Raw genomic sequence first — 44,275 nt, forward strand, 5'->3', positions numbered from 1 at the left:
ACCGCGGCACGACCGTCGGCTCGCTGGTCCACGCCGACGCCTCCGCGGAGATGCCGGTCGTGCTGCTGCTGCTCGGGGGCCGTGTCACCGCGGTCTCCGTGCAGGGCAGCCGCACCATCGAGGCCGCCGACCTCTACATCGGTCCCCTCGAGACCACGCTGCGACCCGACGAGATCGCCACCGAGGCGTTCTTCCCGGCGCTGCCCCCCGACGCGGGCGTGGCCTTCGACGAGATCTCGCGCCGCCACGGCGACTACGCGCTGTGCGGCGTCGGCGTCGTCGTGCGCGCCGACGAGGGCGGCAAGGTCACCTCCGTGCGCGCCGGCTACCTCTCGGTCAGCGACGTCCCGACGGTCGTCGACCTCTCGGAGGTCTTCGCCTCCGGGGTCGTGGACGACGTCGCGCTCGACGCTGCGGCCGACCTGGCCGTGGCGCAGCTGGAGCCGGAGGGCGACATCCACGCGACGGCCGACTACCGGGCCCAGCTGGCCCGGGTCCTCACCCGGCGCGTCATCCGGCGCGCCCACGACGACTGCCTGGCCCGTCGCACCACACCTCGCACCGGAGGAGACGCATGAGCATCCCCACCGCCCCCACGGGCACACAGCCGACCGATCCGTCGACGGGGGAGGTCCTCCACGAGGTCCGCCTGCACGTCAACGGCGTCGTCCACGAGGTGCGCCTGCCCGCCCGCCGGCTGCTCTCCGACGCGCTGCGCCACGACATCGGCCTCACCGGCACCCACGTCGGCTGCGAGCACGGTGTCTGCGGCGCCTGCACGGTGCTGCTCGACGGCGACCCGGTGCGGGCCTGCCTGGTCTTCGCGGTCTCGGTCGCGGGCCAGGAGCTGACCACCGTCGAGGGCCTCGCTCGCCCCGACGGCACGCTCAGCCCCGTGCAGCGCGCCTTCAAGGAGTGCCACGGCCTGCAGTGCGGCTTCTGCACCCCCGGGTTCCTCACCACGATCACCGCCGGCCTGCGCGACAACCCCGAGCCGACCGAGGACGAGGCACGCGAGATGATCGGCGGCAACCTGTGCCGCTGCACCGGCTACCAGAACATCGTGGCCTCCGTGTGCCGCGCGGCCGAGATCGGCCGCCTCGAGCGGGAGGCGGGCGCATGACCACCAAGATGGTCGGCCAGGCCGTCCAGCGCGTCGAGGACGAGCGGCTGCTGCGCGGGCACGGACAGTACGTCGACGACCTGGTGCCCGGAGCCCTGCACTGCGCGCTCGTGCGCAGCCCGCACGCGCACGCCCGCATCCGTGACATCGACGTCGACGGGGTGCTCGACGTCGAGGGCGTCGTCGCCGTCTACACCCACGACGACCTCACCGGCGCGATGGCCGAGCCGCTGCCGCTGCTGATCCCCCACCCGGCGCTGACCCACGGCCGCACGCAGTACGCCCTCGCCAAGGGCGAGGTCAACTACGTCGGCGAGGCCGTCGCCATGGTCGTGGCCGTCGACCGCTACGTCGCCGAGGACGCCGTCGACCGGATCCGCGTCGACTACGAGGTGCTGCGCCCGGTCGTCGGCATCGAGAACGCCCGCGACGGCGACCGGCTTGTCCACGACGACGTGCCGGGCAACGTCGCCGCCCACCTCGAGCAGTCGCGCGGGGACGCCGAGGCGGCCATCGCCGCTGCTCCGCACACGCTGAGCCTCGACCTGGAGATCGAGCGCAGCGCCTGCATGCCGATGGAGGGCCGTGGCACCGTCGCGCGCTGGGACACCGACTCCCACCGCCTGCAGGTGTGGACCTCCACCCAGACCTCCACGGGCGTGCGCGCCGCGGTCGCGGCCAAGCTCGGCCTCGACCTCGGCCAGGTCGACGTGATCACGCCCGACGTGGGCGGCGGCTTCGGGGTCAAGATCGTGCACCCGTGGCCCGAGGAGCTGCTCGTGCCGATGGCGGCGCGGGCCCTGGGCCGGCCGGTGAAGTTCGTCGAGGACCGTCGCGAGCACTTCATCTCCTCCGCGCACGAGCGCGGGCAGATCCAGCACGTCGACGTCGGCTTCGACGACGACGGCCGCCTGCTCGGGCTCTCGGTGCGGTTCTGGCACGACAACGGCGCCTACACCCCTTACGGCCTGATCGTCCCGATCATCACCTCGACCCAGCTGCTGGGCCCCTACAAGCCCGACAACTACAAGGTCGTCTTCGACTCCCTCTACACCAACACCGTGATCGTGACGCCCTACCGCGGCGCCGGTCGGCCCCAGGGCGTCTACGCCATGGAGCGCACGATGGACGCGATCGCGGCCTACCTCGGCAAGGACCGCGCCGAGGTGCGTGCGACCAACTTCATCCAGCCCGACGAGTTCCCCTACGACCACGGGCTGACCTTCCAGGACGGCCGCCCGCTGATCTACGACTCCGGCGACTACCCCGCGTCGTTGGAGAAGCTGAAGGCCCTCGTGGACTGGGACGACTTCGAGCGGGTGCGCGACGAGGCCCGGGCCGAAGGACGCACCGTCGGCATCGGCATGGCCTGCTACGTCGAGGGCACCGGCGTCGGTCCCTACGAGGGCGGCCACGTCCACGTCGAGACCAGCGGCAAGGTCAAGGTCTCGACGGGTCTGACCAGCCAGGGCCAGGGTCACCAGACGGCCTTCGCCCAGATCGTCGCCGACGAGCTCGGCGTCCCCTTTGAGGACGTCGAGGTCGTCACCGGCGACACCCGCCGCTCGCCCTACTCGGTCGGCACCTTTGCGTCCCGCGCCGCGGTCATGAGCGGCTCGGCGATCGCGTTGGCCGCCCGAAAGACCCGCGAGAAGGCGCTGCGGATCGCCGCGGACGCCCTCGAGACCACCCCCGAGGACCTCGAGATCGTCGACGGCGTCGTGCAGGTCAAGGGCGCCCCGGCCAGCCGGATCGCGCTGGGCACCATCGCGGTGCTCTCCAACCCGTTGCGCTACGCCTTCGACGAGGCCTCCAAGTCGGCCACCCAGTTCGTCGTCGGCGACCCGACCAAGCCGCCGGTGGCCGAGGGCGAGGAGCCGGGCCTGGAGGGCAAGGACTTCTACTCCCCGCCCCGCTCCACCTTCGCCAGCGGGATGCACGCCGTCGTCGTCGAGACCGATCCGGAGACCGCGGAGATCACGATCCTGCGCTATGCCGTGGTCCACGACTGCGGCAACCTGATCAACCCCCTCATCGTCGAGGGCCAGATCCACGGCGGTGTGGCCCAGGGCGTGGGCGGTGCGCTCTACGAGCGGATGGCCTACGACGACGCCGGCCAGCTGCAGAACGCCTCCTTCATGGACTTCCTGATGCCCTACGTCAGCGAGGTCCCGCGCACCATCGAGATCGACCACCTCGAGACCCCCTCGCCCCTCAACCCGCTGGGCCTCAAGGGTGCTGGTGAGGCGGGCGTCATCCCGTCCGCCGCGGTCTTCGCCTCGGCGATCGAGGACGCCGAGGGCTTCCCCATCACCTCGATGCCGATCTCGCCCTCCGAGCTGCACCACCTGCGGCTCCAGCACGCCAGCGCGGCCCAGACACGGCCCACCCCGACGAAAGGACCCACCCCATGAAGATCGCCGGAGAGGCGCTGCTGCAGGCGCCCGTCGAGAAGGTCTGGGACGCGATGCTCGACCCCGCCGTCCTGGTGCGCACGATCCCGGGCTGCGAGCGGCTCGAGACGACCGGTGAGCACTCCTACGACATGACCGTCACCGCCGGCGTCGCCGCCATCCGCGGCACCTACACCGGCACCTGCAGCCTCACCGACCTGAACCCCCACCAGTCGCTGGTCCTCGCCGCCTCCGGCGCCGGCGCGCCCGGCACCATCCAGGCCGACGTGAAGGTCGGGCTCACCGACAACGGCGACGGCACCACCCGCCTCACCTACGACGCCGACGCGGTCGCCGGCGGCATGATCGGCGGCGTCGGGCAGCGGATGCTCACCTCGGTCAGCAAGCGCCTGGCCGGCGAGTTCTTCACGGCCGTCAACGGCGTGCTCACCGGCGCCGAGCCGGTCGCCGCGACCCCGGCCGCCGCCGGAGCGGCCGCCCCCGTCGCCGGGGCACCCGCGGCCGCGGGCGGCACGACGTACGCCGCACCGGCGCGCAGCGCTGCCGGGCCGGTCGGCGGCGACTTCCTCCAGGGCGCGCTGGTCGGTGGCGGTCTGGTGCTCGCGGGCGTCATCGCGGGCGCCCTCGCCGCCCGTCGTCGGGGCTGAGCCGGTGACCGGCGCGGACACCGACCTCGACCACTACTCCTCCGCGGTGGCCATGGCCGCCGCGGTGCGCGAGCGCCGGATCTCCGCGCGCGAGCTGCTCGACCTCCACCTGGCTCGCATCGAGGAGGTCAACGGCGAGGTCAACGCGCTGGTCAGCCTCGACCCCGAGCGGGCGCACGCGCAGGCCGCCGAGGCCGACGAGCGGCTGGCGCGCGGTGAGGAGGTCGGGGCGCTGCACGGCCTGCCCTTCGCGGTGAAGGACACCCACGCGGTGGCCGGCTGGCGCACCACCTTCGGCTCCCCGGTCATGGCCGACCACGTGCCCGACCACGACGACCTGATGGTCGAGCGGGTCCGCGCGGCGGGCGCGGTCGTCGTGGCCAAGAGCAACGTGCCGGAGTTCGCGGCCGGCTCCCACACCTTCAACCCGGTCTTCGGCACCACGCTCAACCCCCACGACCTGACCCGCTCCGCCGGCGGCTCCAGCGGCGGCTCGGCCGCGGCCCTGGCCAGCGGCATGGTGCCGCTCGCCGACGGCAGCGACATGGGCGGATCGCTGCGCAACCCGGCGTCCTTCTGCAACGTCGTGGGGCTGCGTCCGGGCCTGGGACGCGTGCCGGTCTGGCCGATGCGCAACGGCTGGGAGACCACCTCGGTCGCCGGGCCCATGGCCCGCACCGTCGAGGACCTCGCCCTGCTGCTCTCGGTGCTCGCCGGCCCCACCCCCCGCGTGCCGCTCGCGCTGGAGACGCCCGGCTCGGTCTTCGCCGCGCCGCTCGACGGCCCCGGCACCGCCGGCCTCGACGGACTGCGCGTGGCGCTGTCGGTCGACCTCGGCGGAGCCTTCGAGGTCGACGCCGAGGTCGCCTCCGTGGTGGCCGACCAGGCCGCCGTGCTCACCGGCGCCGGCAGTCGTGTCGTCGACGCGCACCCCGACCTGCACGAGGCCGAGGACACCTTCCGCACCCTGCGTGCCTGGCACTTCCAGGCGTCGTACGGCGCCCTGCTGGCCGCCAACCCCGGCCGGCTCAAGGCCTCGCTGGCCGACAACATCACCGCGGGTGCCTCGCTGAGCGGTGCCGACGTGGCCCGCGGCTACGCGCAGCGCACGGCCCTGGGCGAGCGGATGCGGCTGTTCTTCGAGCACCACGACCTGCTGGTGATGCCGGTCAGCCAGGTGCCGCCGTTCAGCGCCGAGCAGGAGTACCCCGCCGAGATCAACGGCCGCGCCCAGGAGACCTACCTGGACTGGATGCGCTCGGCCTACGTCATCTCGATGACCGGCTGTCCGGCGATCTCGGTGCCTGCCGGCTTCACCGCCGACGGGCTGCCGGTGGGCATCCAGCTGGTGGCGCCGCCCTCGGGGGAGCGCCGGCTCCTGGAGGTGGCCCACGCCTTCGAGCGGCTGACCCGCGTCGGCGAGCGGCGACCGACCTTCCGGCGCGGCCGTCAAGAGTTGCCAACCGGCTAGGAACCCGTCACTCCTGATTGGCACAAAGGCACAACGGATCGCTGTTCGGACGGCAATCTCTGCCCTCGCCACCCGGGTCTCCCGGCCGGTGGAATAGACCCATCAGCACCCAGCCCGACAGGAGCAGCCCGTGACGCAGCGCATCAGGATCGGCATCGACACCGGTGGCACGTTCACCGACGTCGTCGCCTTCGACGAGGACAGCGGCGAGCTGGTGACGACCAAGACACCCTCGACGCCGGCCAACCCGGCCGACGGCTTCCTCGCCGGTGTCGAGAAGGTGCTGGGCCTGCTCGGGCTGCCCACCGACCACGGCGACGCGATCGCCGCGGTCAGCCACGGCACCACGGTGGCGACCAACCAGCTGCTCGAGGGCAAGGTCGACGAGCTCGGCTTCATCACCACCACCGGCTACGAGGCGATGCTGGAGATCGCGCGCCAGTCGGTGCCCGACGGCTACGGCAACTCCTACTTCTGGGTCAAGCCCGACCGCATCGTGCCGCGCCACCTGGTGCGCGGCGTCGGCGGCCGGCTCGACCACACCGGCGCGGAGGTGCGCCCCTTCGACGAGGAGGGCGCCCGCGAGGTGGCCCGCTGGTTCCGCGCGCAGGGCATCGACACCCTCGGGGTCTGCCTGCTGCACGCCTACGCCAACCCCGAGCACGAGGAGCGCCTGCGCCAGGTCCTGCGCGAGGAGCACCCCGACGCCGTCGTGTCGGTCTCCTCGGAGGTCCTGCGCGAGTACCGCGAGTACGAGCGCGCCATGACCACGCTGGTCGACGCCGCGGTCAAGCCCAAGCTCTCGCGCTACGTCACCAACATCGCCACCCGCCTGGACGCCTTCGCCAGCAGCCAGGGTGAGCGGCACGTCCCGTTCTACGTGATGAAGTCCAACGGCGGTGTCCTCTCGGCCGCCGAGGTCGTGCACCAGCCGATCACCACGGTCCTCTCGGGTCCGGCGGCCGGCGCCCTCGGCGCGGCACTGATCGCCCAGGTCGCGGGCTTCGACAAGGTCCTGACCTGCGACGGCGGCGGCACCTCCACCGACGTCTCGGTCGTCATCGACGGCGAGCCCACGCTCACCACCGAGGGCAGCGTCGGGGCCTTCCCCAGCAAGATCCCGATGATCGACGTCGTCACCGTCGGTGCCGGCGGCGGCTCGGTCGCCTGGCTCTCCCCGGAGGGCACGCTCAAGGTCGGGCCGCACTCGGCCGGCGCCGACCCGGGCCCGCTGTGCTACGCCAAGGGCGGCACCGACGTCACCATCACCGACGCCCACGTCACCCTCGGCAGGATCCCTCCCCACCTGCTCGGCGGCGAGATCCCCCTCGACGTCGAGGCCGCCCGCAGCGGCGTGGTCGACCTGGCCGGCAAGCTCGGCATCTCCCCGGAGGAGTGCGCCACCGGGGTGCTGGAGATCTCCGCGTGGAACCAGGCCAACGCGTTGCGCCAGATCACGGTCAAGCGCGGCCTCGACGTCCGCGACTTCACGCTGACCACCTTCGGCGGCTCGGGCTCGCTGCTGCTGTGCCGCCTCGTGGACATCCTCGGCCTGCGCGCCGTGCTCGTGCCGCCCAACCCGGGCAACGTCTCGGCGTTCGGCCTGCTCACGGTCGACGTCAAGAACGACTACGTCCAGACCCACGTCTCCCTCCACGCGACGCTCGGGGTGCAGGAGGTCTCGAGCGTCCTCGACGAGCTCACCAACCGCGCGGCGAAGGCGCTCGACGGCGAGGGCTTCCCCGCCGAGGAGCACCGCTTCGTGCGCACCGCCGACCTGCGCTACTACGGGCAGGCCTTCGAGGTCCGCGTCACCGTGCCCGAGGGCCTTCTCGACCAGGACGCCCTCGACGAGGTGGCGCGCCGTTTCCACGCCGAGCACCGCGGTCTCTACGGCTACGACTTCGCCTCCGACCCCAGCCAGCAGGTCGAGTGGGTCAACCTGCGTGTCTCGGGCATCGGCCCGATCCAGCGCCCCGAGATCGCCGTCCACGAGATGGCCGCCGAGCCGGGCACCCCGACGCCGGCCAGCACCCGCCCGGTCTGCTTCGAGGTCGCGCTCGGCTACGTCGAGACGCCGGTCTACTGGCGCCCCGACCTCGCCCCCGGCCAAGAGGTGCACGGCCCGGCAGTCATCGAGGAGTTCGGCTCCACCGTGCCGCTGCACCCCGGCTTCAGCGCCCGCATCGACGCCCACCACAACGTCATCGTGACCCGTGAGGACCAGACCGCATGACCACCGCTGCCACCACCCCCGGCCCCACCGTGCCCAGCTCGGGCCCGTCGGCCAAGGCTCCCACCGCATTCCCCTTCGGCACGCTCACCTCCGACGCCGGGGCCGGCGCCGACCCGGTGCTCGTCGAGATCGTCCAGGGCAGCCTGGCCTCGGTCGAGATGGAGGTCGAGACGGCCATCGGGCGCACCTCGCGCTCGCCGATGATCCGCGACGCCCACGACTTCCGCGCCGGCATCCACGACCGGCTGCTGCGCAAGCTCACCGGGCGGTCCTACAGCGCGCTGGTCCACCCGGTCGCGCGGGACTTCCCGTTGGAGGAGATGAAGCCCGGCGACGTCTTCTTCCACAACGACGTCTACGAGTCGGAGGGCGGCATCGGGCACCTGCCCGACCTCTGCGTCACGGTGCCGGTCTTCCACGACGCGGGCTCCGGGCCCGAGGTCGTCGCCTTCGTGCAGGCCTTCGGACACCACGACGACATCGGCGGCTGCGTGCCGGGCTCGATGCCCAGCGGTGCGACGACGGTCTTCGAGGAGGGCCTGATGGTCCCCCCGATCAAGCTCTGGGACGCCGGGGTGCCCAACAAGGCGGCGCTGCGGATCATGACCCGCAACTCGCGCATGCCCGACTCGCTGGCCGCCGACCTCGACGCCGAGTGCTCGGCCTGCCTGATGGGCGCGCGCCGGCTCGGCGAGCTCTTCGACCGCTACGGCCGCGAGACCGTCGAGTCCTGCTTCGACGCCATCATCGACCGCACCACCGAGACCTACCGTCGCGAGATCCTCTCCAAGATCCCGGTCGGCAGCTGGGTCTGGGAGGACTACGCCGAGCACGACGGCGTCGACGAGCCGCAGCTGCACACCCAGCGGATCACGCTGACCCGCACGCCGGCCGACGACCCCGACGGCGAGCGCCTCGTGATCGACTTCGCGGGCACCTCGCCCCAGGCCAAGGGCCCGATCAACCACTGCGGCGACTACTCCGACGGCGTCTTCCTCAAGAAGTGGCTGGCGCCCATCCTCCGCAACCTCGCCGACACCCCCGAGCGCATGGCCGAGCTCGACGTCAACGAGGGCATCGTGCCGCTCATCGAGATGCGCTTCCCGCCCAAGGGCACGCTGCTCACCCCGGAGTTCCCCGCGCCGACCAACGCCCGGACCTTCGTCATCCTGCGTCTGCTCGGCGTGCTCGCCGGCGTCGTGGCCAAGGCCGTCGACGGCAAGATGCCGGCGGACCAGGAGACGATCCGCTACACCGGCGTCTACGGCGAGGACCTCGAGGGCCGTCCCTACCTGATGCGCGAGGTGCTCGGCGGCGGCTCCGGCGGGCGCTACTACGCCGACGGCGAGGACACCATCCACGTGGTGCCCGAGTCGCGCAACCTGCCCACCGAGTTCACCGAGGGGCGCTTCCCCTTCCTCGTCGAGAGCCTCGGCCTGGCCATGGACTCCGGCGGCGCCGGGCAGTTCCGCGGCGGCCTGGGCTACGAGAAGCACGTCCGGATGCTCAAGGACGGCCACTTCATGTCCATCGCCGACCGGTCGATCCTGGCCTGCTGGGGCGTCAAGGGCGGTCTGGCCGGCAAGCCCTTCTCGGTCACCATCGACCCCGGCGGCCCGGCCGAGCGGGAGGTCGACGCCCTGGCGGACGACGAGCCCGTCAAGGCCGGCGAGGTCATCCGCATCCGGACCACCGGCGGCGGCGGCTGGGGCGACCCCCTCGTGCGCGACCCGGCCCTGGTCGTGCGCGACGTGGTGTGGCGCAAGGTCTCGCCCGAGGCGGCGCTCGCCGACTACGGGGTGGTCCTCACCGGCTCGCTCGACGACCTGGCCGACCCCCTCGGCCACGATGCCGACGCCACCGCGCGAGAGCGCGCCGAGCGGTCTGCCGCCCGCCCCGAGCAGGCGTTCTTCGACCGTGGCCCTGGCTATGCCCGGCTCAGCGGCGGCGCCGCTGCGGCGGACGTCGACTGGCAGTGATCCCCTGACGTGGGCGGGAAGGAGTCGGCCGTGACGGATCGGCCCGAGGTGGCCGTCCTGGCCGGCAGCGGCAAGACCGGTCGGGCGCTGGCACGGGCCCTCGCCGACGCCGGGGCCCGCACCCGCCCACTGGGGCGCGCCGACCTGGCCGACCCCGTGGCCGCCCTGCGCGGCTGCGCGGCCGCCTACGTCATGGCGCCCAACCTGCACCCGGACGAGGCGTCGTACGTCGGGGGGTGGCTGGCCGCCGCCCGCCGCGCCGGCGTCGCGCGCGTCGTGCACCACTCGGTCGCCTCGCCCTACGTGGCGACGATGCCGCACCACCTGGCGAAGGCGGTCAGCGAGGACCTCGTGCGGCGCAGCGGGCTGTCGTGGACGTTGCTGCAGCCCTGCGCCTACGTGCAGAACCTGCTGCCCGGGCTCCGGGCCGACCGGCCCCTGCTGCGGGTGCCCTACGACCCCGACCGGCCCTTCGGTCTGGTCGACCTCCTCGACGTGGCGCAGGCGGCGGCGAGGGTGCTGCTGGACCCGGTCAGCGGGGTGCACGAGGGTGCGACCTACGAGCTCGGCGGCCCCCGGCTGGTGAGCGTGCGCGACGTCGCCGCGGTCGCGGCGCGGGTGCTGGGTGCCGACGTGGCGGTCGAGCGGGTGCCCGCGGCGGTCGCCGTGGCCGGGCTCGACGAGCGCGAGGCGACGTGGCTGACCGCGATGTTCGCCTACTACGACGAGCACGGCCTGCCCACCGGGGGCCGGTCGTTGGCCGCCGTGCTGGGTCGCGAGCCCCACGCCCTGCCCGCGACCCTGGCCCGCGAGCTCGCCGAGAGCAGCTGACCGTCGCGAGGACCGCGGATGCTTGGCAGATTGTGCTCACATCCGGCGGTGGCGTTGGCCGATCATGCCCGTGCCAACCCCGGTGGCGGACCCTAGATTCGAGGACATGCGGATCGTGATCGCCCTCGGAGGCAACGCCATGACGTCCTCCGACGGGAGGGCCCGGCCGGAGGACCAGGCCGCGGCCGTGGCCGCGGCCGCCGAGCCCGTCGCCGACCTCGTCGTGGCCGGGCACGAGGTGCTCCTCACCCACGGCAACGGCCCCCAGGTCGGCAACCTGCTGCTCAAGAACGAGCTCGCCGCCGCAGTGGTGCCTCCCGTGCCGCTGGACTGGTGCGGCGCCCAGACCCAGGCGACCATCGGGGCCCTGCTGCTCAGCGCCCTCGACGCCGCCCTGCAACGACGCGGCAGCACGCGACGGACGGCGGCGCTCGTGTCGCGCACGCTCGTCGCCGGCGACGACCCCGGCTTCGCCGAGCCCACCAAGCCGATCGGCCGCTACCTGCCCGAGGACGAGGCACGGCTGATGATCGAGCACGGCCAGCACTTCGTGGAGGTCCCCGACCGCGGCTGGCGGCGTGTCGTCGCCTCGCCGGAGCCGCTGGAGTGCCTCGACGGGCCTGCCGCCGACACGCTGCTCGCCCAGGGCTACCTGGTCGTGTGCTCGGGTGGTGGCGGCATCCCCACCGTGCGCCACGAGGACGGGTCGCTCCACGGCATCGAGGCCGTCATCGACAAGGACCTCACCGCCGCCCTGATCGCGACCCACACCCGGGCCGACGTGCTGGTGATCGCCACCGACGTGGACTCCGCCGTCACCGACTGGGGCACCTCCTACGCCAAGCCCATCGGCGAGGTCACCGCCGCCGAGATGCGCTCCATCGCCCACGACCAGGGCTTCGCCGCCGGCTCCATGGGTCCCAAGGTCGAGGCCGTCACGCGCTTCGCCGAGCAGGGCGACGGCACCGGCATCATCACCTCGCTCGGCCGCATCGCCCAGGCGATCGAGGGCCACCTCGGCACCCGCGTCGTGCGGGGCTGAGCCCCGACCACCCAGCACCACCACCCAGCACCACTCCGAGAACCACCACAGGAAGGAAGCGGACGTGCCCGCAGCCATCGAAGTTCGCAAGGTCCCGATCCACTCCGTCGCCGACGCCAGCGAGCTGGCCAAGCTGCTCGACGAGGGCGTCATGGAGGCCGACCGTGTCATCGCCATCATCGGCAAGACCGAGGGCAACGGCGGGGTCAACGACTACACCCGCATCATCGCCGACCGTGCCTTCCGTGAGGTCATCGCCGCCAAGGGCACCCGCTCCGCCGAGGAGGTCCGCGAGATCCCGATCGTGTGGTCCGGCGGCACCGACGGCGTCATCAGCCCGCACGCCACGATCTTCGCGACCCTGCCCGACGACGCGGTCGAGAAGACCGAGGAGCCGCGACTCACGGTCGGCTTCGCGATGAGCGAGCAGCTGCTGCCCGAGGAGATCGGGCGCACCCCGATGATCGAGAAGGTCGCCGCCGCGGTCAAGGTCGCCATGGAGCGTGCCGGCATCACCGACCCGGCCGACGTCCACTACGTGCAGACCAAGACCCCGCTGCTGACCATCCACACCATCCGCGACGCCAAGGCGCGCGGCAAGAAGGTGTGGACCGAGCACACGCACGAGTCGATGGACCTCTCCAACGGCGTCACCGCACTCGGCATCGCCGTCGCGCTGGGCGAGATCGAGATGCCCACCGACGCCGACGTCATGCACAGCCGCGAGCTCTACTCCGCCGTCGCCTCCTGCTCCTCGGGCGTCGAGCTCGACCAGGCGCAGGTCGTCGTGGTCGGCAACGCCCGCGGGGTCGGCGGTCGCTACCGCATCGGCCACTCGGTCATGAAGGACGCGCTCGACCAGGACGGCATCTGGGCCGCCATCAAGGACGCCGGGCTCGAGCTCCCCGAGCGCCCCCGCACCTCCGACCTCGAGGGTCGCCTGGTCAACGTCTTCCTCAAGTGCGAGGCCAGCCAGGACGGCGAGGTCCGGGGTCGCCGCAACGCCATGCTCGACGACTCCGACGTCCACTGGCACCGCCAGATCAAGGCCGCCGTCGGCGGCGTCACGGCCGCCGTCACCGGCGACCCGGCCGTCTTCGTCTCGGTCTCCGCGGCCCACCAGGGCCCCGAGGGTGGCGGCCCCGTCGCCGCGATCGTCGACCTGGGCTGACGACCTGCCCGACCCACCCCACCCCGCCCCGCCCCGTCCCGGCATGCCCGCGGGGGGTGCGGAGGCCGGGTGGTGGTGGGTCGTGTGCCGCGGGCAGCGCTCGGGTGAGCTCTGCGGCACACGACCCGCCGGGCACCCGAGCCGGCCGCCCGGGGCCCGGCCAGGCCTCATCGGATCTGCTCCAGGAAGTCGGCGACGTGCGTGCGCAGGTCGCTGGCCAGGCGGGAGAGCTCGAGGCACGCACTGGTCATCTCGACGGCGCCCGTGCTGGTGGCGTGGGTGTCCTCGCCGATCGTCGCGACCTCGCGGGTCACCCCGGTCACCGCGGTGGCGGCCTGCGAGGTGGTCAGGCTCAGCTCGTTGGCGGCGAGCCGCTGCTCCCCGACCGAGCCCGCGATGACCGCGAGGTTCTCCCCCATGCCGCGCACGGCGCCGGAGATGGTCTCGATCGCGGAGACGGCCCCGGTCGCGGCGGCCTGGATCTCGCCGACCTGGTTCTCGATGCGGGTGGTCGCCTCGGAGGTCTGCGCTGCCAGGTTCTTCACCTCGGAGGCCACCACCGCGAAGCCCTTGCCGGACTCGCCGGCCCGCGCCGCCTCGATGGTCGCGTTGAGCGCCAGCAGCCGGGTCTGGCCGGCGACCTCGCTGATCAGGCGTACGACGTCGCCGATCTCCTGCGACGCCTTGGCCAGGCCGGCCACGGTCGACTGGGCGGCGTCAGCCTCCTGGGCGGCGGCCACGCCCATCTTGTTGGAGCTGGTGGTCTGCTCCTCGATGGCGCCGACCGTGGTGGCGAGCTCCTCGACCGCCGCTGCTGCCATCGTGACCGCGTCCGAGGCGGTGACGGCCTGCTCGCTGACCACGCCCGCCCGCGAGGCGGTGCCCTCCGCCGTGTGCGCCAGGCTGCGTGACGTCGACTCCATCTCGGTCGAGGCGGCCGCGACCTGGTCCGACAGCCCGAGGACCGCGCGCTCGAAGTCGTCGGCCAGCACCCGGCGCCGCGCCTCCTGGGCGGCGAGCTCGCCGTGTGTCGACGCCATCGTCGCCGTCGCGGAGTTGATCGTGTCGGCGCCGGAGCGGAAGGAGCCGAGCATCCCGCGCACCAGGAAGGTCCGGAAGAACCGGGCGTCGCTGGCGAACTCCAGCGACGCGGACGCCTCGCGGACGAAGGCGTCGGTGAGGTCGAGCAGGTCGTTGAGGGCGGTGCGCACGGCGCGGAGGTCCGGGTCGTCGCCGAGGGGGCCGACGCGGGGCTCGAGGTCGCCGCGCGCCGCCGCCTGGCACACGCGGGTGATCGCCACCAGGGCCTCGCGGTAGGAGTCGCGGTCGTCGCCGCTGCCGTCATCGCCGAGGGGGCCGTCGAGGGCGGTGGGTCGGTCCTGCAGCGTGGTCATGCCGTCACCGCCGCGACGTCGAGCGACCAGACGAACTGGTCGTAGGTCAGTCCGGACTCCTCGAGCCTGCGGTGCAGCAGGGCGGTCGACGCCGTGATCGCCTCGGGTGTGCTGGCGTGCCGCTGCTCCTCCGCGACGAGTGCGGCGTAGAGCGGCTTGATGCGGTCGAGCGCCGGCGCTGACGCCGTACGACGGCTGGAGTGGTAGCCCACGATCGCCCCGTTGGCGCCGAAGGTCGGGGTGACGTGCGCGAGGACCCAGTAGTGGCCGCCGTCGGCGCTGAGGTTGACCACGTAGGCGAAGATCTCCTGCCCCGAGGCGATCCGCTCCCACAGGAGGCGGAAGACCGAGCGCGGCATGTCGGGGTGGCGGATCATGTTGTGCGGCTGGCCGATCAGCTCGGGCTCGGTATAGCCGCTGATCTCGACGAAGAGCCGGTTGACGTAGGTCAGCAGCCCCCTCGGATCGGTCTTGGAGACGATGATCTCGTCGTCCGCGAACGTGCGCTCGACTCCGGTCGGGCGGATCGTGCTGCCGCGCATGGCTGGCTCCCTCCGGGCCCGCACGGTGCGTGCCCAACCTGCCCTTCGGCGGCGCTGCGGCGCGGTTGAGGCGCTCGGGACAAGTCGGGACCTTGGTCCCGGGTCGGTGCACCAGCCACTCGGCGGGTCAGCGCAGGTGCTTGAGCGCGGAGGCGGCCGCATTGGCGCCGCCCATGCCGTGCACGCCGGCGCCCGGCGGGGTGGCGGCGGAGCAGATGAAGACGCCGGGGATGCCGGTGGCGTAGGGGTCGAGGGCGAGCCGGGGGCGGAAGAGCACCTGGCGCTCATCGTTGGCGCCGGTGACGATGTCGCCGCCGACGTAGTTGGGGTTGTAGTCCTCCCACGCCGAGGTCGAGGTGGTCACCTGCGCGACGATCCGGTCGCGCGTGCCGGGGGCGAACCGCTCGATCTGCGCGATGATCGCCTCCGAGGCGTCGCCGTCGAAGCCGGTGGGCACGTGGGCGTAGGCCCAGACGGGGTGCAGGTCGCCGACCGAGCGGGTGGGGTCGGCGACGTACTGCTGGCTGAGCAGCACGTAGGGACGCGCCGGCATCCGGCCCCGCTGGATGTCGACCTCGGCCTCGGCGATCTCCTCGAAGCGGCCGCCGAGGTGGACGGTGCCGGCGCGACGGGCGTGCTCGTTGGTCCACGGGATCCCGCCCTGCACCGCGAGGTCGAGCTTGAACGCCCCGGGGCCGTGGCGGTAGCGCTCGTAGGCGCGCCGCACACGTCGCGGCAGCCGGTCGCCGGCGACCTCGACGACCCCGGCGGGCGCCAGGTCGAGGATCACGACGTCGGTCGGCGGCAGGTCGTCGAGGGAGCGCACCCGCACGCCGGTCTCGATGCGGCCGCCGTGCTCGACCACGATCGCCGCGAGCGCGTCGGTGATCCTGGCCGACCCGCCCTCGGGGACCGGCCACCCGAAGCGGTGACCGACCGCGAGCAGCATCGTGCCGATGGCCGACGAGCTGGGGCGGTGCAGCGGGAAGAACGCGTGGGCGGCCGCGCCGGCGTAGAGCGCGCGGGCCTCGTCGGTCTTCCAGCGCCGCGCGACGGTCGAGGCCGGCAGCAGCGCGCGCAGCCCGAAGCGGGCCAGGTGCACCGGGTGGTGAGGGACGTGCACGATCGGGCCCATCAGGTCCTCGGCGAGGTCGTCGAAGGCGTCGGCGATCGGGCCGAAGAGGCGGGCCCACGCGTCGCCGTCGGGCCCGAGCAGCGCCCGCGTCTCCTCCAGGTCACGCACCATCACTCCGGCCCGGCCGCCGTCGAGGGGGTGGGCGAGATCGACGTCGGGATAGCGCCAGGTGACGCCGTACGACGTGAGGTCGGCGCCGCGCATGAACGGCGAGGCGACGCCCATCGGGTGCACCGCCGAGCAGTGGTCGTGCAGGAGCCCGGGGACGGTCAGCTCGCTGGTGCGCGTGCCGCCGCCGATCGTGTCGTGGGCCTCGAGGACGGTGACCTCGACGCCCGCCTTGGCCAGCGTGACGGCCGCGGCGAGCCCGTTGGGGCCGGAGCCGACGACGATCGCGGTGGGCACGTGGTCAGACCTCCGGGGTCAGGGTGCGAGGAGCGGGTGCGGGGACAGGAGCCGTGACGACGTCGTGGACCGGGATCTCGCCGGCCCAGGCCTGCCTCTCGAGCATGTCAGAGACGTGCACGAAGCCCCGCTCGAGCTCGCCGGTGGCGGCGTCGACGAGGCGGTACTCCTGGCGGGGGTCCCAGAACCGCTGCGACTCCACCGCGATCAGCCGGACCTCGCCCGGCTCCCAGGCGCAGCGCTCCTGGAGCGCCTCGAGGAGCTGCTCGTGGTGCAGGTGCCCGTCCCCGAAGTTCCACCCCAGGGTGATGCCGGCGACGAACTCGCCGTCGTGGGGTGCGTAGTCGGTCTCGTGGTCGGGGCCGCACGCGCGCGGGATCAGCCCGAAGAGCGCCCGCCCGTGGGTGTGCATGGCGCGGAAGGCGTAGCCCTTGTGGACCAGCAGGGCCGCGGTCTCGGCGCCGTACAACGTCTCCAGCTGGGCGGCCGGCAACCGGGCGACCTTCGGCACCGAGGCGTCGAGCTTGGCGATGGCGGACGGGGTGAAGCACCACATCGACGTCGCCCAGTTGCCGGCGTAGTAGCGCATCGCGGGCAGGAAGGAGAACTGGTGCGGGAAGAGGTTGCCGAGCACCACGACGGCCGCCGCGGAGGCGATGACGAGCAGCACCAGCGGGTTGCCGAGCTCGCCGACCCCCACCGAGGCGTTCTCGACGAAGAGGAAGCCGATGCCGAAGATCATGAAGACGTTCCACTCCAGCGGCACGCCCATCGGCAGCGACGTGAGGATCTGCAGGTGGAAGCAGACCATCACGATCGCGGCGACGGCCGTGACCGGGCCGCCGTCGGAGAGCAGCAGGACCAGCGGCACGACGTACTCCACGACCGTGCCGCCGTGGGCGAGGTTGGCGGAGAGCCGGGAGGGCCGGATGTCGTCGGGGAAGTCGCGGTGGAAACGGCGCTTGAGGGTCTTGGACCGCAGCACCGGGCTGTTGCTCATCATCACCGAGACGACGTGCGGGAAGTGCTGGTTGAGCTTGGAGGTCGCCGCGCCCCACCAGATCAGCACCATCATCAGCTTGAGCCCGACGATCATGTCGGTGGTGTCGCCGCCGGTGCCGGCGGTGAAGAGGAAGAAGACCGCGAGCGTCGCGTAGACCTCGGAGCGAGCGGCCAGGAAGATCGTCTTGTCGCGCAGCCCGACCAGCACCAGCAGGCCGAAGAGCGGCAGGAACAGCAGCGGGTCGATCACTCCCACGCTCCCGGGCCGACCGCCCTGGCCGTCGGCGAGCAGCAGCTGTACGGCGGCGAGCAGCAGCGCGAGGTAGAGCACGACGTCGAGCAGGCTGCGGTGCGTCCCGCGCGTGAGGGGTACGACGGACGGCCAGGGTGGGAGCCGGACGGTGCCGGGCCGCAGCCAGTGCAGGAAGGCGCCGATCGGCGGCAGGAAGCGCAGCGTCAGGGGGCCGAAGCCGCACCCGAAGCCGAGCACCTCGAAGAGCAGCGTGAAGACGACGACCTTCTGGAAGAAGATCGGCTCGGTCCACCAGTCGGCGATGTCGCCCAGGTCGCCGATGCCGGGGGTGAGCGCGGTGAGTGCGGCGGCACCGAAGCAGTAGAGGCCGATCTTGACGACGTAGAGCACGAGCACGGCGTCGGGCGCCGAGAACCCGGACTGCGCCCAGTCCTGCACCATCGGTCGCATCCGCTCCATGCGCGAGCCGCGGGCCCACTCCTCGCGGTCGAGGTCCGGCAGGTTGGGCGAGATGAACCCCATGGCACACGCTCCTGTGACGGCGGACGTCGATGTCCGTGCACGCAACCTAGCGGGCGACATAACGGCTGTCATGGGATGTGGCGAGCCGGATCGCTGCCGGATCGCTGCCGGATCGGGTCGGTTCAGGAGGTGGGCCGGTCCTGGTGCTCGATGAGGACCAGCGCGAGGTCGTCGACGATCTCGGCGTCGGCGTGGCGCAGGAGCGCCGCGACCAGCTCGTCGAGCGCCTCGTCGAGGGAGCCGCGGGCCAGGCCGTCGGCCACGTCGTCGAGCGGGAAGAACAGCCCCCGGTGGCCGCGGGCCTCGCTGAGCCCGTCGGTGTGGAGGAGCAGCCGCCCGTCGGCCGGCCAGTCGTGCAGGGTGAGCAGCGGGTCGGCGCCCAGGCCGAGCGGCACGGTGGAGTCCGCCGGCTCGAGGACCGTGGTCGTGGCGTCGGTGACCAGCACCGGGGCGGGGTGCCCGCAGTTGGCCAGCGTCAACCGGTCGGGGCCGAACTCCGCGATCACGGCCGTCACGAAGTCCTCGTCGGAGAGCAGCCGGCGGATCGTCGCGTCGAGGGTGCGGGCGACCGCGGCCAGGTCGGGCTCGTCACCGGCGGTGTGCCGGAAGGCCGAGAGCACGGCCGCGGCGACCTGGACGGCCTCGATGCCCTTGCCCTTCACGTCGCCGACGATCACCCGGACCCCCCACGGCGTGGGCACCACCTCGTAGAGGTCACCACCCACGAGGGCCTCGCTGGTCGCCGAGACGTAGCGCGACGCCATGGCCAGCCCGCCGATCGAGCTCGGCAGCGAGCTGAGCAGCGCCTGCTGGGCCGTCGCGGCGATGATCGTCATCCGTCGCAGCCGGTCCTCGCGCTTGTCGCGCACGTGGGCGGAGACCACGGCGAGGACCCCGAGGCCCGAGCCGAGGGACGCCCGCAGGATCCACTCCATGTCTCCGGCATCGCTGCGCAGGTAGCCCATGAGGAAGGCCAGGAGCACGCCCACGGCAGCGACGACCGCCGTGCGACGGGCGTCGGTCAGCATCGACGCGACGATCGCGCTGGATGTGTAGGTCGCGGTCAGGAGCACGTCGGCCAGGAGGTCCCCGGCGACCAGCAGCGCGAGCACGCCGAAGCCCGCGAGGAGCCCCGGGTCGGTGGCCAGCGGGCCCGGCCGACCTGATGCGTGCGGGGGCATGGCCGCAGCATCGCAGCCGGAGTCGGCCGCCGACTCGGGAATGCCGCAAGCGGCTCAGAGCCGCGCCGGACTAGCCGCCCGTGGGCGACGAGACGGCGTCCTCCCAGGCAGCCTGCGCGCCGGAGTCGCCGACGCGGTAGACCTGCACGGTGGTCGCGAGGCCGGCCACGACGGCCAGCACGGCGACGACGGTGAGCACGGTGTTCTTCGAGGTGGCGGCGCCCGCGTCGGCGGCGACCGCCTTGTCCTGCTGGCGCTGGAGGTAGACCAGCGCGGCGGAGAAGATGACCAGGGCCAGGCCGAACCACACCAGGCTCTCCCCGAGCTCGGCGTGCTCGCCGGGATCACCGACGCGCTCCTCGAGGGCCTCGCCGCTCGACGTGGCGACCGGGCACAGGATCGTCGCGACCAGCGCGGAGCCGACCACGAGCGGTCCGTAGGTCACCCGCCACCGGGGTCGGACGGCGATGGCGATGGTGCCGAGCATGGCCAGGGGAAGCAGGACGACGACGGCGTGCACGACGAGCGGGTGCACGGGGATGCCGTTGATGAGATCGAACATGACGGTCCTCACGGGAGGTCGGGGTGGCGGGAGCGGTCTGGAGCCGAGAACCTGCACGCAACCTGACCACGCGTCGATCCGGCGCCACCAGGGGCGATGGTCCCGCCGTTCGTCGTTTCGACCGGCGCCCTACTGTCGAGGTCATGAGCCCGACCGCCTTCCTCGACGCCGCCCTGGACCGCTCGCTCGTCCTGGGCTACACCAAGATCGGTTCCGGCCTGCGCAAGCGCTGGTGGCCCGCCGACCCGGCACCCGGCTCCATGCACGGCAAGCGCGTCGTGGTGACCGGAGCGACCTCAGGCATCGGCGAGGCGATGGCCCGCTCCTTCCTCGACCTCGGCGCCACGGTGCACCTGCTGGGCCGCAACCCCGAGAAGGTCTCGCGCTACGCCGCCGAGCTGCGCCGCGACGTGCCGACGGCCGATCTGGTGGAGGAGGTGTGCGACATCGGTGACCTCGACGCCGTACGCGCCTGGTGCGCCGACCTGACCGAGCGCGTCGACGCCCTCCACGGCATCGTCCACAACGCCGGCACCATGACCCAGCAGCGCGAGGAGAGCCCGCAGGGCCACGAGCTGACCCTGGCCGCCCACGTCCTCGGACCGCACCTGATGACCGAGCTGCTGCTCCCGCTCCTCGGTGCCGCCGAGGGCTCGTCGGTGGTCTTCATGTCCTCGGGCGGGATGTACGGCGCCGGTCTGCGCTCCGAGCCCGACGAGATCGAGTTCCGCGAGGCGGCGTACGACGGCGTGCAGGGCTATGCGCGCACCAAGCGGATGCAGGTGGTCCTGGCCGACGCGTGGTCCGACCGGCTGCGTGGCGGCACGATCCGGGTCGAGAGCATGCACCCGGGCTGGGTGGCGACCCCGGGGGTGACCGAGAGCCTGCCCACGTTCAACAAGGTGATGGGGCCCCTGCTCCGCACCGCCGAGGACGGCGCCGACACGGCGGTGTGGCTGGTCGCGACGCGTCCCGACTCGGCCGGCAGCCGCCACTTCTGGCACGACCGGGCCCTGCGCCCGACCACCTTCGGCTGGCAGCGCGACCAGGACCCCGACGCTCTCGCCGCGTTCCTCGCCTACGTCGTCGACGCGACGGGCACCACGGCGGCCTGGTGACCGCCCGGCGATACTGACGCCATGGACCACGCACCCATGCCGGGAGCCGAGCACCTGGCCGAGCCGCTGCGCTCGCGGTGGAGCCCCAGCATCTTCGACGACCGGCACCGGCTCACTCACGAGCAGATCGGCACGCTGCTGCACGCCGCGCAGTGGGCGCCGAGCTCGGGCAACAGCCAGCCCTGGGCCTTTGTGGTGGCCGAGCGCGGCAGTGCGAGCCACGACGTCCTCGTCGCCCACCTCAGCCGTGGCAACGCCGGGTGGGTGCCGCGCGCGTCGCTCGTCCTGGTCACCGCCACGCAGGTCGCGCCCGACGAGGACGGCAACGGCGGGCGCAGCGAGGCGCTGGCCCACTACGACCTCGGCCAGGCGGCTGCCCACGTCACCCTCCAGGCGCGGGCGATGGGCCTGCACGCCCACCAGTTCGGCGGGTTCGACCAGGCGGCGGTGGCCGAGGGGCTCGGGGTGCCGGCGCACTACCGCGTGATGAGCGGCATCGCGATCGGTGCCCGCGGCAACCCCGAGGACGTGTCCGAGCGCGACCAGGAGCGCGAGCAGCGCCCGCGCAGCCGCCGCCCCCTCGCCGAGATCGTCCACGGCAGTGCCTGGGGCGAGCCGTGGCCGCCTCCGGGCGAGGCCCTGTGAGGGTCCGGTGAGGGTGCGGTGAGGAGCCGTCGCAAGGCGCTGCTCCTGCTCGCCCTGCTCGTCCTGCTGGTCAACCTGCCGCTCGCCCACTCGACGTGGACCCGGAGCCGCGTCGAGCGCTCCGGGACCGACGTGACCGCCACGGTCACCGACACCCGTGAGGTGACCTCCGACGACGCGACCGGCTACCTCGTGGAGTTCCGCCTTCCCACCGACATCGACCCCGAGCAGACGCTCTGGACCGCGCGCATCGACGCGCCGACGCACGAGCTGGCCGTCGAGACCGGCCAGCTCGACGTGCGGGTGCTGCCCGACCAGCCGTCGGCGTACGTCGTCGAGGGCCAGGTCTCCGGTCGGATCGGGCTGTGGATCACGCTCGTCGCCGACCTGTTCCTGCTGATGATCGGCTTCTTGCTGCTGCGTTTCCGCGGCCGCTCGGCGCCGTCGCTGGAGCTGGTGGCGACCGAGGACCTGGTGCGCTGCAAGCCCGGGTCCACCCTCGAACGCATCGACGGGCTGACCTACGTCGTGGAGGGCGAGGTGCTCGAGATCAGTGACGACCTCGTGGTGCTCGACCTCGGCGACCGGCACGTGCGGGTGCACCTCGACGGGCACGCCAACCCGGCCGGCCACCAGCAGCCGGTGCGCGCCACCGGGCGCATGGTGGGGTGAGTGGCGGGGTGAGTGGCGGGGTGAGACCCCGGCCGGGACTTGGCGCGGCCAGGGACAATGGATCCATGAGCTCTCTCCACACCTTCAACGCGACGAGCATCGACGGCCAGGACGTCGACCTCTCCGCCTACGCCGGCCAGGTCGTCCTCGTGGTCAACACCGCGTCGCAGTGCGGCTTCACGCCTCAGTACAAGGGGCTCCAGGAGCTCCACGACGCCTACAACGCCCAGGGCTTCGCCGTCCTCGGCTTCCCGTGCGACCAGTTCGGCGGCCAGGAGCCGGGTGAGGACGCCGAGATCGCCGGCTTCTGCGAGCGCAACTTCGGCGTGACCTTCCCGCTCTTCAGCAAGGTCGAGGTCAACGGCGACGGCGCCCACCCGCTCTACCAGTGGATGCGCTCCGAGAAGGGCGGCCTGCTCGGCAGCAAGATCAAGTGGAACTTCACCAAGTACCTCGTCGGCAAGGACGGCCAGGTCATCAGCCGCTACTCGCCGACCACCAAGCCCGAGAAGATCAAGGGCGACATCGAGAAGGCGCTCAAGGCCTGAGCATGGCGACCTTCTCCGCAGGCACCAAGGCCGAGGCCCTCGTCCCCTACGACCGCCAGCAGATCTGGGACGTCCTCGTCGACCCCGACCTCGTGGCCCGCTTCACGCCCTTCGTCAAGAAGATCGTCGAGGACGGTGAGCACTGGCGCTGGTCGATGAGCGGGCTCGAGGTGCTCGGCCTCGGCTTCGCCCCGGTCTTCACCGAGCGCATGGTCCTCACCGACCTCGAGCGCATCGAGTTCAAGCACGACCCGGCCGACGGCGAGAAAGAGCGCGCCGGCGTCAACGGGTGGTACGCCCTGCGCGAGGCCGACGGCGGCACGCAGCTCGAGACCAGCCTCGACATCTGTGCCAGCCTGCCGCTGCCGCGGCTCTCCTCGCCCGCGGTCACCGCCGCGATGAAGGGCGTCATGGCCACGATGGGCGACCGGTTCTCCCACAACCTCCTCGACCACCTCTCGGGGCAGCCCAAGAAGTAGCACCATGGGGAGCCCCGCCCCCTGGAGGCCCCGATGCGCCTGAGCACAACGGTCCCGGCCCTGCCGGTCGCCGACGTGGCCCGGGCGGTCGCGTTCTACGGCGACCGGCTCGGATTCGTCGCGCGCCACCAGGACGCCGGCTTCGCGATCGTCGTGCGGGACGCGGCGGAGCTGCACCTGTGGGAGGCCGGCGACACCGGGTGGCGCCTGCGCGACCCGGCGGACCTGGCTGACTGCCCCGTCCGCACCGGCGCCGAGGACTTCATCGCCGGCACCGCCAGCTGTCGCATCGAGGTCGACGAGGTCGACGGCCTGTACGACGAGCTGGCCGCCGCGGGCGTGCTGCACCCGACTGACCGCGGCTCGGCGCAGGACACGGGCTGGGGCACCCGCGAGGTCGCCGCGCTCGACCTCGACGGCAACCTGCTGACGTTCTTCGCGCGGGTGGGCGACCGCTGAGAGCGGGCCGGGCGGTCGGGCTCCCGAGCGAGGAGTTTCGGAGGAGTCTCCCCGGGCGACTGGCGAAACTCCCGCCTGACCGATGGACCTTCAGCGGTCAGGCGACAGCTTCAGCGGTCACGTTGTGACGCGTGGGACGACCGCCGTGGCCCGGCCGCCCGCCGCGGGTCGTGTGCTCCAGAGCGCGGTGGGCCGCCGTCTCCGGCACACGACTCAGCGGACGGCCCGGTGCGTCGGCTGCCCGCCGCGGGTCGTGTGCTCCAGAGCGCGGTGGGCCGCTGTCTCCGGCACACGACTCAGGGGACGGCCCGCCCGCTCGCTCGCCAGCCCCCACCACCGCGCCGACATACGACGAAGGGCCCCCGGCAGGTGCACCGGGGGCCCGTCGTGCTGACCTGCGTCAGACCTTGACGCTGCTGTCCTCGTCGAGGTCCTCGAGCTCGTCCTCCAGCGACCGACCGGTGAGGTGCGGGCGCGGGAGCTTCTCGCCCTCGACGTCGACGTTGGGCAGGATCTTGTCGAGCCAGGCGGGGAGCCACCAGGCCTTCTCGCCCATGAGGTACATCAGCGCCGGGATCAGCGTCATCCGCACGATGAAGGCGTCGAAGAAGACCGCGACCGCGAGGGCGAAGCCCATCGACTTGATGATCGGCTCGTCGATCAGGATGAAGGCCGCGAAGACCGAGATCATGATGACGCCGGCCGCGGCGACGACCCGGGCGGAGTTGCGGAAGCCGTCGACGACCGCGTCGTGGGTCGACATGCCGTGCACGTGGGCCTCACGCATCCGGGTCACCAGGAACACCTGGTAGTCCATCGCCAGGCCGAACACCAGGCCGATCAGGAAGATCGGCATGAAGCTGACGATCGGCTGGCCCTCGACGATCCCGAAGAGGCCCTCCTGGAAGACCGCGACGGTCGCGCCGAGCGTCGCCAGGACCGAGAGCAGGAAGCCCAGGGTGGCGGTGAGCGGCACCAGGATCGAGCGGAAGACGATCATCAGCAGGATGAACGCCAGGCCCACGACGACCGCGAGGTAGAGCGGCAGGGCGCTGCTCAGACGCTCGGAGACGTCGGTGGTGATCGCGGTCAGGCCGGTCACGCCGATCGTCGTGCCGGTCTCCTCCTCGATGCCCGCCTGACCGTCGCGCAGGTCGGTCAGGAGGTCCTCGGTGGCGGTGTCCTCGGGGCCGGTGGCCGGGGTGACGAGGATCTGCGCGCCGGTGCCGTCCTCGTTGGTGCCGGCCACCTGAGCGTTGGCGACGCCGTCCTGGGACGACGCCCAGGCAGCCACCTCGCCGAACGAGGCGCCGCGGTCGGCCTCGGGAAGGTCGCGGGCATCGACGACCAGCAGCATCGGGGCGTCGCGACCGGGGCCGAAGGCCTCGGCGACCAGGTCGGAGGCCTGACGCTGGGTGGTGTCGGTCGACGCCGTGCTGTCGCTGGGGAAGGCGAGGTGCAGGCTCTGCAGCGGCAGCGCCAGGGCGCCGAGGCCGAGGACCGTGACGACGACGAAGGCGACGGGGGCCTTGGCGATGATGCGCGCCCAGCGAACGCCGTTGTTGAGGATCAGGCCGCTGCTCTCGCGGGTGGGGCGGTAGTGACGCACCCGACCGCCGAAGGCCTTCGACTTGGTCATGCCGAGGATGGCGGGCAGCAGCGTGAGCGCGACCAGGACGGCGACCAGGACGGTCGCGGCGGCGGCCACACCCATGCTCGCGAGGAACGGGATGCCCACGAGCAGCAGCGCGGTCAGGGCGATGATCACGGTGAGGCCGGCGAACACGACGGCCGACCCGGCCGTGCCGACGGCGATGCCGACGGCTTCCTCCCGGTCGTCGGTGTGCTGGAGCTCGCTGCGGTAGCGGGCGAGGATGAACAGGGCGTAGTCGATGCCGACCGCGAGACCGATCATCGTCGCGAGCATCGGGGTGGTGGAGCCGATGTCGGTGAAGGCCGTCATCGCGGTGATGCCGGTGATGCCGAGGCCGACACCGACCATGGCGGTGATGATCGGCAGGCCGGCGGCGATCAGCGAGCCGAAGGTCAGGATCAGCACGATCAGCGCGACGCCGATGCCGATGAGCTCCGAGGTGCCGCCGATCTCGGCCATGCCGGTCGTGCCCGAGCCGTTGGCCTCGACGGTGAGCCCGTCGGTGCTGGCGTCGGCCATGACCTCCTTGAGCTGCTCGATCGTGGCGGGCTCCACGTCGGCGACGGTGTCCACGTCGAAGCTCCACGAGATGGTGCCGACGCGGCCGTCCTCGCTCAGCGGCGAGATCGCGTCGGCGTTGGCCCGGGCCTCCTCGACGGATCCGCCGGACTCGGTGGCGCCCTGCACGATCTGCTCGCGCTGCGACTCGGCGAGCTGCACCGGGTTGGCCAGCGGCGGCTCCGCGGGCATCTGAGGCAGAGCGGAGAGCCGGGAGATCAGCTCGTCCACCCGGGCGGCGTACGTCGGGTCGGCCAGCGTGGCGCCCTCGGGTGCGGCGACGACCACCTTGACTGTGGCCTGGTCGAAGGCGTCGACGGCTCCGGGGAAGAGCTCGGCCTGGAGGTCGGCCGCCTTCTCCGACGGGATGCCGGGGATCGAGAACGAGTCGGACATCGGCTTGGACATGGTCGCGGCGAACGCGCCGACGCTGACCATGGCGACGATCCACGCCGCGAGGAAGAGCGGCCAGCGGCGGTAGGCCGTCTTGCCGAGTCGGTGGAGCAGGGTGGCCATCGGTGTCTCCTGGGATGAGGAAGGTGAGTGGAGGAAGAGGTGGGGTGGAGCGGTCAGGCGAGGAGCTCGCGCGCGGCGCGCAGGCTGTCGTCGTAGAGGTCGGCCAGCGAGCGCTCGGGCTCGTGCTCCGAGCCGGGAAGGCAGCCGTCGAAGAGCGCGACGAGCAGACGGATGAGGAGCCGGGCGCGGTCGGCGCCGAAGTCCTGGCCCTCGCGGGCGAGGATCACGTCGACGAACTCGGCGGTGATCTCCTCGAAGCGGGCGTGGGCGGCCACGATCAGCCGGGGCTCGCCGGTGATGACGCGACGCCCGAGGTCCATCTCGTCACGGGTGATGTCCTTGCCGTCGAGGACGACGCGCACCAGGACCCCGAGGTCCTCGATGAGGTGGCCGTGCGGCCCGCCGGCATGGAAGGTCGCCATCACCGAGGGCGGGATCTCCGGGGGGCTGCCCAGCACGGCGTCGAGCTTGCTCGGGAAGTAGTTGAACAGGGTGCGGCGCGACACCTCGGCGGCGTCGGCGAGGTCCTCCATGGTGAAGCCGTCGAGTCCGTGCTCGTCGGTGAGGCGCAGCGCGCACAGGGCGATCCGGTGCTCGGTCTCCTGCCGGCGTCGTTCACGGGTTGATGCACTTTTGCTCATGGAGTGCATTCTTGCACTCTTCTGGTGAAAGTGCACAATTGTGACGGCGGTCACGCAACGCCATGGAAGGTCGATCCAGGCGTTCTGGTCGTTGTGGTCGGCGCCTGCGCCCTTGTGACTTGCCCGTAACCCCAGGGGAGGGACAAGGTGGCGAGCGTGTCAAGACACTCCGCCACCACGTCGTCGTACTCGATCACCATGCGCCTGCACACCGCGCCCGACCACGGCGTCGTGGGGCAGGTCGCCACGGCGATCGCCACCGCGGGCGGCATCGTCACCGCCATCGACGTCGCGGAGTCGACCAGCGTGCGCCTGGTCCTCGACGTCACCTGCTCCGCGGGCGACGCCGAGCACGCCAAGGAGCTCGAGGTCGCGGTCGACCAGGTCGCCGGCGTCGAGGTCTACAAGGTCAGCGACCGCACCTTCCTGCTCCACCTCGGCGGCAAGATCTCGGTCAACAGCAAGGTGCCGCTGCGCAACCGCGACGACCTCTCGATGGCCTACACCCCGGGCGTGGGCCGGGTCAGCATGGCGATCGCCGAGCACCCCGAGGACGTGTGGCGCCTGACCTCCAAGGGCAACACGGTCGCGGTCGTCACCGACGGCTCCGCCGTGCTGGGCCTCGGCAACATCGGCCCCGGCGCCGCACTGCCGGTCATGGAGGGCAAGGCCGCGCTCTTCAAGCGCTTCGCCGACATCGACGCCTGGCCGATCTGCCTCGACACCCAGGACACCGACGAGATCGTGCGTGCGGTGGAGATGATCGCCCCCGGCTTCGGCGGCATCAACCTCGAGGACATCGCGGCGCCCCGGTGCTTCGAGATCGAGCGCCGGCTGCGCGAGAGCCTCGACATCCCGGTCTTCCACGACGACCAGCACGGCACCGCGATCGTCGTGCTGGCGGCGCTCACCAACGCGCTGCGCGTGGTGAAGAAGGAGCTCGCGGCCGCCCGCGTCGTCGTCTCCGGGGCCGGCGCGGCCGGCTCGGCCATCGTCACGCTGCTGCTGGCGGCGGGCGTCACCGACGTGGTGGTCTTCGACCGTGAGGGCTGCCTGGTGCCGGACCTGCCGGGCCTGTCGCCGGCCAAGAAGCAGCTCGCCGAGGTGACCAACCCCCGCTTGGTCACCGGAGACCTTCGTGCCGGGCTCGCCGGCGCCGACGTGTTCATCGGCGTGAGCGCGCCCGGGGTGCTCCAGGCCGAGTGGATCAAGGACATGGCGCCCGAGGCGGTCGTCTTCGCGCTGGCCAACCCCGACCCGGAGGTCGACCCGGCCGAGGCCGACAGGTACGCCGCGGTCGTGGCCAGCGGTCGCTCCGACTACCCCAACCAGATCAACAACGTGCTGGCCTTCCCCGGGGTCTTCCGCGGCCTGCTCGACGCCCGCGCCTCCGAGATCACCGTGGAGATGCTGCTGCGCGCGGCCGAGGCCATCGCGCTGGTCGTCAAGGACGAGGAGCTCAACTCCAGCTTCATCATCCCCAGCGTGTTCCACCCCGACGTGCCCAAGGCGGTCGCGGCGGCGATCCGGGGCGATCAGCGCTGATCAGCGGTAGCTGATCGCGGTCACCCCGCGGAACCTCACCGCGGTCGCCAGCGCGTCCTCGCGCAGCACGCGGTCCTCGGCACGGACCTCCACGGCGTAGGGGAGGTCGACGTACATCGACGTGACGACGAAGCCCGCCGAGCCGTCCTCCTCGTCGAGCTCGCGGCGCCACTCGAAGCGCACCGGGGTGCCGTTGTCGGCCTCCACGGTGAGCCGCTCCGCGTCGCCGTACTCCCGTTGGATGAACGCGCGCGCGGGCTTGACGCCGGTCAGCTCGCTGTAGGTGATGACGACAGGCGCGCCACCGACCTCGACGGTGCACTCCCACATCGTGGGGCGCGTGAACGCGGGGTTGTCGAGCAGCACGTCGCGGCAGTCGTCCTCGTCGGGCTGGAAGGACGGGAAGACCCACCGGAGGCCGGCGACCCCCTCGGGCAGCCCGCAGTCCTGCGGCTGCGTGCTCAGCTCGCCGTCCCAGCAGCGGACGGTCGCGGCCTCCGGCTCGGGCCCTGGCACCTGCTCCCAGAGCATCCGAGCACCGATGCCGCCCGAGACCACGAGGGCGCCGATGAGAGGCAGCAGCACCAGCGGTGTGCGGAAGTGCGCGACCGCGCGCATGGCGCGGGTGAAGCCGGAGGGGCCGCGGGGTGCGGCGGGTGCCGGCGGTCCCGGCAGGACGCCCGGAGACGAGCCTGTGTCGGCCGTGGCTCCGACCGCAGCGCCGCAGTTGGTGCAGAACCTTCCGGTCACGGCCGGCGCGCCACAGCGCGCGCAGGCAGGCCCCATGCCCTGCGGCTGTGTCATCGTGCACCCCTCGACGCGTCGTTCGTGGCGTCATTGTGGCGGTCCGTCGCGGCGGGTGCCAGTGCTCGGGGCCGGCGATGGGGGGCGGCCCCGGCGCCAGGACCTACGGCCCTGGACGTCAGCCAAAACTAGACCAGTACCCACCTGACCCTGGATGTATGCATGTCGTCGGCGCACAATGTCGCGCATGTCCTACGGAGTACTCACCTCGAAGGCCGGCCACCTCATGGTCGAGACGACGGGCGGCAACGGTGGCAGCGACACGGACGCGGTCCTCGACCGCTTCCAGGGTGCCTTCGGGGCCGCGTGGGTGCCGGGTCGGCTCACCCTGACCAGCCTGCACGTCAACTACGTGCCGTCCCGCTCGGGACCAGGCGTGTCGATGGTGGACCTGAACCTCCGCGACATCACGGGCGTCGAGCTGAGCAGTGGTCGGGTGTCGAAGACGATCGGGTTGCGCACCTCCCGGCACGTGGTCCACTTCCGCTGCCTCGGCGCCGCGACGGTCGCCCACCAGGTCGCCGGCGCTCTGGACCAGCTGCGCAAGAAGCATCGGAGCAGGTGAGCCCCCGGGCTCGAGGCGAACCCCGTCGCGAACTTTACAAACGTCAACCCCTTGTCAACCTCGTTTACAAACGCTACCTTCCTGTAAACCAGCAAGGAGGCTGACGATGGACATCCCTACCGAGAGCATCGCCAACAGCACCGTCCCGTCCGGGTCGAGTGACCAGTGGACCGACAAGAAGCGCTACCTGTGGCTGATCGGGCTCGTCGTGCCGTCCCTGGCGTTCATCGCCTACGGGCTGTGGCTCGCGACCGGGGTCGGTGCGTTCTTCTGGATCGGTCCGGTGGTGATCCTCGTGGTCGTCCCCGCGATCGACCTGTTCTCCGGCCTCGACCGCTCCAACCCGCCCGACGAGGCCATCGAGGCCCTCGAGGCGGACAAGTACTACCGCTGGGTGACCTACCTCTTCCTGCCGATCCAGTACGTCGGGTTCCTCGGCGCGATGTACCTCATCGCCCGCGGTGACCCGCTCGGCATCGGCGGCGACCTGACCACCTGGGACAAGGTCGGCCTGGCCCTGTCCATCGGCTGCATCGGCGGGATCGGCATCAACACCGCCCACGAGCTCGGCCACAAGCGCGAGGCCAACGAGCGCTGGCTCTCCAAGATCGCCCTGGCACAGAGCTTCTACGGCCACTTCTACATCGAGCACAACCGCGGTCACCACGTGCGCGTCGCCACCCCCGAGGACCCCGCCTCCTCCCGCATGGGCGAGAGCTTCTACGCCTTCTGGCCCCGCACCGTCGCCGGCTCGCTCAAGAGCGCCTGGCACGTGGAGAAGAAGCGCTACGCCCGTCGCGACCAGCACCCGTTCCGCATCGGCAACGACGTGCTCAACGCGTGGTTGATGTCGGCCGTCCTGTTCGGCGGCGTCATCGCCTGGCTGGGTCTCGAGGTCGTCCCCTTCCTGCTGCTCCAGGCCGTCATCGGCTTCTCGCTGCTCGAGGTCGTCAACTACATGGAGCACTACGGCATGCTGCGCCAGAAGGTGGGCAAGCCCGGCAAGGAGCGCTACGAGCGCGTCGACCCGTCGCACTCGTGGAACTCCAACAACATCGCCACCAACGTGCTGCTCTACCACCTGCAGCGCCACAGCGACCACCACGCCAACCCGACCCGTCGCTACCAGACCCTGCGTGACTTCGAGGAGTCGCCGGTCCTGCCCACCGGCTACGCCGGCATGATCACGCTGGCCCTCTTCCCGCCGCTCTACCGCCGCGTGATGGACCCCCGGGTGCTCGCCCACTTCGACGGTGACCTGACCCGGGCCAACCTCCAGCCGAGCAAGCGCGACAAGATCCTCGCGAAGTACCCGCCGCCGCTGAAGCAGAGCGCCGAGGAGATCGCGGCCGAGCAGGCCTCGGCCGACGCCGCGGCTGCGGCCGCCCTCACGCCCGACGAGGTCATGGCCGCGCGTTGCCCCGGCTGCGGCCACACCTACGAGGTCGAGGTCGGCAACGAGCTCGAGGGCTTCGCCGCCGGCACCGCCTGGTCGGACATCCCCGACGACTGGTGCTGCCCCGACTGCGGCGTCCGCGAGAAGGTCGACTTCGTGCCCCTGACCTCGGTGGAGGCACCGTGAAGATCGAGGTCGACCGCGGCAAGTGCGAGGGTCTCGGCATGTGCGAGGCCATGGCCCACGACTACTTCGAGGTCACGGAGACACCGGAGGGCGACGAGGTCATGACCGTCCTCAACGACACGCCGCCGGAGTCCGACCGGGCCCAGGTCTTCGCCGCGGTGCAGGCCTGCCCGGTCCTGGCGCTGACGCTCAAGGACTGATGGTTACGCTTCTGGACGTGAGCCTGCCGCCCGTCGAGACCATGCGCGAGCGCGTGGTCGACGCCGCGGTCGGGCTCACGTCCGAGCTGGGCTGGTCGCAGGTCACCATGGCCAAGCTGGCCGACGCCGTGGGCGTCAGCCGCCAGACGGTCTACAACGAGATCGGCACCAAGAGCGGTCTCGCCGAGGCGATGATCCTGCGCGAGCTCGACCGCTTCATGGCGGTCGTGAGCGTGGCCTTCGACGCCCACCCCGACGACCTGGTCGGCGCGATCCGAGCAGCCTCGCAGACGGTGCTCGAGCTGGCCCACGGCAACCCGCTGCTCCACGCGGTCGTCTCGGCCACCCACGGCGCCGACACCGAGCTGCTCCCGCTGCTCACGACGCACGCCGACTCGCTGCTGGTCGTCGCGAAGGGGATCATCACCGAGCGGATCGCCCCCTACGGCCTCGAGCTCGAAGCCGCTCGCCTCGACGTCGCCATCGACATGGTCGTGCGGGTGGTGCTCAGCCACGTGATGGCTCCCACCGGGTCGCCCGAGGACACCGCCCGCGGGATCGCCTGGATCGCCGAGCGCGTCCTGCGGTGAGCGGGGCCGGCGGCGTACGGCTCGGGACGCCGACCGGGCGCGCGGTGATCGCCGTGGCGGCTCTCGGCTCCGGCATGACGCTGCTCGACGGCACGGTGGTCAACGTCGCGCTGCGCAGCATCGGCGAGGACCTCGACGCCAGCCTGGCCGAGCTGCAGTGGATCACCAACGGCTACCTCCTGTCGTTGGCCAGCCTGATCCTGCTGGGCGGCTCGTTGGGCGACCGCTTCGGTCGGCGGCGGGTCTTCGTCGTCGGGACCGTCTGGTTCGCTGGCGCCTCGCTGCTGTGCGGCCTCGCGCCCACGCCCGAGGTGCTGATCCTGGCCCGGGTCCTCCAGGGCGTCGGCGGCGCGATGCTGACACCGGGCAGTCTGGCGATGATCCAGGGCGCCTTCGCCCACGACGACCGGGCGCGTGCGATCGGGGCCTGGTCGGGGCTGGGCGGGATCGCCACGGCGCTCGGCCCCTTCGTGGGCGGCGTGCTCATCGACCAGGCGTCGTGGCGCTGGATCTTCCTGGTCAACGCGCCGCTGGCGCTGGTGACCATCGTCGTCGCGCAGCGCGCGGTGCCGGAGTCGCGCGATCCCCACGCGTCCGCCCACCTCGACCTGGCAGGGGCGCTGCTGGCGACCGCGGCGCTCGGCGGCACGACGTACGCCCTGATCCAGTGGGGCGGCGCCCTCGCGCCGTACGGCGGCGGGCTGGCCGTCCTCGCGGGCGCCGCCTTCGTCCTGGTCGAGCGGCGCGAGCGGGAGCCGATGCTCGACCTCGGCGTCTTCGCCGACCGGACCTTCAGTGCCGCCAACGCCATGACCCTGCTCGTCTATGCGGCACTCGGGGCAATCCTCTTCTTCCTCACGCTGCAGCTGCAGACCGTCGGCGGCTACAGCGCCCTCGCCGCCGGCACGGCCACGTTGCCGATGACGCTGTGCCTGCTCCTGCTGGCCGCCCGCGGCGGTGCGCTCGGCGCTCGCATCGGCCCGCGGCTGCCGCTCACCGTCGGCCCGCTGGTCATGGCCGTCGGCACGCTGCTCCTGCTGCGCATCGGAGACGACGTCGTCTACTGGCGCGACGTGCTGCCCGGCATCACGGTCTTCGGTCTCGGGCTCGTGCTGCTCGTCGCCCCGCTGACGGCCACCGTCCTCGCCGCGGCCCCCGACGAGCACGCCGGCATCGCGAGCGGCGTCAACAACGCCGTCTCGCGGGCCGGTTCCCTGCTCGCGGTCGCCGCCCTGCCGGTGGCCGTGGGCCTCGGCGGGGAGCAGTACGCCGACCCCGTCGCGCTGGATGCCGCCTACTCCTCCGCGCTGCTGGTGTGCGCGGGGCTGCTGGTCGCCGGCGGGACGCTGTCGTGGCTGACGATCCGCAACCCGGCGGTCCTGCGGTGACCCGCACTGACCTGCCGAGTCGGCGCAGTGTTGCAACCGGTGCAACATTGCGCCGACTCGGCACTCACCAGGTCGGCACCGGCGGCGGGTCGTCGGGGTCGGGACGGTCCTCGAGCTCCTGCTCGTCCTGCTCCTGCTGCCGCCGCTCCTCGAGCGATCGTCGGTCGCGCTCGTCGAGCTGCTGCTCGCGCTCGTCGAAGGTCTCCTCCGGCGGCACCGGGGGTGCGGGATCCGGGGCAGGGTCGGTGCGCGCGTCGACGAGCTTGGCGGCCAGCCGCGCGTCGATGACCTCGGCCGTGGCCCGGTCCTCCTGCTGCCGTGCGAGGTCGGCCCGGTCGTCGGCCGAGCCGCCCTCGTCGACCGGAGGCTCCAGCGCGAGGCAGTCGGCGAGGGCCTCACGTCCCGCCGCCCACGACGCCTCGGCGTCGACAGGACGCTCGGCCGAAACGGCGTCCCCGATGGCCTCGAGCGCGAGCGCGAGGTTGCTCCGGACTGCGCACTCCCACGGCGCGGGCACGTGCTCGAGGGACTGCTCGTAGGAGCCGACCGCACCCTCGAGGTCACCCGCGCGGTGGCGGGCGACGCCCTCGTCGAAGGGGGCGATCCAGCGCTCGAAGGGGTTGAGCACCGCGTTGGCGGCGAAGCTGTCCCGCGCCTGCTCGAAAGCGCCACGGACATAGCGGTCCTGGCCCGACGACTCCGCCTGGAGCACCAGCGCGATCCGTCCGGAGACCAGCAGCAGCAGCAGCGCCGGCAGCAGCCCGACGAGGTAGAGCCGGTTGCGCGTGCGACGACGCGAGGGGCCGGTCACGACAGCGCCCGCCGGGCCTCGAGGAGACGCCGCCAGTGGCGCCGCAGGTCGACCAGCACCAGCACCAGCAGGGCCAGGGCGAGCAGCCAGGTCAGCTCGAGGGCCACCGGCACCTCGCCTCCGGGGGTGGGCTCGCTGTCGCGGAAGCGCTCCGTCCACCCGGCCGCGACCTCGTCGAGACCGCCGGGAGCGGTGCGGTGCAGGTAGGGGACCCCGAGCTCGTCGGCGACCGAGCGCAGGTTGGCCTCGTCGAGGCGCGACAAGGCGTCCCGGCCGGTGCGCACGTCCTGGATCCAGCCGCTGTCGGGCTGCTCCTCGTCGGCGGGCATCCGACCCCCGGCGACGGTCCCGTAGCCCAGCACCAGGCCGTCGTCCACGGCCGCCGCCAGGTCGTCGTACGACGCCTGGGCCTCGCGGTTGGTGTTCTCCCCGTCGCTCATGAGGACCACCAGCCGTGGCCGGTCGGGCACCCGCTCGCGCACCTGCGCGAGGAGGTCCCCCACCGCCTCGAGGGGTCGGTCGAGGCGTGAGCCGGTGCCGGCGAAGGGCTGCTCGCGACCGACCAGCGCGAGCGTGTCCTCGATCAGGGAGTCGTCCTGGGTCGAGGGGAGCTCGGTGGCGACGCGACGTCCGAACGTCACGACGGTGAAGCGACCGGTGGGCAGGGCGGCGACGAGGTCGGTGAGGTCACGGCGTACGCCGTCCAGGCGTGGCTGCCGGCCGTCCCAGTCGAGCGCGGACATCGAGGTGGTGCGGTCGATCACCACGATGACCTCGACCTGGGCGGCGTTGGTGGGGACCGGCTCGGTGCCGAGGCCGGGACGCAGCGCGATCGCGGCCAGCACCACGACCATGAGCGCGCGCAGGATCCACGCACGGCGCTCGCTGCGCCGCGACCAGACGGCGCCGACGACCGTGACGGCGAGCAGCGCGAGCGTGCCGATCACGACCAGGGGCAGGTCGACCAGGGGGTTCACCGGCGCCTCCCGACCAGGGCTGCCCCGAGCAGGAGGACGAGACCGCCGAGCGTGATCCAGAACGCCGTGGCCGGGTCGTCCACGGCGACCCCGGTCGCCCGGGACTCCAGCCGCTCCCGCTCCAGCCGCTGGATCGCGCGCACCAGGTCGTCGACGGCCCCGTCGTCCTCGACCACGGTCATCTCACCGCCCGTCGCCGTCGCTGCGTCGGCGAACTCCCGGGCCCGCCCGGCGGTCATGTTCGGCGTCCCCACCCCGTAGAGCACGACCTCGTCGCGGACAGCCTCCTGCGCTGCCTCGCGCAGCACGAAGATCCCCTCACCGAGCGGGTCGTTGTCCGAGGCGAGCACGACCGCCCGACCCCGTTGCTCGCCGGATTCCTCGAAGCGGGCGAGGCAGGACATCAGTCCGTCACCGGCTTGGCTGGCTCGTCGGGCCTTCGCCTCGGCGCCGGTGAAGTAGTCGAAGTCCCCGTCCGCGAACGCCGCCTCGGCCTCGTCGAGCCGGTCGGCGACGTACTCGTAGTCGTCGGTCAGCGGGAAGATCGCCACCGAGGACCCGCTGAAGATGGTGAGTCCCAGGCGCTCGCCGTCGAGCTCGGACAGCAGCTCTCGGAAGCTGGCGACGACCTGGAGGTTCCACCGGTCCATCGACGCCGAGACGTCGAGGCAGAGCATGATGTCGCGCCCGTTGCGATCCGGCTCGATCGTCACCGGTCGGGTGGGGCGCGCGGCGAGGAGCCCCGTGCCGACCACCATGGCCACGGCGCCGAGCGTGGCGAGCCCGGCGACCACCTGCTCGCGGCGGGCGAGGGCCCGGAAGCGCGGCAGGCTGCGGAGCCGCGCCGTGTGGGCGACCAGCACCGCGACGGCGTCCGCACGGCTGCGCGGTCGGCGGGCCCACAGCAGCAGGAGACCGAGCGTCAGCGCCGAGAGGGAGACGGCCAGGAGCGGCCAGCGCAGGTCGCTCACGGCCGCCAGCCCGAGACCAGCGCGCGGGCGTCGGCGAGGGCCGGCGCCAGGCGCTCGGCAGGCTCGCCCTGGGCCGGGGGAGCGAACTCCGGTGGGTAGACCAGTGCCACCACGTCGACGAGACCCTGGGGCCCGACGACCTGCAGCTGCTCGAGGGTCAGGGGCCGGGCGTCGAGCGGGCCGACGGTGGTGACGAAGGCGCGGACGATCTCGCTGATCGCCTGGTGGGCGCCGCGCAGGGACAGCTCCGCCCGGCCCACCGCCGCCTCGACCTCGTCCAGCCGCGCGAGGTGGGCGCGCCGGGCCTGGTCGAGCGACGAGGTGGGGCGGGGTCGAGCAGGACGGCGTGCCCACCAGGTGACGGCGGCGTAGTAGAGGACGACGAGGACGGGCAGCAGGACGGCCAGCCAGGTCAGCCAGGGTGCGTACGACGTCGGCCCGGTGAGCTCGGTGGCCGCCAGCTCGACGGCCGCGACCTCAGCGGCGAGCACGGCGGTGCCTCTCCAGGAGCCTGAAGACCGCGGGCACGGCCGAGGCGTGGTCGACCACGTGCTCGTGCGGGATGCCGAGCCGGGCGAGACCCGAGGCGAGGTCCTGGGCGTCGATGGCCAGCCGGGCGGCGTACTCCTCCTGGAGCCGGCGGTCGCCGCTCAGCCAGTCAGGCAGGGGGCTGCCGAGGTCGACGTCGGTGAGGTCAGGGAGGTCGTCCCGGGTCGGGTCGAGGTCGCCCACGGTGATGAGCAGCACCTCGTGCTGTGCCTGGGCCCGCTGCAGGAGGGTGGTCGTCCGCTCGTCGAGGACCGGGTCGTCGCAGACCACGACCATGATCGTGCGGCGGCGCCGGACGGTCCGGGCGACGTGCTCGAGGACGACGGCGAGGTCGGAGGCGGCACCGCTGTCGCCGATGGCGTCGTGGACGGCCCCGAGCGCGTGCTCCAGGCGCAGCTCGCCACCGGACGCCGGTCGGGAGCGACCGCCTGCCGCGTCGCCGTAGGCCACCCCGACGAGGTCTCCGTGCCGGACGGCGAGCCAGCCGACGACGCCGGCGACGAACACCGCGAGGTCCTGCTTGGGCACCAGCCGGTCGTTGACGGCCGCCATGCTGCGGCCGGTGGACACGACGAGGAGCACCGTGTGCTTGCGCGTCGCGACGTAGCGCTTGACCAGCATCTGCCCGCCGCGGGCCGAGGCCTTCCAGTCGACGTCGCGCACGTCGTCGCCCCGCACGTAGGTGCGCAGGTCGTGCAGGTCGAGGGAGCGCCCGACGTGGGTGGAGGCGTACTCACCCTGCAGCACCCCGCGCACCTTGCGATGGGAGTGCAAGGCCAGCCGGGCCTTGATGCGGGGCAGGTGGGTGGTCATGCGGGCGTCAGGGGGACGGGACGGCGTCGAAGACGGCGTCGACGATCTCCTCGGGCCGCACCCGCCCGGCGAGCGCCTCGAACGTGAGGTGCAGGCGGTGCCGGAGCACCCCGTGCCGCAGCCGACGCACGTCCTCGGGGATGACGTGGTTGCGGCCGTCGAGGATCGCCAGGGCCCGGGCGACCTGGAGGAACGCGATGCTGCCGCGCGGGCTCGCCCCGATCTCCACGTAGCGGCCGGTGTCGGCACCGACGACCTCGCCCACGTGGCGGGTGGCGTGCACCAGGCGGACGATGTAGTCCTTGATCGCGGCGTCCACGTAGACCCGCTCGGTGAGCCGCTGGAGCCCGACCACGTCCTCGGTGGTGAGGACCGGGGTGACCGGCACGGCGTGGGGTCCGAGCGTCCCGGCGTCGATGCGGTCGAGGACCGCGACCTCGTCGGCCAGCGAGGGGTAGTCGACGACCTCCTTCAGCAGGAAGCGGTCCATCTGGGCCTCGGGGAGGACGAAGGTGCCCTCCTCCTCGATCGGGTTCTGCGTCGCCAGCACCATGAAGGGCTCGGGCAACCGGTGGATGACGCCCGCGATCGACGTCTGCCGCTCCTGCATCGCCTCGAGCATGGCCGACTGGGTCTTGGCGCTGGCGCGGTTGATCTCGTCGAGGAGCACGACGTTGGCGTGCACGGGACCGAGCTGGGTGTCGAACTCGTGGGTGCGCGGGTCGTAGACCTGCGTGCCGATGATGTCGCTGGGCAGCAGGTCGGGGGTGCACTGGATCCGCGCGAAGTGGGCGCCCATGGAGGTCGCCAGCGTCGAGGCGGCCAAGGTCTTCGCGAGGCCCGGGACGCTCTCGAGCAGCAGGTGCCCCTCGGCCAGCATCGTCGCCAGCAGCGCGGTGCGGACCTGCTCCTGGCCCGACACCCGCGACGAGAAGGTCTGCTCCACCGCCGTCAGCAGCTGCCGGGCGTCGTCGAGCTCGCTGGCCTCGATCGTGGTCAAGGTGTCTCCTGGGCTGCCGTGAGCGTGAGGGGCCAGTAAAGCAAGGCCGAGTCGGCAGTGGGGCAACCGGCAGTTGGGCAACCACCAGCGCGTGTTGCACGTCCCGCCTACCCTCGGTGGTGGAGGTCACATGCACATCACGCGCGCGCTGACGGCGACCGGACTGGTCGTCGCTCTTGCCGTGCTGCCCTCGTGCGCGTCGCCCTCCGAGGGCGAGGAGCCCGGCACGCAGGCCAGCACCGGCGCCGAGGGGAGCACCCCGGCCGCTAGCACCCCGGGTGACCCGGGCGGCTCCGGTGCGCCGAGCGCGCCCGCGCTGGACCCGGCGTACGCCGTGGACCCGCCGGGTCCGCGGGAGGGCGCGATCGAGCCCTCCGACATGATCCTGATCGGCAAGACCGCGTTCAGCGACGAGACCGTCGCGGCGATCGAGGGCATCAAGGGGATCCAGCGGGTGGTGAGCTTCTCCCACGCGCAGGTGACCGTCGAGGGCAACGTGCTCGACATCGCGGCGGTCGACCCGTCGACCTACCGCAACTACACCCCGGTCGAGTCGGCCGACCTCCAGGAGGTCTGGGACCGGGTCGCGGCCGGCGAGGTGGCGGTGCTGCCCGAGCTGCGCAAACAGCTGCCGATCGACAAGGCCGGCTTCGTCAGGCTCGGCGTCGAGGAGGACGCGCCGCAGGTCCACGTCGGGGCCTTCGCGCCGCAGAGCCCGCTGGTCGACGCGGTCGTCAACTCCGCATGGGGCGAGGAGCTCGGCATGACGCCGGGCAACGCCCTGCTGATCTCCACGGGCATCGTCGCGCCGCAGTCGGTGCGCAAGGCCGTGCAGGCCGTCGCCGGTGACGGGGTGTCGGTGCAGCTCACCGACGTCGCGACCAGCCAGGGCATCGACCCCTCGGTGCAGCAGACCGCCGTGCTGGTCGGCTCGGTCGCCGACGTGGTCGGCACCTTCAACTACACCGTGATCGGCGGCGGCCGGATCGCCCCGGAGCCCGCGTGGGTCGCCTCGCACATCTCCACCGAGGAGATCCCGATCCTGGGCTCCGTGACGTGCAACCGCTTCATCTTCCCGCAGCTGCGCGCGGCCTTCGAGGAGATCGTGGCCCGGGGGCTCTCGGACGAGATCAACCCGGGGGAGTACGCCGGCTGCTACTACCCGCGCTTCATCGCCGGCTCCACGAGCCTGTCCAACCACTCCTTCGGCACCGCCCTCGACCTCAACGTGCCGGGCAACCTGCGCGGCACCGTCGGCGAGATGGACCGCCAGGTCGTGGCGATCATGAAGAAGTGGGGCTTCGCCTGGGGTGGCGACTGGCGCTACACCGACCCGATGCACTTCGAGGTCAACGCGCTGGTCGACCCGCGCTGATCCTCCCTGAGCCGCGAGGCGTCAGGCGGGCGGGACCCGGCACGCGGCGGTGCCGCCCGGGAGCCGGTAGCGGTAGCGCGCGACGAGCGCGTAGCCCAGCGCCGCGACGGGCCGCACCGGCGGCAGGTCGATGAGGTGTCCGAGCAGCCGGTAGCCGGCGTAGCGCACCCCCGGCCGGAAGGCGCGCAGAGCCGCGGCGATCGCCCGGTTGCCGCGGCGGGTGCTGTCGCCGTCGAGCCAGTACGCCGCCTCGCTGACCTGCTGCTCGGTCAGCCCCACCGCGGGCAGGTCGAGCGCCTGCCACGGGGCGACCTCGAACGCACCGCGCGCGCGGGCGAAGTCGGCGCAGCGCGTGCAGAAACCGCAGTCGGCGTCGTAGACGAGGGTCGGGGTGCTCACGTCACCGAGCCTACGGAGCACCCGTCTGGTCATGCGTCTGGTCAGGCGTCTGGCCGCCCGTCGCGGTGCGGACCGCCTCGGCGGTCATCGCCATCGTCGCCCGCGCCCGCACCAGGTCGGCGGAGAGGAAGTAGTGGTCGGCGCCCGGGGTCACGTCGTGCACCACCGGGATCCCGACCTCGCGCAACCGCTCGACGTAGCGGTCGCCGTCGGGGCGCAGGCTGTCGCGCTCGGCGGTGAGGACGACGGCGGCCGGGAGCCCGGAGAGGTCCGGGGCGAGGACGGGCGAGGCGTAGGGGTCCGCACGGGTCGCCGGGTCGGGGAAGTAGACGCGGCGCACCAGTCCGCGCAGGCTCGGCGAGATCATGCCGGGGCTGGAGGAGACGTCGGTGGCGAGGTCGAGGGCCGGCACGCCGAGCACCTGGAGCCTCGGTGTGAAACGACCCGAGTCACGGGCCTGGAGGCACACCGAGGCGGCAAGGCCGCCGCCGGAGCTGAAGCCCCCGACCACGAGCCGGTCGCCGTCGACGGGCACGCCGGTGACCGCTGCGAGCCGGTCGGCGGCGTGGTCGTGCACCCACGCCGACACGTCGTGGCACTGCTCCTGGGCGACGGGATAGGCGGCGTAGGGACCGGTCGTGAAGTCGACGTTGACGACGACCACGCCGGCGGTGGCCACGAGGTAGCGGCACCAGAAGTCGTCCATCTGCGGGTAGCGCATCAGCCACGCGCCGCCGTGGAAGTGCACGTAGACGCCCCGTGGCTGGTCGCGGTCCCACGCGGGGTCCGCGTAGACGTGGACCGGCACGGAGCCGTGCCGGGTCGGCACCTTGACCTTGCGTGGTGACGGCAGGTCGGTGCCCGCGAACCGCAGCTCCTCGCCGTACCGCACCGTCCAGCGGGCGCTCGCGTGCATCATCGTGGCGCTGATCCGGTCGCTGAGCCTCACCCCTGTCCTTCGGTGCGGACGCCGGCGCGGATGGCCGCGGCGGGGCCGGGGGTGGGTCGGTAGCGTGCCCCTCATGCGTGCAGCCCAGGTCATCACCACGACAGGTCCCACCGACATCGAGATCCGCGACGTCCCCGAGCCCACCCCGGGCCCCGACGACGTGCTGATCGAGGTGCACAGCGTCGGGACGTCCTTCCCCGACCTGCTGCTGAGCCGGGGCGAGTACCAGCTCAAGCCCGAGGTGCCCTTCACCCTCGGCGTCGACGTCGCCGGCACGGTCGTGAGCGGCCCCGGCTTCGAGCCCGGCCAGCGGGTGGCGGCGGTCGGCGGCTACGGCGGCGCCTCCGAGCTCGCGGCCATCCCCGCGATGTTCACCTTCGCGCTGCCCGACTCGCTCTCCTTCGACGAGGGCGCGGCGCTGCCGATGAACTACCTGACCGCGCAGTTCGCGCTCGCCGAGCGCGGCGGGATCCGCGAGGGCGAGACGGTGCTCGTGCACGGCGCCGCGGGCGGCGTCGGGACGGCGACGCTCCAGGTGGCCAAGGGGTACGGCGCCCGCACGATCGCGGTCGTCTCCACCGAGGAGAAGGCCGAGGTCGCGCGCGCGGCCGGTGCCGACGACGCCGTGCTGCTCGACGGCTTCAAGGACGCCACGATGGCGCTGACCGACGGCCAGGGCGTCGACATCGTGCTCGACGTCGTCGGCGGCGACGCGTTCACCGACTCGCTGCGGGTGCTGGCGCCGCAGGGTCGCCTGCTCGTCGTGGGCTTCGCCTCCGGGCAGGGCATCCCGCAGGTCAAGGTCAACCGGCTGCTGCTCAACAACGTCGACGTCCGCGGCGTCGGCTGGGGCGCCTACGCGATGCTGCGCCCGGGCTACATGCAGGAGCAGTGGCGTGCGCTCGAGCCGATGATGGCCAGCGGCGTGATCAAGCCGCCGATCGGCAAGACCTACGACTTCGCCGACTTCGGGCAGGCGCTCGTCGACCTCGACGAGCGACGCACGCTCGGCAAGGGCGTCGTCCACGTCCGGTCGTGAGCTCGTCCGCGGCAGCTCACGGGCAGCGGGCCCACGGGGTCCGGCTCGAGTGGGGCCCGACGGGGGCCGCGGCCATCGCGGACGGGGCCGACGTCGCGGTGGTCGTCGACGTCCTGTCCTTCACCACGACGCTGACCGTGGCGGTGGAGCGGGGGCTGGTCGTGCACCCCTTCCTCTGGCGTGACGAGCGCGCGACGGCCCACGCCGAGGAGCTCGGCGCGGTGCTGGCGGTCGGGCGCTTCGAGCAGCGCACGGCTGCGCCGGGCGCGACGGTGAGCCTGTCGCCGGCGGCGATGGCCGAGGTGGTGGCCGGCGGTGACCTCGAGCGGGTCGTGTTGCCCTCGCCCAACGGCTCGGCGATCAGCTTCGGCCTGCGTGACGCCGGGGTGGAGGTCGTCGGCGCGTGCCTGCGCAACGCCACGGCGGTGGGGCACTGGCTCGCTCCACGGGTGGCGGACGGCGCGGTGGTGGCCGTCGTACCGGCGGGGGAGCGGTGGCCGGACGGGACCCTGCGCCCTGCGGCGGAGGACCTGTGGGGTGCCGGGGCGGTGGTCGACGCGCTGGTGCTCGCCGGCGTCGCCGTCCCGGGCGGGATCAGTCCGGAGGCCCAGCTGGCCCGCGACGCCTTCCTGGCCGTGCGCGACCGGCTGCCCGAGCGGCTGCTCGGGTGCGCCGGTGGTCAGGAGCTCGCGGCCGTCGACTTCGCGGCCGACGTGGCGATCGCCGCGCAGCTCGACGTCAGCGCCGTGGTGCCGGTGCTGGGCGACGACGGGTTCCGCGACGCTCGTTGAGGTCGCGGCAGCCCGGGACGTCATACGGACGGTGGAGGCGACTCCTCGCGTCGTATGACGTTCGGGAAGCCCTGCTCAGAGCTCGTCGAGCTGGTGGATCGCCAGGTCGCCGTCGAGGACCGGCCCGAGGACCTCGAACGCCTTGGCGACGTGGGGCGTGCTCATGTGGGCGGTCATGTCGTCGGCGCTGCGCCAGGACTCGATCGTCACGAACGTGCCGGCCACCGAGGTCGAGGCGAACACCTCGTAACCCAGGCAGCCCTCCTCGGCCTGCGACGCGGCGGCGAGCTCCGCGAGGGCGGGTCCCGCGGCGGCGACGCCCTCGGGCTTGATCGGGATGGTGGCGACGACGCGCAACTGGCTCATGGAACCAGTTCTAGCAGCCCTGTCCAGACGCAGGCTGCTCCCGGTGACCCGCGGTTGGTTAGGGTCGGAGCGTGAGCATCCTCGATGACGCCCGCGAGGGCATGAACCCCGACATCCGCCCGCAGGACGACCTCTTCGGCCACGTCAACGGGCGCTGGCTCGAGGAGGTGGAGATCCCCTCCGACCGCTCCAGCTGGGGACCGTTCGTCCAGCTCGCCGACGTCGCGGAGCAGCAGGTGCGCACGATCATCGAGGAGCTGGCCGCCGGCGAGCCGCGCGACGAGGACGCCCGCAAGATCGGCGACCTCTACGCCTCCTTCATGGACACCGAGCGGATCGACCGTCTTGGCACCCGTCCGCT

Annotated in this window: 43 protein-coding genes and 1 pseudogene; 26 read left to right on the forward strand and 18 right to left on the reverse strand. The window is 72.5% G+C overall.

All coding sequences use genetic code 11. The annotated features are described in order from the left end of the window. The 10 genes from AAG827_RS10870 to AAG827_RS10915 all read left to right on the forward strand — a co-directional run. Positions 1–578: FAD binding domain-containing protein (locus AAG827_RS10870; RefSeq protein ID WP_341925980.1), on the forward strand; the 578-nt coding region annotated here is incomplete at its 5' end. After that, entirely contained in the window at positions 575–1,123 is a 549-nt protein-coding gene (locus AAG827_RS10875) for a (2Fe-2S)-binding protein (protein ID WP_341925982.1), read from the forward strand. The genes AAG827_RS10870 and AAG827_RS10875, both read left to right, overlap by 4 nt. Beyond that, complete coding sequence (gene cutA / locus AAG827_RS10880; RefSeq protein ID WP_341925984.1) at positions 1,120–3,537, forward strand: aerobic carbon-monoxide dehydrogenase large subunit; 2,418 nt, start codon at positions 1,120–1,122, stop codon at positions 3,535–3,537. Before AAG827_RS10875 ends, cutA begins: the two co-directional genes overlap by 4 nt. Next, a complete protein-coding gene (locus tag AAG827_RS10885; RefSeq protein ID WP_341925985.1) occupies positions 3,534–4,184 on the forward strand; it encodes a carbon monoxide dehydrogenase subunit G in 651 nt (216 codons plus the stop codon). The genes cutA and AAG827_RS10885 overlap by 4 nt, the downstream gene beginning before the upstream one ends. A gap of 4 nt (positions 4,185–4,188) precedes the next feature. Then, positions 4,189–5,655: an amidase gene (locus AAG827_RS10890; RefSeq protein ID WP_341925986.1), complete on the forward strand. Its 1,467-nt coding sequence runs from the start codon at positions 4,189–4,191 to the stop codon at positions 5,653–5,655. A gap of 130 nt (positions 5,656–5,785) precedes the next feature. Then, positions 5,786–7,891 (forward strand): hydantoinase/oxoprolinase family protein, encoded by a 2,106-nt coding sequence (locus tag AAG827_RS10895; RefSeq protein ID WP_341925987.1) that lies wholly within the window; start codon positions 5,786–5,788, stop codon positions 7,889–7,891. Further along, a complete protein-coding gene (locus tag AAG827_RS10900; RefSeq protein ID WP_341925988.1) occupies positions 7,888–9,870 on the forward strand; it encodes a hydantoinase B/oxoprolinase family protein in 1,983 nt (660 codons plus the stop codon). The genes AAG827_RS10895 and AAG827_RS10900 overlap by 4 nt, the downstream gene beginning before the upstream one ends. 30 nt (positions 9,871–9,900) lie before the next feature. Beyond that, positions 9,901–10,701, forward strand: coding sequence for an NmrA family NAD(P)-binding protein (locus tag AAG827_RS10905; protein ID WP_341925989.1), 801 nt, complete (start codon positions 9,901–9,903; stop codon positions 10,699–10,701). 106 nt (positions 10,702–10,807) lie between these two features. Beyond that, positions 10,808–11,743, forward strand: a complete 936-nt coding sequence (locus tag AAG827_RS10910; protein ID WP_341925990.1) for a carbamate kinase — start codon at positions 10,808–10,810, stop codon at positions 11,741–11,743. A gap of 64 nt (positions 11,744–11,807) precedes the next feature. Continuing rightward, positions 11,808–12,914 carry a ring-opening amidohydrolase gene (locus AAG827_RS10915; protein WP_341925991.1) on the forward strand — a complete coding sequence of 369 codons (1,107 nt, stop codon included), beginning with the start codon at positions 11,808–11,810 and terminating at the stop codon, positions 12,912–12,914. A gap of 167 nt (positions 12,915–13,081) precedes the next feature. Here AAG827_RS10915 and AAG827_RS10920 read toward each other — a convergent pair whose 3' ends face one another. The 6 genes from AAG827_RS10920 to AAG827_RS10945 all read right to left on the reverse strand — a co-directional run bounded on the left by AAG827_RS10920 (position 13,082) and on the right by AAG827_RS10945 (position 19,910). Then, positions 13,082–14,308, reverse strand: coding sequence for a methyl-accepting chemotaxis protein (locus AAG827_RS10920; RefSeq protein ID WP_341925992.1), 1,227 nt, complete (start codon positions 14,306–14,308; stop codon positions 13,082–13,084). Continuing rightward, positions 14,305–14,850, reverse strand: coding sequence for a PAS domain-containing protein (locus AAG827_RS10925; protein ID WP_341925993.1), 546 nt, complete (start codon positions 14,848–14,850; stop codon positions 14,305–14,307). The genes AAG827_RS10920 and AAG827_RS10925 overlap by 4 nt, the downstream gene beginning before the upstream one ends. 127 nt (positions 14,851–14,977) lie before the next feature. Continuing rightward, positions 14,978–16,390 (reverse strand): NAD(P)/FAD-dependent oxidoreductase, encoded by a 1,413-nt coding sequence (locus AAG827_RS10930; protein WP_341925994.1) that lies wholly within the window; start codon positions 16,388–16,390, stop codon positions 14,978–14,980. A 4-nt stretch (positions 16,391–16,394) separates the two neighbouring features. Then, positions 16,395–18,167, reverse strand: coding sequence for a DUF3556 domain-containing protein (locus tag AAG827_RS10935; RefSeq protein WP_341925995.1), 1,773 nt, complete (start codon positions 18,165–18,167; stop codon positions 16,395–16,397). Between the two features lie 122 nt (positions 18,168–18,289). Then, on the reverse strand, positions 18,290–19,348 hold the full coding sequence (locus AAG827_RS10940) for a PP2C family protein-serine/threonine phosphatase (protein WP_341925996.1): 1,059 nt from the start codon (positions 19,346–19,348) through the stop codon (positions 18,290–18,292). A gap of 70 nt (positions 19,349–19,418) precedes the next feature. Further along, the gene (locus tag AAG827_RS10945; RefSeq protein ID WP_341925997.1) at positions 19,419–19,910 is read right to left on the reverse strand and encodes a DUF2231 domain-containing protein; all 492 of its coding nucleotides are present in this window, start codon (positions 19,908–19,910) and stop codon (positions 19,419–19,421) included. A gap of 143 nt (positions 19,911–20,053) precedes the next feature. Between AAG827_RS10945 and AAG827_RS10950 the strand changes: the two genes are divergently transcribed. The 6 genes from AAG827_RS10950 (at position 20,054) to AAG827_RS10975 (ending at position 23,831) form a co-directional block, all read left to right on the forward strand. Beyond that, on the forward strand, positions 20,054–21,028 hold the full coding sequence (locus AAG827_RS10950) for an SDR family NAD(P)-dependent oxidoreductase (protein WP_341925998.1): 975 nt from the start codon (positions 20,054–20,056) through the stop codon (positions 21,026–21,028). Positions 21,029–21,049: 21 nt separating this feature from the next. Continuing rightward, positions 21,050–21,673: a nitroreductase family protein gene (locus AAG827_RS10955; protein ID WP_341925999.1), complete on the forward strand. Its 624-nt coding sequence runs from the start codon at positions 21,050–21,052 to the stop codon at positions 21,671–21,673. A gap of 18 nt (positions 21,674–21,691) precedes the next feature. Further along, positions 21,692–22,345 carry a hypothetical protein gene (locus tag AAG827_RS10960; protein WP_341926000.1) on the forward strand — a complete coding sequence of 218 codons (654 nt, stop codon included), beginning with the start codon at positions 21,692–21,694 and terminating at the stop codon, positions 22,343–22,345. 65 nt (positions 22,346–22,410) lie between these two features. Next, positions 22,411–22,893 carry a glutathione peroxidase gene (locus tag AAG827_RS10965; protein ID WP_341926001.1) on the forward strand — a complete coding sequence of 161 codons (483 nt, stop codon included), beginning with the start codon at positions 22,411–22,413 and terminating at the stop codon, positions 22,891–22,893. Positions 22,894–22,895: 2 nt separating this feature from the next. Beyond that, entirely contained in the window at positions 22,896–23,372 is a 477-nt protein-coding gene (locus tag AAG827_RS10970; protein WP_341926002.1) for an SRPBCC family protein, read from the forward strand. A gap of 33 nt (positions 23,373–23,405) precedes the next feature. After that, the gene (locus AAG827_RS10975; RefSeq protein WP_341926003.1) at positions 23,406–23,831 is read left to right on the forward strand and encodes a VOC family protein; all 426 of its coding nucleotides are present in this window, start codon (positions 23,406–23,408) and stop codon (positions 23,829–23,831) included. Between the two features lie 400 nt (positions 23,832–24,231). Here AAG827_RS10975 and AAG827_RS10980 read toward each other — a convergent pair whose 3' ends face one another. Both AAG827_RS10980 and AAG827_RS10985 read right to left on the reverse strand, forming a co-directional pair. Then, entirely contained in the window at positions 24,232–26,559 is a 2,328-nt protein-coding gene (locus tag AAG827_RS10980) for an MMPL family transporter (protein ID WP_341926004.1), read from the reverse strand. Positions 26,560–26,612: 53 nt separating this feature from the next. Beyond that, the gene (locus tag AAG827_RS10985) at positions 26,613–27,200 is read right to left on the reverse strand and encodes a TetR family transcriptional regulator (protein ID WP_341926005.1); all 588 of its coding nucleotides are present in this window, start codon (positions 27,198–27,200) and stop codon (positions 26,613–26,615) included. A gap of 198 nt (positions 27,201–27,398) precedes the next feature. On the opposite strand from AAG827_RS10985, the gene AAG827_RS10990 reads away from it, so the two are divergent. Next, entirely contained in the window at positions 27,399–28,745 is a 1,347-nt protein-coding gene (locus AAG827_RS10990; RefSeq protein ID WP_341926023.1) for an NAD-dependent malic enzyme, read from the forward strand. Here the strand turns inward: AAG827_RS10990 and AAG827_RS10995 are convergent, their stop codons facing one another. Beyond that, the gene (locus AAG827_RS10995) at positions 28,746–29,549 is read right to left on the reverse strand and encodes a hypothetical protein (protein WP_341926006.1); all 804 of its coding nucleotides are present in this window, start codon (positions 29,547–29,549) and stop codon (positions 28,746–28,748) included. It lies immediately after the preceding gene. Positions 29,550–29,736: 187 nt separating this feature from the next. Between AAG827_RS10995 and AAG827_RS11000 the strand changes: the two genes are divergently transcribed. From AAG827_RS11000 to AAG827_RS11020, 5 genes are all read left to right on the forward strand, one after another. Continuing rightward, positions 29,737–30,114, forward strand: coding sequence for a hypothetical protein (locus AAG827_RS11000; protein ID WP_341926007.1), 378 nt, complete (start codon positions 29,737–29,739; stop codon positions 30,112–30,114). Positions 30,115–30,220: 106 nt separating this feature from the next. Then, positions 30,221–31,696, forward strand: coding sequence for a fatty acid desaturase (locus tag AAG827_RS11005; protein WP_341926008.1), 1,476 nt, complete (start codon positions 30,221–30,223; stop codon positions 31,694–31,696). Next, complete coding sequence (locus AAG827_RS11010; RefSeq protein WP_341926009.1) at positions 31,693–31,896, forward strand: ferredoxin; 204 nt, start codon at positions 31,693–31,695, stop codon at positions 31,894–31,896. The genes AAG827_RS11005 and AAG827_RS11010 overlap by 4 nt, the downstream gene beginning before the upstream one ends. Before the next feature lie 17 nt (positions 31,897–31,913). After that, positions 31,914–32,486 (forward strand): TetR family transcriptional regulator, encoded by a 573-nt coding sequence (locus tag AAG827_RS11015; protein WP_341926010.1) that lies wholly within the window; start codon positions 31,914–31,916, stop codon positions 32,484–32,486. Next, entirely contained in the window at positions 32,483–33,874 is a 1,392-nt protein-coding gene (locus tag AAG827_RS11020; protein WP_341926011.1) for an MFS transporter, read from the forward strand. Before AAG827_RS11015 ends, AAG827_RS11020 begins: the two co-directional genes overlap by 4 nt. A 64-nt stretch (positions 33,875–33,938) precedes the next feature. Here AAG827_RS11020 and AAG827_RS11025 read toward each other — a convergent pair whose 3' ends face one another. Genes AAG827_RS11025 through AAG827_RS11050 form a run of 6 tightly spaced genes read right to left on the reverse strand, consistent with a single transcriptional unit; the run spans position 33,939 to position 38,986 of the window. Then, positions 33,939–34,685, reverse strand: coding sequence for a hypothetical protein (locus AAG827_RS11025; RefSeq protein WP_341926012.1), 747 nt, complete (start codon positions 34,683–34,685; stop codon positions 33,939–33,941). Beyond that, positions 34,682–35,662, reverse strand: coding sequence for a vWA domain-containing protein (locus tag AAG827_RS11030; RefSeq protein ID WP_341926013.1), 981 nt, complete (start codon positions 35,660–35,662; stop codon positions 34,682–34,684). The genes AAG827_RS11025 and AAG827_RS11030 overlap by 4 nt, the downstream gene beginning before the upstream one ends. Next, a complete protein-coding gene (locus AAG827_RS11035) occupies positions 35,659–36,633 on the reverse strand; it encodes a VWA domain-containing protein (protein ID WP_341926014.1) in 975 nt (324 codons plus the stop codon). The genes AAG827_RS11030 and AAG827_RS11035 overlap by 4 nt, the downstream gene beginning before the upstream one ends. Then, positions 36,630–37,124: a hypothetical protein gene (locus AAG827_RS11040; protein ID WP_341926015.1), complete on the reverse strand. Its 495-nt coding sequence runs from the start codon at positions 37,122–37,124 to the stop codon at positions 36,630–36,632. The genes AAG827_RS11035 and AAG827_RS11040 overlap by 4 nt, the downstream gene beginning before the upstream one ends. Continuing rightward, complete coding sequence (locus tag AAG827_RS11045) at positions 37,111–37,995, reverse strand: DUF58 domain-containing protein (protein ID WP_341926016.1); 885 nt, start codon at positions 37,993–37,995, stop codon at positions 37,111–37,113. Before AAG827_RS11045 ends, AAG827_RS11040 begins: the two co-directional genes overlap by 14 nt. 7 nt (positions 37,996–38,002) lie before the next feature. Continuing rightward, positions 38,003–38,986, reverse strand: coding sequence for a MoxR family ATPase (locus AAG827_RS11050; protein ID WP_341926024.1), 984 nt, complete (start codon positions 38,984–38,986; stop codon positions 38,003–38,005). A gap of 139 nt (positions 38,987–39,125) precedes the next feature. On the opposite strand from AAG827_RS11050, the gene AAG827_RS11055 reads away from it, so the two are divergent. Continuing rightward, the gene (locus AAG827_RS11055; protein ID WP_341926017.1) at positions 39,126–40,370 is read left to right on the forward strand and encodes a M15 family metallopeptidase; all 1,245 of its coding nucleotides are present in this window, start codon (positions 39,126–39,128) and stop codon (positions 40,368–40,370) included. A 21-nt stretch (positions 40,371–40,391) separates the two neighbouring features. Here the strand turns inward: AAG827_RS11055 and AAG827_RS11060 are convergent, their stop codons facing one another. Together AAG827_RS11060 and AAG827_RS11065 are read right to left on the reverse strand one after the other, a co-directional pair. After that, entirely contained in the window at positions 40,392–40,769 is a 378-nt protein-coding gene (locus AAG827_RS11060) for a DCC1-like thiol-disulfide oxidoreductase family protein (protein ID WP_341926018.1), read from the reverse strand. Positions 40,770–40,779: 10 nt separating this feature from the next. Next, a complete protein-coding gene (locus AAG827_RS11065) occupies positions 40,780–41,718 on the reverse strand; it encodes an alpha/beta hydrolase fold domain-containing protein (protein WP_341926019.1) in 939 nt (312 codons plus the stop codon). A 73-nt stretch (positions 41,719–41,791) separates the two neighbouring features. On the opposite strand from AAG827_RS11065, the gene AAG827_RS11070 reads away from it, so the two are divergent. After that, positions 41,792–42,757, forward strand: a complete 966-nt coding sequence (locus AAG827_RS11070; RefSeq protein ID WP_341926020.1) for an NADPH:quinone oxidoreductase family protein — start codon at positions 41,792–41,794, stop codon at positions 42,755–42,757. After that, a complete protein-coding gene (locus tag AAG827_RS11075; RefSeq protein WP_341926021.1) occupies positions 42,754–43,548 on the forward strand; it encodes a 2-phosphosulfolactate phosphatase in 795 nt (264 codons plus the stop codon). The genes AAG827_RS11070 and AAG827_RS11075 overlap by 4 nt, the downstream gene beginning before the upstream one ends. A 75-nt stretch (positions 43,549–43,623) precedes the next feature. Here AAG827_RS11075 and AAG827_RS11080 read toward each other — a convergent pair whose 3' ends face one another. After that, positions 43,624–43,914: a putative quinol monooxygenase gene (locus tag AAG827_RS11080; RefSeq protein WP_341926022.1), complete on the reverse strand. Its 291-nt coding sequence runs from the start codon at positions 43,912–43,914 to the stop codon at positions 43,624–43,626. A gap of 71 nt (positions 43,915–43,985) precedes the next feature. Between AAG827_RS11080 and AAG827_RS11085 the strand changes: the two are divergent. Further along, a pseudogene (locus AAG827_RS11085) lies at positions 43,986–44,275 on the forward strand (peptidase M13); the annotation flags it as partial.

The sequence above is a fragment of the Nocardioides psychrotolerans genome (genome assembly GCF_943371775.1).
GTDB lineage: Bacteria > Actinomycetota > Actinomycetes > Propionibacteriales > Nocardioidaceae > Nocardioides > Nocardioides psychrotolerans_A.

Excerpts from the sequence above, each read along its gene's own strand:
- AAG827_RS10875 (WP_341925982.1), top strand. The coding sequence starts at position 575 with ATGAGCATCCCCACCGCCCCCACGGGCACACAGCCGACCGATCCGTCG.
- cutA (WP_341925984.1), top strand. The coding sequence starts at position 1,120 with ATGACCACCAAGATGGTCGGCCAGGCCGTCCAGCGCGTCGAGGACGAG.
- AAG827_RS10885 (WP_341925985.1), top strand. The coding sequence starts at position 3,534 with ATGAAGATCGCCGGAGAGGCGCTGCTGCAGGCGCCCGTCGAGAAGGTC.
- AAG827_RS10900 (WP_341925988.1), top strand. The coding sequence starts at position 7,888 with ATGACCACCGCTGCCACCACCCCCGGCCCCACCGTGCCCAGCTCGGGC.
- AAG827_RS10910 (WP_341925990.1), top strand. The coding sequence starts at position 10,808 with ATGCGGATCGTGATCGCCCTCGGAGGCAACGCCATGACGTCCTCCGAC.
- AAG827_RS10920 (WP_341925992.1), bottom strand. The coding sequence starts at position 14,308 with ATGACCACGCTGCAGGACCGACCCACCGCCCTCGACGGCCCCCTCGGC.
- AAG827_RS10925 (WP_341925993.1), bottom strand. The coding sequence starts at position 14,850 with ATGCGCGGCAGCACGATCCGCCCGACCGGAGTCGAGCGCACGTTCGCG.
- AAG827_RS10935 (WP_341925995.1), bottom strand. The coding sequence starts at position 18,167 with ATGGGGTTCATCTCGCCCAACCTGCCGGACCTCGACCGCGAGGAGTGG.
- AAG827_RS10940 (WP_341925996.1), bottom strand. The coding sequence starts at position 19,348 with ATGCCCCCGCACGCATCAGGTCGGCCGGGCCCGCTGGCCACCGACCCG.
- AAG827_RS10945 (WP_341925997.1), bottom strand. The coding sequence starts at position 19,910 with ATGTTCGATCTCATCAACGGCATCCCCGTGCACCCGCTCGTCGTGCAC.
- AAG827_RS10950 (WP_341925998.1), top strand. The coding sequence starts at position 20,054 with ATGAGCCCGACCGCCTTCCTCGACGCCGCCCTGGACCGCTCGCTCGTC.
- AAG827_RS10955 (WP_341925999.1), top strand. The coding sequence starts at position 21,050 with ATGGACCACGCACCCATGCCGGGAGCCGAGCACCTGGCCGAGCCGCTG.
- AAG827_RS10965 (WP_341926001.1), top strand. The coding sequence starts at position 22,411 with ATGAGCTCTCTCCACACCTTCAACGCGACGAGCATCGACGGCCAGGAC.
- AAG827_RS10970 (WP_341926002.1), top strand. The coding sequence starts at position 22,896 with ATGGCGACCTTCTCCGCAGGCACCAAGGCCGAGGCCCTCGTCCCCTAC.
- AAG827_RS10975 (WP_341926003.1), top strand. The coding sequence starts at position 23,406 with ATGCGCCTGAGCACAACGGTCCCGGCCCTGCCGGTCGCCGACGTGGCC.
- AAG827_RS10980 (WP_341926004.1), bottom strand. The coding sequence starts at position 26,559 with ATGGCCACCCTGCTCCACCGACTCGGCAAGACGGCCTACCGCCGCTGG.
- AAG827_RS10985 (WP_341926005.1), bottom strand. The coding sequence starts at position 27,200 with ATGAGCAAAAGTGCATCAACCCGTGAACGACGCCGGCAGGAGACCGAG.
- AAG827_RS10990 (WP_341926023.1), top strand. The coding sequence starts at position 27,399 with ATGCGCCTGCACACCGCGCCCGACCACGGCGTCGTGGGGCAGGTCGCC.
- AAG827_RS10995 (WP_341926006.1), bottom strand. The coding sequence starts at position 29,549 with ATGACACAGCCGCAGGGCATGGGGCCTGCCTGCGCGCGCTGTGGCGCG.
- AAG827_RS11000 (WP_341926007.1), top strand. The coding sequence starts at position 29,737 with ATGTCCTACGGAGTACTCACCTCGAAGGCCGGCCACCTCATGGTCGAG.
- AAG827_RS11005 (WP_341926008.1), top strand. The coding sequence starts at position 30,221 with ATGGACATCCCTACCGAGAGCATCGCCAACAGCACCGTCCCGTCCGGG.
- AAG827_RS11045 (WP_341926016.1), bottom strand. The coding sequence starts at position 37,995 with ATGACCACCCACCTGCCCCGCATCAAGGCCCGGCTGGCCTTGCACTCC.
- AAG827_RS11055 (WP_341926017.1), top strand. The coding sequence starts at position 39,126 with ATGCACATCACGCGCGCGCTGACGGCGACCGGACTGGTCGTCGCTCTT.
- AAG827_RS11070 (WP_341926020.1), top strand. The coding sequence starts at position 41,792 with ATGCGTGCAGCCCAGGTCATCACCACGACAGGTCCCACCGACATCGAG.
- AAG827_RS11080 (WP_341926022.1), bottom strand. The coding sequence starts at position 43,914 with ATGAGCCAGTTGCGCGTCGTCGCCACCATCCCGATCAAGCCCGAGGGC.